The 56668-nt window shown below is 63.5% G+C and carries 55 protein-coding genes, 1 tRNA gene and 2 riboswitches (1 of these 58 cut by a window edge); of the genes, 27 read left to right on the forward strand and 29 right to left on the reverse strand.

Annotated elements, in window-relative coordinates; all coding sequences use genetic code 11:
• Positions 1-58: 58 nt before the first annotated feature.
• The 9 genes from RIF85_RS01500 to RIF85_RS01540 form a co-directional block, all read right to left on the reverse strand.
• Positions 59-658: a uracil-DNA glycosylase gene (locus RIF85_RS01500; RefSeq protein WP_309070137.1), complete on the reverse strand. Its 600-nt coding sequence runs from the start codon at positions 656-658 to the stop codon at positions 59-61.
• A 90-nt stretch (positions 659-748) separates the two neighbouring features.
• A complete protein-coding gene (locus tag RIF85_RS01505; RefSeq protein WP_309070138.1) occupies positions 749-1645 on the reverse strand; it encodes a DNA/RNA non-specific endonuclease in 897 nt (298 codons plus the stop codon).
• 57 nt (positions 1646-1702) lie between these two features.
• Positions 1703-2014, reverse strand: a complete 312-nt coding sequence (locus RIF85_RS01510) for a hypothetical protein (protein WP_309070139.1) — start codon at positions 2012-2014, stop codon at positions 1703-1705.
• Between the two features lie 63 nt (positions 2015-2077).
• Positions 2078-2677, reverse strand: coding sequence for a hypothetical protein (locus RIF85_RS01515; protein WP_309070140.1), 600 nt, complete (start codon positions 2675-2677; stop codon positions 2078-2080).
• Complete coding sequence (locus RIF85_RS01520; RefSeq protein ID WP_309070141.1) at positions 2674-3120, reverse strand: hypothetical protein; 447 nt, start codon at positions 3118-3120, stop codon at positions 2674-2676. Before RIF85_RS01520 ends, RIF85_RS01515 begins: the two co-directional genes overlap by 4 nt.
• Positions 3121-3196: 76 nt before the next feature.
• Positions 3197-3538, reverse strand: a complete 342-nt coding sequence (locus RIF85_RS01525) for a hypothetical protein (RefSeq protein ID WP_309070142.1) — start codon at positions 3536-3538, stop codon at positions 3197-3199.
• A gap of 34 nt (positions 3539-3572) precedes the next feature.
• Positions 3573-3995, reverse strand: a complete 423-nt coding sequence (locus RIF85_RS01530; RefSeq protein WP_309070143.1) for a hypothetical protein — start codon at positions 3993-3995, stop codon at positions 3573-3575.
• 129 nt (positions 3996-4124) lie between these two features.
• The gene (locus RIF85_RS01535; protein ID WP_309070144.1) at positions 4125-4976 is read right to left on the reverse strand and encodes an NAD(P)-dependent oxidoreductase; all 852 of its coding nucleotides are present in this window, start codon (positions 4974-4976) and stop codon (positions 4125-4127) included.
• Positions 4973-5977: an aldo/keto reductase family protein gene (locus tag RIF85_RS01540; RefSeq protein ID WP_309070145.1), complete on the reverse strand. Its 1005-nt coding sequence runs from the start codon at positions 5975-5977 to the stop codon at positions 4973-4975. Before RIF85_RS01540 ends, RIF85_RS01535 begins: the two co-directional genes overlap by 4 nt.
• A 120-nt stretch (positions 5978-6097) precedes the next feature.
• Here RIF85_RS01540 and RIF85_RS01545 point away from each other — a divergent pair, with 120 nt between their 5' ends.
• A complete protein-coding gene (locus RIF85_RS01545) occupies positions 6098-7171 on the forward strand; it encodes a peptidoglycan bridge formation glycyltransferase FemA/FemB family protein (protein ID WP_309070146.1) in 1074 nt (357 codons plus the stop codon).
• A 52-nt stretch (positions 7172-7223) separates the two neighbouring features.
• On the forward strand, positions 7224-8834 hold the full coding sequence (locus RIF85_RS01550) for a threonine/serine exporter ThrE family protein (protein ID WP_375164437.1): 1611 nt from the start codon (positions 7224-7226) through the stop codon (positions 8832-8834).
• Between the two features lie 6 nt (positions 8835-8840).
• On the opposite strand, the gene RIF85_RS01555 is transcribed toward RIF85_RS01550, so the two are convergent.
• Entirely contained in the window at positions 8841-9593 is a 753-nt protein-coding gene (locus RIF85_RS01555) for a uracil-DNA glycosylase (protein ID WP_309070147.1), read from the reverse strand.
• Positions 9594-9719: 126 nt separating this feature from the next.
• On the opposite strand from RIF85_RS01555, the gene RIF85_RS01560 reads away from it, so the two are divergent.
• From RIF85_RS01560 to groL, 4 genes are all read left to right on the forward strand, one after another.
• Complete coding sequence (locus RIF85_RS01560; RefSeq protein WP_375164438.1) at positions 9720-10025, forward strand: DUF3263 domain-containing protein; 306 nt, start codon at positions 9720-9722, stop codon at positions 10023-10025.
• Positions 10026-10062: 37 nt separating this feature from the next.
• Positions 10063-10728: a LytR C-terminal domain-containing protein gene (locus RIF85_RS01565; RefSeq protein WP_309070148.1), complete on the forward strand. Its 666-nt coding sequence runs from the start codon at positions 10063-10065 to the stop codon at positions 10726-10728.
• Positions 10729-10854: 126 nt separating this feature from the next.
• Positions 10855-11061 carry a cold-shock protein gene (locus RIF85_RS01570; protein ID WP_309070149.1) on the forward strand — a complete coding sequence of 69 codons (207 nt, stop codon included), beginning with the start codon at positions 10855-10857 and terminating at the stop codon, positions 11059-11061.
• 296 nt (positions 11062-11357) lie between these two features.
• Complete coding sequence (gene groL / locus RIF85_RS01575) at positions 11358-12992, forward strand: chaperonin GroEL (RefSeq protein ID WP_309070150.1); 1635 nt, start codon at positions 11358-11360, stop codon at positions 12990-12992.
• A gap of 131 nt (positions 12993-13123) precedes the next feature.
• Here the strand turns inward: groL and RIF85_RS01580 are convergent, their stop codons facing one another.
• From RIF85_RS01580 to RIF85_RS01605, 6 genes are all read right to left on the reverse strand, one after another.
• On the reverse strand, positions 13124-13414 hold the full coding sequence (locus RIF85_RS01580) for a WXG100 family type VII secretion target (RefSeq protein WP_309070151.1): 291 nt from the start codon (positions 13412-13414) through the stop codon (positions 13124-13126).
• Between the two features lie 157 nt (positions 13415-13571).
• On the reverse strand, positions 13572-15017 hold the full coding sequence (locus tag RIF85_RS01585; RefSeq protein WP_309070152.1) for an ATP-binding protein: 1446 nt from the start codon (positions 15015-15017) through the stop codon (positions 13572-13574).
• A gap of 21 nt (positions 15018-15038) precedes the next feature.
• Complete coding sequence (locus RIF85_RS01590; RefSeq protein WP_309070153.1) at positions 15039-15749, reverse strand: response regulator transcription factor; 711 nt, start codon at positions 15747-15749, stop codon at positions 15039-15041.
• 87 nt (positions 15750-15836) lie between these two features.
• Positions 15837-17480, reverse strand: a complete 1644-nt coding sequence (locus tag RIF85_RS01595) for a DNA repair helicase XPB (RefSeq protein WP_309070154.1) — start codon at positions 17478-17480, stop codon at positions 15837-15839.
• The gene (locus RIF85_RS01600; RefSeq protein WP_309070155.1) at positions 17473-19860 is read right to left on the reverse strand and encodes a helicase-associated domain-containing protein; all 2388 of its coding nucleotides are present in this window, start codon (positions 19858-19860) and stop codon (positions 17473-17475) included. Before RIF85_RS01600 ends, RIF85_RS01595 begins: the two co-directional genes overlap by 8 nt.
• 71 nt (positions 19861-19931) lie before the next feature.
• On the reverse strand, positions 19932-20210 hold the full coding sequence (locus RIF85_RS01605; protein ID WP_309070156.1) for a hypothetical protein: 279 nt from the start codon (positions 20208-20210) through the stop codon (positions 19932-19934).
• A 174-nt stretch (positions 20211-20384) separates the two neighbouring features.
• Between RIF85_RS01605 and RIF85_RS01610 the strand changes: the two genes are divergently transcribed.
• The 3 genes from RIF85_RS01610 to RIF85_RS01620 are packed head-to-tail and all read left to right on the forward strand — an operon-like array spanning position 20385 to position 22753.
• Positions 20385-20768 (forward strand): cold shock domain-containing protein, encoded by a 384-nt coding sequence (locus RIF85_RS01610; RefSeq protein WP_309070157.1) that lies wholly within the window; start codon positions 20385-20387, stop codon positions 20766-20768.
• A gap of 5 nt (positions 20769-20773) precedes the next feature.
• Complete coding sequence (locus RIF85_RS01615; RefSeq protein WP_309070158.1) at positions 20774-21433, forward strand: DUF3027 domain-containing protein; 660 nt, start codon at positions 20774-20776, stop codon at positions 21431-21433.
• A gap of 33 nt (positions 21434-21466) precedes the next feature.
• On the forward strand, positions 21467-22753 hold the full coding sequence (locus RIF85_RS01620) for an MFS transporter (protein ID WP_309070159.1): 1287 nt from the start codon (positions 21467-21469) through the stop codon (positions 22751-22753).
• On the opposite strand, the gene serC is transcribed toward RIF85_RS01620, so the two are convergent.
• Entirely contained in the window at positions 22750-23877 is a 1128-nt protein-coding gene (gene serC, locus RIF85_RS01625) for a phosphoserine transaminase (protein ID WP_309070160.1), read from the reverse strand. The genes RIF85_RS01620 and serC overlap by 4 nt on opposite strands.
• 245 nt (positions 23878-24122) lie before the next feature.
• Here serC and RIF85_RS01630 point away from each other — a divergent pair, with 245 nt between their 5' ends.
• The 8 genes from RIF85_RS01630 to RIF85_RS01665 all read left to right on the forward strand — a co-directional run bounded on the left by RIF85_RS01630 (position 24123) and on the right by RIF85_RS01665 (position 30975).
• Positions 24123-24815, forward strand: coding sequence for a metal-dependent transcriptional regulator (locus tag RIF85_RS01630; protein WP_309070161.1), 693 nt, complete (start codon positions 24123-24125; stop codon positions 24813-24815).
• A gap of 127 nt (positions 24816-24942) precedes the next feature.
• A riboswitch (cyclic di-AMP (ydaO/yuaA leader) is annotated at positions 24943-25134 on the forward strand.
• A gap of 250 nt (positions 25135-25384) precedes the next feature.
• On the forward strand, positions 25385-26149 hold the full coding sequence (locus tag RIF85_RS01635; protein WP_309070162.1) for a M23 family metallopeptidase: 765 nt from the start codon (positions 25385-25387) through the stop codon (positions 26147-26149).
• Positions 26150-26297: 148 nt separating this feature from the next.
• A riboswitch (cyclic di-AMP (ydaO/yuaA leader) is annotated at positions 26298-26457 on the forward strand.
• Positions 26458-26462: 5 nt separating this feature from the next.
• Positions 26463-27260: a hypothetical protein gene (locus tag RIF85_RS01640; protein ID WP_309070163.1), complete on the forward strand. Its 798-nt coding sequence runs from the start codon at positions 26463-26465 to the stop codon at positions 27258-27260.
• 25 nt (positions 27261-27285) lie between these two features.
• Positions 27286-28104 (forward strand): NlpC/P60 family protein, encoded by an 819-nt coding sequence (locus RIF85_RS01645; RefSeq protein WP_309070164.1) that lies wholly within the window; start codon positions 27286-27288, stop codon positions 28102-28104.
• 207 nt (positions 28105-28311) lie between these two features.
• Positions 28312-28812 carry an HNH endonuclease gene (locus tag RIF85_RS01650; protein ID WP_309070165.1) on the forward strand — a complete coding sequence of 167 codons (501 nt, stop codon included), beginning with the start codon at positions 28312-28314 and terminating at the stop codon, positions 28810-28812.
• A complete protein-coding gene (locus tag RIF85_RS01655; protein ID WP_309070166.1) occupies positions 28809-29426 on the forward strand; it encodes a molybdenum cofactor guanylyltransferase in 618 nt (205 codons plus the stop codon). The genes RIF85_RS01650 and RIF85_RS01655 overlap by 4 nt, the downstream gene beginning before the upstream one ends.
• 14 nt (positions 29427-29440) lie before the next feature.
• Complete coding sequence (locus RIF85_RS01660; RefSeq protein WP_309070167.1) at positions 29441-29725, forward strand: DUF6457 domain-containing protein; 285 nt, start codon at positions 29441-29443, stop codon at positions 29723-29725.
• The gene (locus RIF85_RS01665) at positions 29722-30975 is read left to right on the forward strand and encodes a molybdopterin molybdotransferase MoeA (RefSeq protein ID WP_309070168.1); all 1254 of its coding nucleotides are present in this window, start codon (positions 29722-29724) and stop codon (positions 30973-30975) included. The genes RIF85_RS01660 and RIF85_RS01665 overlap by 4 nt, the downstream gene beginning before the upstream one ends.
• A 54-nt stretch (positions 30976-31029) precedes the next feature.
• Here the strand turns inward: RIF85_RS01665 and RIF85_RS01670 are convergent, their stop codons facing one another.
• Positions 31030-33387: an FdhF/YdeP family oxidoreductase gene (locus RIF85_RS01670; protein WP_309070169.1), complete on the reverse strand. Its 2358-nt coding sequence runs from the start codon at positions 33385-33387 to the stop codon at positions 31030-31032.
• Positions 33388-33539: 152 nt separating this feature from the next.
• On the opposite strand from RIF85_RS01670, the gene fdhD reads away from it, so the two are divergent.
• Genes fdhD through RIF85_RS01685 form a run of 3 tightly spaced genes read left to right on the forward strand, consistent with a single transcriptional unit; the run spans position 33540 to position 37416 of the window.
• Complete coding sequence (gene fdhD / locus RIF85_RS01675; protein WP_309070203.1) at positions 33540-34370, forward strand: formate dehydrogenase accessory sulfurtransferase FdhD; 831 nt, start codon at positions 33540-33542, stop codon at positions 34368-34370.
• Between the two features lie 29 nt (positions 34371-34399).
• Positions 34400-35473, forward strand: coding sequence for an LLM class flavin-dependent oxidoreductase (locus RIF85_RS01680; protein WP_309070170.1), 1074 nt, complete (start codon positions 34400-34402; stop codon positions 35471-35473).
• Between the two features lie 29 nt (positions 35474-35502).
• Entirely contained in the window at positions 35503-37416 is a 1914-nt protein-coding gene (locus RIF85_RS01685) for an ABC transporter ATP-binding protein (RefSeq protein WP_309070171.1), read from the forward strand.
• A gap of 23 nt (positions 37417-37439) precedes the next feature.
• Here the strand turns inward: RIF85_RS01685 and RIF85_RS01690 are convergent, their stop codons facing one another.
• The 6 genes from RIF85_RS01690 to RIF85_RS01715 form a co-directional block, all read right to left on the reverse strand.
• Entirely contained in the window at positions 37440-38081 is a 642-nt protein-coding gene (locus tag RIF85_RS01690; protein ID WP_309070172.1) for a hypothetical protein, read from the reverse strand.
• 50 nt (positions 38082-38131) lie between these two features.
• Entirely contained in the window at positions 38132-38515 is a 384-nt protein-coding gene (locus RIF85_RS01695; protein ID WP_309070173.1) for a hypothetical protein, read from the reverse strand.
• Positions 38515-39990 carry a hypothetical protein gene (locus RIF85_RS01700; RefSeq protein WP_309070174.1) on the reverse strand — a complete coding sequence of 492 codons (1476 nt, stop codon included), beginning with the start codon at positions 39988-39990 and terminating at the stop codon, positions 38515-38517. The genes RIF85_RS01695 and RIF85_RS01700 overlap by 1 nt, the downstream gene beginning before the upstream one ends.
• Positions 39987-40793: a hypothetical protein gene (locus RIF85_RS01705; protein WP_309070175.1), complete on the reverse strand. Its 807-nt coding sequence runs from the start codon at positions 40791-40793 to the stop codon at positions 39987-39989. The genes RIF85_RS01700 and RIF85_RS01705 overlap by 4 nt, the downstream gene beginning before the upstream one ends.
• A 60-nt stretch (positions 40794-40853) precedes the next feature.
• Positions 40854-40927, reverse strand: a tRNA-Arg gene (locus RIF85_RS01710).
• A 53-nt stretch (positions 40928-40980) separates the two neighbouring features.
• Positions 40981-41580 (reverse strand): hypothetical protein, encoded by a 600-nt coding sequence (locus RIF85_RS01715; protein ID WP_309070176.1) that lies wholly within the window; start codon positions 41578-41580, stop codon positions 40981-40983.
• 160 nt (positions 41581-41740) lie between these two features.
• On the opposite strand from RIF85_RS01715, the gene RIF85_RS01720 reads away from it, so the two are divergent.
• The 5 genes from RIF85_RS01720 to sucD all read left to right on the forward strand — a co-directional run bounded on the left by RIF85_RS01720 (position 41741) and on the right by sucD (position 48837).
• Entirely contained in the window at positions 41741-43285 is a 1545-nt protein-coding gene (locus RIF85_RS01720) for an alanine/glycine:cation symporter family protein (protein WP_309070177.1), read from the forward strand.
• A 155-nt stretch (positions 43286-43440) separates the two neighbouring features.
• On the forward strand, positions 43441-45885 hold the full coding sequence (pcrA, locus tag RIF85_RS01725; protein ID WP_309070178.1) for a DNA helicase PcrA: 2445 nt from the start codon (positions 43441-43443) through the stop codon (positions 45883-45885).
• 6 nt (positions 45886-45891) lie between these two features.
• The gene (locus RIF85_RS01730; RefSeq protein WP_309070179.1) at positions 45892-46584 is read left to right on the forward strand and encodes a hypothetical protein; all 693 of its coding nucleotides are present in this window, start codon (positions 45892-45894) and stop codon (positions 46582-46584) included.
• Between the two features lie 149 nt (positions 46585-46733).
• A complete protein-coding gene (gene sucC / locus RIF85_RS01735; protein ID WP_309070180.1) occupies positions 46734-47903 on the forward strand; it encodes an ADP-forming succinate--CoA ligase subunit beta in 1170 nt (389 codons plus the stop codon).
• Positions 47904-47934: 31 nt separating this feature from the next.
• Positions 47935-48837 (forward strand): succinate--CoA ligase subunit alpha, encoded by a 903-nt coding sequence (gene sucD, locus RIF85_RS01740; RefSeq protein WP_309070181.1) that lies wholly within the window; start codon positions 47935-47937, stop codon positions 48835-48837.
• A gap of 94 nt (positions 48838-48931) precedes the next feature.
• Here the strand turns inward: sucD and RIF85_RS01745 are convergent, their stop codons facing one another.
• From RIF85_RS01745 to RIF85_RS01755, 3 genes are all read right to left on the reverse strand, one after another.
• Positions 48932-49120 carry a DUF1918 domain-containing protein gene (locus tag RIF85_RS01745; RefSeq protein WP_309070182.1) on the reverse strand — a complete coding sequence of 63 codons (189 nt, stop codon included), beginning with the start codon at positions 49118-49120 and terminating at the stop codon, positions 48932-48934.
• 173 nt (positions 49121-49293) lie between these two features.
• Entirely contained in the window at positions 49294-50709 is a 1416-nt protein-coding gene (locus tag RIF85_RS01750) for a ferredoxin reductase (protein ID WP_309070183.1), read from the reverse strand.
• Positions 50706-52010 carry an aromatic ring-hydroxylating dioxygenase subunit alpha gene (locus tag RIF85_RS01755; protein WP_309070184.1) on the reverse strand — a complete coding sequence of 435 codons (1305 nt, stop codon included), beginning with the start codon at positions 52008-52010 and terminating at the stop codon, positions 50706-50708. Before RIF85_RS01755 ends, RIF85_RS01750 begins: the two co-directional genes overlap by 4 nt.
• A 162-nt stretch (positions 52011-52172) precedes the next feature.
• Here RIF85_RS01755 and RIF85_RS01760 point away from each other — a divergent pair, with 162 nt between their 5' ends.
• Positions 52173-53105 carry a LysR family transcriptional regulator gene (locus RIF85_RS01760; protein ID WP_309070185.1) on the forward strand — a complete coding sequence of 311 codons (933 nt, stop codon included), beginning with the start codon at positions 52173-52175 and terminating at the stop codon, positions 53103-53105.
• A gap of 137 nt (positions 53106-53242) precedes the next feature.
• On the opposite strand, the gene RIF85_RS01765 is transcribed toward RIF85_RS01760, so the two are convergent.
• Complete coding sequence (locus RIF85_RS01765) at positions 53243-55276, reverse strand: BCCT family transporter (protein ID WP_309070186.1); 2034 nt, start codon at positions 55274-55276, stop codon at positions 53243-53245.
• 379 nt (positions 55277-55655) lie between these two features.
• Here RIF85_RS01765 and RIF85_RS01770 point away from each other — a divergent pair, with 379 nt between their 5' ends.
• Positions 55656-56351 carry a GntR family transcriptional regulator gene (locus RIF85_RS01770; RefSeq protein WP_309070187.1) on the forward strand — a complete coding sequence of 232 codons (696 nt, stop codon included), beginning with the start codon at positions 55656-55658 and terminating at the stop codon, positions 56349-56351.
• A gap of 26 nt (positions 56352-56377) precedes the next feature.
• Here RIF85_RS01770 and pabB read toward each other — a convergent pair whose 3' ends face one another.
• On the reverse strand, positions 56378-56668 hold the end of the coding sequence (gene pabB / locus RIF85_RS01775; protein WP_309070188.1) for an aminodeoxychorismate synthase component I. Its footprint extends 1536 nt past the window's final position; the window shows 291 of its 1827 coding nt (coding positions 1537-1827); its start codon lies off the right edge, out of view; it ends in the stop codon at positions 56378-56380.

The following is a 56668-nucleotide window of genomic DNA, read 5'->3' on the forward strand; positions in this document are numbered from 1 at the left end:
GACCGGGTATGTCCTGGCAGGAGGGGTTTTTTCGTGCGCGCCTGACGGCGCATCGAAGTCAGCCGACGAGGCGCTTGGCCCGCTCAACGGCCTTGCGAAGTTCGTCCTGTTTGGTCTTGCGCGAGAGCGACTGCGGCCCGACACCGGGCGCCTTGATAACGGTGACGCGGGGCACCCTGTCCTGTAGGTGCTTGTCCCAGGTCTGCTGCACGGCGTCGCTGCAGAGCAGCACCACCTCGAGACGCGGAAGAAGCCGCAGGACAGAGCCCAACGCCTTCGCTCCGGCTGTGCGGTTGTCCGCGTTGGGGTTGGGCGCGAGGAACGGGACCATGTTCCACATCAGGACGCCGTCATGCAAACCGGCGGAATCTCGTTCAATCCAGCAGCGCTCGGCCGAGCTGTCAGGGTTGTCGACTGACACGATGCCGGTGCCGCCTTCGGAGAACAGATCTTCCTGCGGGCGGTCGAGGACAAAGAGCACGCGTGCCTGGTCTCCGGCGTCTGCGGGGTCGAAGTGGGGGACGGGAGTCGACCGGGCGGCGGCATACGCGGCGCGCCACTGCTCCAGGCTTTGAACGTGCGGGGCGGTCGCCAGCATGGATCGGCGGTTCTCGAGGACCGCTTCGTCGGCCAGGGCTTGCGGATGGTCGAGGTACATACCTCCACTGTATCCGGGTGTGTTCACTTCGCCTGACGGAGGTGAGCTTCGCTACAGAGTCTGATCCACGTCAGGCGGGGTGGGAGTACTTCACTGCCGGAGGTCGAAATCCAAATCAAGGCATTCGGGATTGGACAGCTCCCGCCACGCCGAAGTGACCGCCGCCGTAGGTAGGGCGGCCGCAATGGGCATACGGTCAGCGTCGACAAGCTGAGCGAGGTCTAACCCGGTGAGAGCGGCGATGTCACGGATCGGGACCTGGAACGTGCGAAACGGACCAAGCGGGGGAGCGGCGTCCACCGCGCCGGGCCGTTCTATGTCGGGAAGCTCACGCAGCTGGGGCGTCTGATCCACCACGTAACCGGTGGCGGCAAGCCCGCCCTCATGAAGAAAAGCCGCCACCTTGAAGTACATGAGCGGGATGCCGGTTCCGCGGTACACCGGATCCCGATCGCTGAAAACCGGCCCCGTGAAGACAACCAGACGCCGGCCGTAGTCCGCAGCGTTATCCAGCAGGTAGGTTTCAAGCCCGAGCCACAGATCAAGGCTTTGATTGAATGCCGCGGCCTGTGGTGCTGCATTGGTGTAGAAAAAGGTGTCACTGTTGGCCTGCGCTGCTTCCGCTTGCGTCGCGCCCCACACAGCCGACGCCCGACGCACCAGATGCCCCCGGTCGATGTCATTGCGGGCGTAGAGCCCTGCGCCGGTCTGCATGCTCTCTCCCAATCTTGGATCGAGGCGCCAGTCGATGCCTGACCGGTCCATGTCCATCAGATGGGAACCATCGATGCCGAGCGCGGTGACCGCCGCGAGGCGTTTGTCACTGCGCATCAGTATGGAGAAGTGCGTGTAGGGCAACAGAGTGGTCTCGAGCATCGCCAGGGCGGGCACCGGCAGGCCGATGCCGAGAAACTCCTCGTCGAAGCCGGCTCGGTCGGAGAGATCGTCCGCGGTGAGGAACCGCGGCTCAGGCAAAGGTGCGTTCATTGGCGGAACCTATCACCGTCGAATGGACGCGAGATGAACGCCGGGCATCAACGCAGGTCAGGCTGCTCGTTCCCAGGTGACGCTGTGCCCCCAACCACCATGGTCGATGTCAATTGGCCGGCCGTCCTGGTCATGGCACGTGTCCACGGGCTCGCCGAACGCCTCACAGGTGGGGTCGGAACAGCGCTCCGACATGGTGCCCACGTATTCGTCCGCAAACTCGAGCTCCCACTGATCGACCTGGCATAGTGCCCAGGCGTCCCCCTGGTCTGCAAGGTCGCGAAGTTCTTCGATGCTGTACCGGCGCCCCCGCTCGGGGTGGCGGACAGGTGTGGTCGGAGTGGTGTGGGAAGTGGCTGAAATGTTCATGCGCCCAAGGTACTGCGCGCCTCCGACATTTTTGAGGGATGGGTCAGGCGAGTCCCGAACCCGTCAGCTTTTCACCGGCTGCAGAGACGACTGCACAGCAACGACGTCCGCCCCATAGCGGGCGTCGTACGCGCTTTGCAGAGCTCCGTCGTCGTAAGTCACCGTGACAAAGAGGTAGCCGTTTTCAATCCAGGTCATGAGCACGTCAGGATCGCTCGATATGGTGGATTGCAGGTCAGCCAGTTCGCTTTCGGTCCCTGCTCCGGGATTCGTGGGGTCCGTCCTGGGATCGATGTTGGCGGGAGGATCGTAGAGAGCCAGCGGCGTCGGCGGCCGGGTGACCGTGAAGGTGGTGCCATCCCACCTGCCCTGGACAGCATAGGTTCCCCAGGTGACACCGTTCGCGCTTTCTGAAGCGTCAGCCTTCGTCCAATCCCAACCGACGATCTCGGGGCCGGAACACTGCGGCGGATAGGACTCCATGACGGGTCCCAGGCAGAGCATCGCCGGCCCGTCACCGGTCGACAACACTGTTCCCTGGCCGATCAGCTCATCGGAAGCCGGTCGAGGTGAACCGCTGGCAGGACTTCCACCCGGTGAAGTCACGGCACCACAACCGGCCAGCAGCAGAGCGGTCAAGGTCAGCGGAAGCAGGATTTTCACCAGACGGACTCCAGATCAGCGTGTACGGCGGCCAGCAGCCGGTCCCTGTCGTGGATAACGTCAACCGGCCGCTCGCCGTGAAGTTCGCCGTTCGCGACAACGAACCATTGCAGGATGTGACGGTCTTTCCAGCCAGCAGCAAGAGCGATCTCCGCAACTTCGGCCATGACCGGCCGGACGATGCGAGCGGTCTTGTCGAACTGAAATCCCGGGTACAGAACGCGCCCTGCCTTGGTGGCAACACCGAGAATTCGGCGTTCCGCTGCCAGGCATCCGGCGGGGGGCCAATGGGGGCCGAGCAGGGCGTCGACATCGGATCCGCTCAGCAGCCCGAACTCCAGTTCGATCGCCACCCACCGCGCGCACGCGGCCCTGATGGAACGCGACACCGCGTCCTGATAAGCAGTCGCTTCACCAACGACTCGGGCTGAGCCGCTTCTCATAGGAACAAGGTACTGCTAGCGGCTGCTCAAAAGAACAGTTGATGGATATTTGACATCGAACCGCGACCTCCCGCGATTACGACGACGGGGAGCAAGCCTCATTGAGCGCCTCGACGGACTCGGCGGGCACCTGGTCTCCCGCCGCAGCGATGTCACGAAGAGGGCCGGTGATTTCCGAGGGAACGCCGGCGGTTTCAGCGGTTTCTACCAGCCCTCCCAGGATTTCCCGGTCCCGAGCGCTGACGTTGCCGTCGTTCACGAGGGAACATACCTGGGATCGGACTTCCTCCGCGGCGGCCCCGGCAACCTGCGACGCCGCATCGCTGGCTATCCCGCCGGCGGTCTCCTCTATCTGGCTGCAGCCTGCGAGCAGGGCAGCGACGGGCACGAGCAGGCAGAGTGCAGCAAGTTTCTTCACTTTCCCAGTCTAGGTGCGCAACCCAGGCACACCTCTAGCGTTCGAGGTCCTCAGGGTCGAACTGGCTGAGTGGCGAGCCCCCGAAGTTTGCAGAGTCATCACTTGCATCGGCTTCCTCCTCGCTCATGGGATCGCCGAAATCGACGTCGGCGGCTGCTTCGCCAATGGTCGGTTCCTCCGGCGGAACCTGCTCGTCACCGTCGCTGAATCGGACATCTTCGGTTTCGTCGCGGAGGCTCTGGTCGCTTGTTTCCAGTCCCGGACCGCCTACACCTGGCTCATCCTGCAGCAGCGGATCCTGTTCCCAGTTGTCCGGGTCTACCTCGGCAGCACTCGGGTAGTCGTCCGGCTGGCCGTCCTTCACCGGATCCAGCGCCTCCGGAGCGAGCGACTGGTTTGCTGCCTCCGGTTCCTCGCCGACCACGTTCAGTTCCTCATCGGGGAGATTCTCAGTCATGACCGATCCTTTCGACGATTCTGTAGGAGCATCGGCTCCCGGTTCAGTAAGCCTACTGATCATTTTGGGTCGAGGCTAGCCGAACCAGTGACAGGAGGCTGCCGCGAATGGAACGGCAGCCTCCCATACCTAGTCGCCTACGGCATCCCGCCAGCTGTGACGGGGGCTGAACCCCAGTACTTTCCGCGCCTTGTCGATTGACAGGAGCGTTTCATGTTCCCCAACGTCCTTCGTGACCTCAACACCGGGGAACACCTCGGCAGCGAGGGAAGCACTTGAGCGGTTCATCACCGTGTCGGCTGCGGCGATGATGTACCTGTCGAAGCCGTTCGGCGCGTTCTCAAGAGCCCGAAGCACGGCCTGTGCTCCGTCCCGGCCGTCGATATAGCCCCAAAGGTTCCACTTCCGCAGCAGGGGGTCGGCATCGAAGGACGGGAAATCCGCGTAGTCTTCCGGGTCCATAACGTTGGAGAATCGTAGTGCCGTGATGCTCAGGGCCGGATCCCAGCGGGTGAACTGGATAGCCATCTGCTCTTCAAGGTGTTTCACCAGCGAATAGGTACTTTCAGGACGCGCGTCATACTGCTCGTCGACTGGGATATACGGAGGATCCTGATCGAAGGGCAGCCCGAGAACAGTCTCACTGGAGGCGTACACAATGCGCCGGATGCCGGCCCGGCGGCACGCCTGGAATACGTTGTACGTCGCCAGCATGTTGTTGTGGAAGGTGGCAGCATCCGGGCGCAGACCCGGCGCCGGAACGGCGGCCAAATGCACGACGGCGTCGAACCCCGAGTGCCGATCGTCCACTCCCATGATCGCGTCTACGACGTCGCCATAATTGGTCAGATCGATGGACAGGAAACCCGGGCCGCGCTCGCCGTGCAGGTCGAAACCGTGCACTTCGTGTCCCGCTTCACGCAGCCCAGCGACGACGCTGCGCCCGAGCTTGCCGCTCGATCCGGTGACCGCGAGCCTCACGAGGGGCGCTTGTCGGGTGAGGTGGTCTTTGCAGGATCCGTTTCCGCCAGATGCCCCACAGCCTCATCGATTTTCTTGAGGAGAGCAGGCTCCAGCGTGACACCGGCGGCCGCGACGTTCGATTCAACCTGCTCGGGACGGGATGCACCGATAATCGCTGACGCGACGTTCGGGTTCTGGAGCACCCAGGCGATCGCGAGCTGCGCCATGCTCAGACCTGCTTCGTCCGCGAGCGGCTGCAGCTTCTGCACACCGGTGAGAACCTCATCGGACATCCAGCGCTTGATCATGTCAGCGCCGCCCTTCTCATCAGCCGCGCGCGACCCCTTCTCGGGATCCTGGCCGGGCTTGTACTTTCCGGTCAGCACACCCTGCGCCACGGGAGACCATACGATCTGTGAGATGCCGAGCTCCTCCGACGTCGGCACGACCTTCTCCTCAATCACCCGCCACAGCATCGAGTACTGCGGCTGGTTGGAGATGAGCTGGAAGCCCAGTTCCTTCGCCAGCGCATGACCGGAGCGCAGTTGGTCCGCCGTCCATTCGCTGACACCGATATAGAGCGCCTTGCCCTGCCGCACAACGTCGGCAAAGGCCTGCATGGTCTCTTCAAGAGGTGTCTCATGGTCATAGCGGTGGGCCTGGTACAGGTCCACGTAGTCAGTCTGCAGCCGGCTCAGCGAGCCGTCGATGGACTCCATGATGTGTTTGCGGGAGAGCCCCGAATCGTTGTGGCCCTTGGGGCCGGTGGCTCCCCAGACCTTCGTGAAGATTTCAAGAGACTGCCGGCGCTCGCCCTTGAGGGCTTCGCCGAGAACAGTTTCAGCGGCGGTGTTCGCGTAGACGTCGGCGGTGTCAAAGGTGCTGATTCCGGCGTCGAGAGCCGCGCGCACACACTGGGTGGCGACGTCGTTCTCCACCTGGGAACCATGCGTCAGCCAGTTTCCGTAGGTGATTTCCGAGATTTTGAGTCCACTGTTTCCGAGGTATCTGAATTCCATGATTTCGATGCTATCCACGTGCTTGCCCACCGGTATAGGGCAAGAGTCCGGTGACGTAAGCCTGGCACCGCCAACGGCTACACTGAATCGACGCCTGCCGACCAGTTGTGATTGAGGACCATGGGTACGTTTACCGCGCGATTTGCCACCGAGGAAGAACGCAAGAACTGGGATTCTCTGGTCACAGCCAACCCGAACGGCGGCAATCTCCTGCAGTCTGCGGCTTTCGCCGAGGTCAAGTCCCATCATGGTTGGAAGCCGCTCTTCCTGGCCTTTGAATCAGCGGAATACACCACCTATAACCTCGTCCTTGAAAAAAAGGTCCCCCTGCTCGGGAGCCTCTGGTACCTCATCAAGGGTCCCGACGTTGCCGCACCCGAGGATGTGCCCGCGGTCCTGGAGGCTTGCAGTGCTTTCATCCGCGAATCCGGGCTATCCGTATTCGCCGTGAAGGTGGAGCCGGATATCGTCGACAGCGAGGACGTGCGCACGCTCTTCCGGCGCGCAGGTCTGGTCAAGGCCTTCAACCTGCAGCCCAATGACCACACCGCAATTCTCGATACCACTCCCGAACCCAACCAGTTGCTGCGCAACCTTCACTCACGGGGGCGCAACGCTGTCCGGCGTGCGGAGCGTGAAGGCGTCACCGTTGAACGGATGGAGCCCACGGACGAGAACTTCCGCACGATGTACGGCCTCATGGCGCACATTGAGGACCGCTCGGCGGCGCGCCTGCGTTCATTCGAGTACTACCAGCGCTTTTGGTCGAACTTCGTTGCTGCAGGGCAGGGTCGGCTCTACTTCGTGTATGAGGACGGTGAACCTTCGGTAGGTGCGTTCGTCATCAATTACGGACGGAAGGGCACTTACAAGGACGGCGGCTCCAGGCCGGGGCGCTCCCAGTACGGTGATTCTCATCTCGTTCAGTGGCGGGCAATCAATGACCTCAAAAGCGAGCACAATATTGTTGAATACGATTTCTGTGGCACGCCGCCAAGTGACCAGCTGAAAGACAAGAACCACCAGCATCACGGTCTCGGTCTCTTCAAGACAAGTTTCACCAAAACGGTCACGGACTTCGTTGGCTGCTATGACCTGGTGCTCAGCCCGATGAAGTACCGTGCATGGCAGAAACTGGGCGAGCGGGTCATGCGGCAGGTGTATTGGCGCCGCACGCACCAACCGTTCTACTAAACCGCAACACCTCGGGAGTGGGGAACACGCCCGGGTCAGGAAGGGGCTAGAAGTGGCAGACAAGACCGGTGCCGACAAGCGCCGGAGCCCGGATACCAACCCCTCCCCGGTGGCCGAGCAGCTGCCCGTCGTGAGGCCGCCGGCCGTGCCGGGCAAGGCCAAGTCCAAAATAGCGAGGAAAGCCGGCCAGCCCCCGAAGGCCAACCCGACTGACGCCTTGCCGATCACCCCTCAGACGGCCCGTCCCGGCCGTCCGGACCGTTCACAGCTTGCCGCGCGCAAGATGCTGCGCCGCCTGGTCCAGGGTGAATCTCCTCCCACCCAGGCGATGAACCTTGTCGAGCGGCTCGCAGGCAGTCCCTACGCCAACCCCACGATCCAGGTGGGTGGGCCCGACGTCGGCGCCCGGCGCACGCTCGATTTCGCCCTCAGTCTGGCGGAGACCATGTTCCGCTACGGTGCGGGCGCGCTGGAGGTCGAGACGAGCATCATTGCCGTCACCGCCGCCTTCGGACTCGACAACATCGAAGTGGACATCACCAACCAGTCGGTGGTGCTCAACTACTCGGCGAAGGACCAGACACCAACCACGGTTCTGCGGGTTGTGCGCTCGTGGACCAACAATTATGCGGGCCTCACCCGTGTGCACCAGCTGGTAACGGACATCGTCGACGGCGGCGTCGACCGGGCTGAAGCCATCAGGCGGCTGGATGAGATTACGCACAGGCCCAAGCCGTTCCCACGGTGGATGGTGACCGCGGCCTTCGGCGTATTCGCCGCTGCAATCGTGGCCTTCATCGGCGGCGGACCGCTCGGTTCCCTCATCTCCTTCGCAAGCTGCATCGGTGTCGACCTGTTCTCGCGCCAGCTCGGACGCTGGAGAGTGCCGGAGTTTTTTGCCACCGCAACGTCGGCAGCCCTCGTGACCTTCATAGCAATGCTGATGTGGTGGCTTAACGTTCCGATCGCTCCCGCCCTTGTGGTGGTGGGCGGAATCCTGCTGCTCCTGCCTACCGGTCGGCTGGTGTCCGCTACCCAGGACGCGATCAACGGATTCCCCGTCACGGCAGCGGGACGATTCCTTTCCGCTTTCCTTGTCTTCGCGGGGCTGGTCTCCGGCATCGCCGTCGCGCTGGTGATGGGAACCTTCATCGGCATTCCGGAGCTGGACGTGACGACGTCGGAGGGATCGCAGTATCCGCTTCCCGTGGTTGCCCTACTTGTTTTCGTAGCCGTCGCGATGATCTGCATCGCCGAGCAGACGGACATGAGCCTCGTCGTCCCGACCTCGCTCATCGGAATGGCCGGATTCCTGCTCTACTCGCTGGTGGTGAGCCTTGGCGTTGGATACCGTCTCGCCCCCGCCATCGCTGCCGTGCTGATAGGCATGCTCGCGAGAATCGTGGCGCTGCGCATGGGAGCGCCTCAGCTCGTGGTGGCCGTGCCGGCGGTGATGTTCCTTTATCCCGGACTCACGATCTTCCGGTCCATGTATAACCTCACGACCGAGACCGGGGTTGCCGGGGCAGGTGCCATCGGGCTGTTCAACGCGCTGACCATCATCCTGGCGATCGCCGGGGGCGTGGTGCTGGGCGACAACCTGGCGCGGCCGTTCACCAAGAAGCTGAGCAGCAACGAACGGCGTCGTAACCGCCGCCGCTGATCCGCGCTAGCCCCGCAACCAGTGCACGGGTGCGGCGCCCTGTTCGGCCAGCAGGGCATTCGCTCTGCTGAAGGGACGCGAGCCGAAGAAGCCGCGGGACGCGGACAGTGGGCTGGGATGTGCGGACTCGATGAGCGGCGTCGATCCCAGCAGGGGCTTCAGCTGTGCGGCCTCCCGACCCCAGAGGATCGCCACCAACGGCTGGTCTCGGGCGACCAGTGCACGGATGGCAGCATCTGTGACGGCGTTCCAGCCGAGCTTGCGGTGGGACCCGGTTTCACCTGCCCGCACGGTGAGGACCCGGTTGAGCAGGAAGACTCCTTCATCCGCCCACCCGGAAAGATCGCCATGGGCAGGTGCAGGAGCGTCCAGGTCCGAAGCCAGTTCCTTATAGATGTTCACCAGGCTCCGGGGAAGTTTGGTCCGTCTGGTCACAGAAAAGGCCAGGCCCACTGAATGGCCGGGTGTGGGATAGGGATCCTGACCCACGATGATGACCTTGACGTGGCTGAGCGGATAGGTGAAGGCCCGAAGGATGAGGTCGGGGCCGGGCAAGAGCTGCGCGCCGCGCTGCTGCTCTTCGGCCAGGGCCCGGGCCAGTTCATGGACCTGCGGCTGAACCGGCCGCAGCGCCTCTGCCCAGTCCGGTGCCATGACGTCGTTCAGAGTGGCCGGAGCAGCGAACGGGAGCGCCGCGAACGGGAGTTCAGCGGCAGGCGATGCAGGGAAGGGCAGGGTGGGCGTGCCGTCGTCGTTCATAGTCTTATTCTGGCGCGGACGGGCGCTGCGGCTGCAGTTGTCGGTAAATGACAATGATGTGATTCGCCTTTACCATGGATCAGGAACCTCGAGCGGAAATAGTGGATGGGACGGTGTGTCGTGGGCATGCAGAACGCGGCAGCAGACATGAACCGTGAAGGGGTGGCGGGCAACCCGGAATCGGGATTGGGTGAGCGCGAGCAGCGGATTCTCGAACTTGAGCGTCAGTGGTGGAAGTACTCCGGCGCCAAGGAGCAGGCCATCCGGGAGATGTTTGATCTTTCCGCCACGCACTATTACCAGATCCTCAATGCACTCATCGATACCGAAGCAGCCCTCGCGCACGATCCCATGCTCGTGAAGAGATTGCGTAGACTACGTACGACCCGCCAACGCGCCCGTTCGGCGCGCCGTCTTGGCGTGGACGTTTAGCAACTACGCCCATCTCGAGCCAAGGATTTCCCGTCACATGACCCAGTACCCGCGCGACGAATTCGACCGTGTGCCCGAATCCGCCGCACGGCAGGGAGTTCATCGCGAGCGGCTGGTCCCTCCGCGATCGAGCGGACTGCCCCTGAAGATTGTTGCCGGCCTACTTGTCCTTGCCGTTGGGTTGGCGGCCTACTTCCTCTTCCCGCGCCTCGGCCTCGGACAGGCCAGCCAGGTGACCCCTCAAAGCAGCACCGCCGCGCCAATGCCGTCCATCACGGCCGATGAGGCGAGGAGCGGGACGCCGAGTGAAGAGCCCAGCAAATCCGCGGCACCTGTTGAGCCGGAAACGCCCAGCACTGAACCCACTCCCGAAGAGGATCCAACGTCCGAGCCGGAGCCCACTCCGGAGGCAACCGAGACGGCCGCGGCGGTCGACCGGGCGCAGCCAGTCGCCGTGCTGAATGCAACGACGGTCAGCGGGTTGGCCAGCACCGCCGCGGGCCGGTTGCAGGCTGACGGATGGAGCGTTACCCAAGTCGGTAACTGGTCCGGCGAGCAGCTGCAGGGATCCATCGTCCTCTACAACGGCGAGGAGCAGAGACCGACGGCTGAAGCACTCGCAGCGGTCCTCGGTATCGGGGCCGTCCAGGGCAATGCAGGGTTCGGCAACATCACTGTTGTGGTCGGTCCCGGTTTCCAGTGAGCAGTCGGGTTAAGGATCAATAACATTCACTGTGTTCTGCGTCACTGTCGCCGAGAAGTGGGATTAGATGTATTTCAGCCCCGCAATCAACAGCTACGCGGGGGATCTACATAGTGGGAGAACAGCATGGCGCAGGGAACCGTGAAATGGTTCAACGCTGAAAAGGGATATGGCTTCATCACCGTCGATGAGGGCGGGGCAGATGTGTTTGTACATTGGTCCGCAATCCAGATGGATGGCTACCGCGCTCTCGATGAGGGCCAGCGGGTGGAATTCGAGATCGGAGAAGGTCAGAAGGGGCCGCAGGCTGAGGCTGTGCGGCTCGCATCCTGAATAGACCCACTCAATACCGAACGACGACGGAGCGCTTTCCGGCGGGGAGCGTACCGTCGTCGTTGTTTTCCACGGGCGAACAGCTTGCACTCACGGTGCGAGAGTGCTAATTATTGAGTTAGCACTCAGAGGTGACGACTGCTAAGACGGCACCCGAGTGAGTGAACAAGGCAACCTCTGTGGTGAGGGCTGGTTCGGTAGGTACAGAGATCCTCCCGGGTCCGCCCGTCCGTCGCGGGCATCACAGGTCGGTAGCAGCTGATAAGCATGACCGTCCCGAAAGGACCTACGCCGTTATGGCCAAGATCATTTCTTTTGATGAAGAGGCACGCCGCGGCCTCGAGCGCGGGTTGAACACCCTCGCTGACGCAGTCAAGGTTACGCTGGGCCCCCGCGGTCGCAACGTTGTCCTTGAGAAGAAGTGGGGCGCTCCCACCATCACGAACGACGGCGTTTCCATCGCCAAGGAGATCGAACTTGACGATCCCTTCGAGAAGATCGGCGCTGAGCTCGTCAAGGAAGTTGCCAAGAAGACTGACGACGTTGCCGGTGACGGTACCACCACCGCTACCGTCCTCGCCCAGGCACTGGTCAAGGAAGGCCTGCGCAACGTGGCCGCCGGCGCTGACCCGCTGAGCCTCAAGCGCGGCATCGAGAAGGCTGTTGACGCTGTCACCGCCGAACTCCTCTCCTCCGCCAAGGAAATTGAGACCAAGGAAGAAATCGCGGCCACGGCTTCGATCTCCGCGGGCGACCAGCAGATCGGTGACCTCATCGCTGAAGCCCTCGACAAGGTGGGCAAGGAAGGCGTCATCACCGTCGAGGAGTCGAACACCTTCGGCCTGGAGCTTGAGCTCACTGAAGGTATGCGCTTCGACAAGGGCTACATTTCCGGTTACTTCGTCACCGACGCAGAGCGCCAGGAGACGGTCCTTGAAGACCCTTACATCCTGATCGTCAACTCGAAGATCTCCAACGTCAAGGACCTTGTTGCTGTCCTCGAGAAGGTCATGCAGTCCGGCAAGCCGCTGCTGATCATCGCCGAAGACATCGAGGGCGAAGCCCTGGCCACCCTCGTGGTCAACAAGATCCGCGGCACCTTCAAGTCCGTCGCCGTCAAGGCTCCGGGCTTCGGTGACCGTCGCAAGGCGCAGCTCGCTGACATCGCCATCCTTACCGGTGGCCAGGTCATCGCTGAAGAAGTTGGCCTCAAGCTGGAGAACGCCACCCTGGACCTCCTGGGCCAGGCACGCAAGGTTGTTGTCACCAAGGACGAGACCACCATCGTCGAGGGTGCAGGCAACGCCGAGGAGATCGCCGGCCGGGTTGCACAGATCCGCGCCGAGATCGAGAACTCCGACTCCGACTACGACCGTGAGAAGCTGCAGGAGCGCTTGGCCAAGCTGGCCGGCGGCGTTGCAGTCATCAAGGCCGGAGCAGCAACCGAGGTTGAGCTCAAGGAGCGCAAGCACCGCATCGAGGACGCCGTCCGCAACGCGAAGGCTGCAGTCGAGGAAGGCATCGTCGCCGGTGGCGGCGTGGCCCTGATCCAGGCCGGCGCCAAGGCGTTCGCCAACCTGACCCTTGAAGGTGACGAGGCAACCGGTGCGAACATCGTCCGCATCGCCATCGACGCTCCGCTCAAGCAGATTGCTTTCAACGCCGGCCTTGAGCCCGGCGTCGTGATCGAGAAGGTTCGCGGCCTGCCCGCTGGCCACGGTCTCAACGCTGCAACCGGTGACTACGAGGACCTCCTCGCTGCCGGTGTGAACGATCCCGTGAAGGTGACCCGCTCTGCACTGCAGAACGCTGCCTCCATCGCTGGTCTCTTCCTCACCACCGAAGCTGTTGTCGCGGACAAGCCTGAGAAGGCTGCTCCCGCCGGCGGCGGCGACGACATGGGCGGCATGGGCGGAATGGGCGGCTTCTAAGCCCCAGTTCCGCTGAGCAGGTTCGTCTGCGAAGGCACCGCCTGCAAAGACACGTCTGCGAAGACACAGAAGGCCGGTCACCCTAGAACGGGTGGCCGGCCTTCGGCGTTCGTGCTCCGCCCGCTCGCGGGTTAGTGCATAAACATCCGGGCGTTGCTGAGCTCCGCCTGGCTGTACTGTTCGGTGGCGACAGCGAGTGCCTGGTTGATGCTCGCCAAGGACTCCTCAACCTTAAACTGCGTTGCACGCCAGTCCGTGACCAGTTGCTGGAAGTTCTGGGACGCCTGTCCCTGCCACTCTGACTCAAGGGAGCGGAGCCCGGACTGCATGGCGTTCACTTCGGACTGGAGACGCGCGATGGTGTTCTGCACGTCAGCGCTCTTGGCGGCCAGCGAGTCCGTGTTGACGTTGAAGTAGGTCATGGGTTCCTCCTGAAATCCTTGTACTGCGGATGCTTGCCCTCATGACGCTAGGGTGCGGGGAATATCAGGGGGAGCCATGAATTCAGGATGTGTGTAAGCCGCTGGCATTCGGTGTTTTGGGGAGGAATGGTCGCGTTGGCTCCTGAATCGTGCACGGTCAAGCGTCTTCGGAAAGGCTGCTTTCCGGGTCATGCGGCAGCCGGATCGAAAGCGTGGCACCGCCACCGGGTGTCTCCTCCAACCTGACGCTTCCGTCGTGCTGCGCCACCAGTGCGGCGACGATGGCGAGACCGAGGCCGGTGCCGCCGGTCTCGCGGTAGCGGGACGAATCCGCCCGGTAGAACCGTTCGAAGACCCGGGAAGCGTCCTCCTCCGAGATGCCGGGACCATGATCCCGCACCTCGATAACGGCATCGCTCCTGCCGTGGATGACAGGCGCGACGCCGACCGCAACCTCGATCGGGGAGCCCTCCGGCGTGTATCTCAGGGCGTTGGTCATCAGGTTCGCGACAACCTGGCGGAGACGGGCTTCGTCGCCGACGGTCGGAGCGTGCCTCGCAGGTCCGCCGTCGAGTCCGATCACTCTGATTGTGCGGTCAGGAGCGATGGCACGGGCGTCCATGGCGGCATCGTTCCCCAATACCAGCAGATCAAGCGGCTGGGCTTCCAGCGGCCGCTGTTCGTCGATGCGGGCGAGCGTCAACAGGTCCTCGACCAGTTGACCCATGCGCTTTGCTTCGCTCTCGATCCGGCCCATGGCGGCCTTGACGTCCTCGTCATTCTGCAGGGCGCCGTGGCGGTACAGCTCGGAGAATCCACGGATGGTCACGAGGGGGGTACGCAGCTCGTGGGACGCGTCTGCGACGAAGCGGCGCATCTTCCGTTCCGACTCCATGCGCGCCGCGAATGCCGACTCGATATGCGAGAGCATCGCGTTCAGCGACCGGGAGAGCCTGCCCACCTCTGTTGCCGGGCGCTCAACCTCGACGCGGCGGGAAAGGTCCCCGCCCGCGATGGCCGCTGCGGTCCGCTCCACCCTGCTGAGCGGACGGAACTGCCGGGTGACCGCCAAGTACGCGACAATCGAGGCGGCAGCGATGGAGAACAGTCCGACGGTGAAGATGATGCGGCCGGCTTCGGAGACGGTGTCATGCACGGTGGACATGCGGGTCGCCACGGCAACCGAGCTGTCCTCCTCAATCAGCGGGAACACGATGACGCGCCATTCGCTCTCATTCCGGCTTCCCGGGACGGTGAAGGCATCCAGGTTCATCGCCTCGACTTCCTCCCTGCTAAGGCGCGGAATAACCGGCACCTCGAGGGCGTCGGGGGAGTGTGTCGAGCGGATCGACTCCCCGTTCTCGTCGAGCCACAGCCCGTAGAAGCGGAGCAGGTTCTGGTTCGTGTCGCTCCCAATAGCGCCGATGCTGTTGGTCACCGACTGGGCGTTCGCTTGTATGTCCTTGTCCATCTGGACCACCAGGCTGTTCCGGAGCAGCGAGATGGTTACGATGCCCGTGATGGCAACGGTGAACACCATGAGCAGGGTCATGATGGCAATCAGTTGCGTGCGGAGGGAAGCGGATTTCCAGGGGCGGATCACAGCGGCTATGGGAATAGCGGGTTACCGCTTGTCGGCGGTGCGCAGCAGGTAGCCGACGCCGCGCTTGGTCTGGATGAGTGCGGGGGCGTCGGGGTTCTTGTCGATTTTGCGGCGCAGGTAGGAGATGTAGGACTCCACAATGGAGGCATCCCCATTGAAGTCGTACTCCCACACGTGGTCAAGGATCTGGGCCTTGGACAGCACACGGTTGGGGTTCATCATCAGGTAGCGCAGCAGTTTGAACTCCGTGGGGGACAGGTCAATCACCTCACCCCCACGGCGGACCTCGTGAGCATCATCATCGAGTGAGAGGTCATCGACACGGATGACGGCGCCGTCGTCCTCAAGCGGGCGGGTCCGCCGAAGGACAGCCCGGATGCGGGCGACCACCTCGTCCAGGCTGAACGGCTTGGTGACGTAGTCATCGCCGCCCACCGTGAGCCCGGTGACCTTGTCATCGGTGTCATCGCGGGCCGTCAGGAATACGACGGGAAAGTGGCGCCCGGCAGCACGGAGCCGGCGCGTGACAGTGAAACCGTCCATGTCCGGCAGCATCACGTCCAACACGGCGAGGTCCGGATTGTGGGTTTCGGCGGCGGCGAGGGCGTCGCGTCCGTTGGCGGCGGCAACGACGTCGAATCCGGCGAAGCGCAGGGAGGTGGAGAGCAGTTCCCGGATGTTCGGCTCGTCGTCGACTACAAGCAGTTTTGCTTCAGGTCCTGATTTATTCACGACTCCCAGTCTGCTCCCAGATGCTGGGAGTTGTCTGGATGTTACCCGAATGCGCGGGAGCCGCGGGTCAGCCTGACGAGGCTGCTGTCACCCCTGCGGGATATCCGCCGCGTCCATGATGGTGTACGCGTATCCCTGCTCGGCGAGGAAGCGCTGCCGCTTGGCGGCGAAGTCCTGGTCGAGGGTGTCACGGGCGACGACGGTGTAGAACCGTGCTGCTCGTCCGTCGCCTTTGGGGCGAAGCAGGCGTCCCAGCCGCTGGGCTTCCTCCTGGCGCGATCCGAACGAGCCCGACACCTGGATGGCCACCGAGGCCTCGGGGAGGTCGATCGAGAAGTTGGCAACCTTGGAGACGACCAGGGTGTGCAGTTCTCCGGAGCGGAAAGCGTTGAACAGGCGCTGGCGTTCCTTGACGGATGTCTCACCCTTGATGATCGGCGCGTCGAGCCGTTCGCCAAGCTCGTCGAGCTGGTCAATATACTGACCGATGACCAGCAGCTGCTCACCCTTGTGCGAGGCGACCAGCTTCTCAACGACAGAGGTCTTCGTCTCGGAGGTGGCGCACAGGCGGTACTTGTCGCCGTCGTCGGCCATGGCGTAGGCCACCCGCTCATCGCGGGGGAGGTCAACCCGAACCTCCACGCAGTCTGCCGGCGCAATGTATCCCTGCGCCTCGATGTCCTTCCAGGGCGCGTCATAGCGCTTGGGACCGATCAAGGAGAACACCTCTCCCTCCCGGCCGTCCTCACGCACGAGGGTCGCCGTGAGACCGAGGCGCCGCCGCGCCTGAAGGTCAGCGGTCATCCGGAAGATCGGTGCAGGCAGCAGGTGGACCTCGTCGTACACGATAAGGCCCCAGTCATTGGCGTCAAGCAGCTCAAGGTGGGGGTACAGTCCGCCGCGGCGCAGGGTGAGCACCTGGTAGGTGGCGATGGTGACGGGCCGGACCTCCTTGACGGATCCGGAGTACTCGCCGATCTCGTCCTCAGTCAGCGACGTCCGCTTGAGCAGTTCGTCCTTCCACTGCCGCGCCGACACCGTGTTGGTCACGAGGATGAGCGTGGTGGTGGAGCTCGTCGCCATCGCTGCGGCGCCCACCAGTGTCTTTCCCGCGCCGCACGGAAGCACGACGACGCCGGAGCCGCCCGCCCAGAAGTTCTCCGTAGCCACCTTCTGGTACGGGCGCAGGGTCCAGCCGTCCTCGTTGAGCATGATGGGGTGCGGCGTGCCGTCGACGTAGCCGGCGAGATCCTCTGCCGGCCACCCGAGCTTCAGCAGGAGTTGCTTCAGCTGCCCGCGCTGGGAGGAGTGCACCACCACGGTTTCACCGTCGATCCGGGGACCAAGGAGGGGCTCGATCTTTTTGGCGTGGAGCACTTCCTCAAGCACGGGATAGTCGTTGGTGCGCAGGACGAGGCCGTGCTGGGCGTCCTTTTCCAGTCGCAGCCGCCCGTAGCGCGACATGGTTTCTTCAATGTCGACGAGGAGCGCGTGCGGCACCGGGAAGCGCGAGTATTTCAGCAGCGTGTCTAGAACCTGCTCGGCGTCGAGCCCGGCGGCGCGGGCATTCCACAGGCCAAGGGGCGTGAGCCGGTAGCTGTGCACATGCTCTGGAGCGCGCTCCAGCTCCGCGAACGCTGCGATGGCATGCCGCGCTTCGGTGGCCTGCTCGTGATCAACCTCCAGCAGGATGGTCTTGTCGCTCTGGACAATAAGCGGCCCGTTAGGCATCCGTTGAAGCCCCTTCCACAGTTTCCACATCCATAATCCGATGCACGGAAATCACGCGCTCGGTCTCGTTCTCCGGGTCGAAAACGCGCACCCGTCCCGCATGAACCGACAGTGGAACAAAGACCTGCCGGGTGGAATTCCCGGAGCTGTCCGCGAAGCCCATCCGGACCGCCCTCTTGGTCCGGATGGCTGTCCGGAGCGTCTCGAGGCCGATCATCGCCTCACTCTCGGCGCCCCCGCCCGGACCTGGCCTGGCGCTGCCCCGCAGCACCTTCATCTGCGCTTCGAGGTCTTCCTCGGTCAGCACCCACGGGTTGGTCCGCACCGCAGACGACGACGGCGTCGATCCGGCACTCCGAATCGGCTGCCTCACTTCAGCGCCCCCCTCCAACGCGGGGGAGTAGCCGAGCTCGCGCAGTGCTGAGGCAAGTTCGGCAGGCGTAGCCTGGGCCGTCACGACGGTTGGTGCAAGCCGGACAAGCCCGAGCGCCGCGGCTGCGGGATCCGCGAGGAGTGCCGTCAGAGCGGCGTCGTCATCGCTGCGAACGTAGCTGAAGGCGGGACCGACGCGCAGCGACCCGTAGCGGGCGGCGGTGTCTTCCACGAGGTAGCGCAGCGGTTGCGGAACGTTCGTGGCAGAGTGCTTCTCAAGGAAGGCCAGAATGGCTGCGGCGTCCTGACCAGTGTCGAGGGCACGCCGCACCGACTGGGCGGAAAACCGGTACACAGTTGCCGGGCCCTGTCCCTCCGCAGAGGCGAGCAGGGCAAGTTCACGGGCGACCTGGGGCTCAAGATAACCAGGCGCCACTGCGGTCAGGTCGGCCTGCAGCATGAAGTGGGTGAGCGGTTCAGGGAGGGCATCGCGAAGAGCCTCAACGGCGTCATCGAACCGGTCCTCCGCGACTGCTCCTCCGAGGTCAGTCAAGGCGCCGGAACCGAGCAGGCCGAGGTGCCCCATCTCCACCACCATCCCAGGGACCAGCCGGGAAAAGCGGCGGCGGAGGCGGGGTTGCTGCCAGGTGAGCCTCTCGATCAGGGAGGATGCGTCGAGAACGCACGCGCGGCCGTCGTCGTTTGCTGCTTCCGTTGAGATCGCCAGAGCCGCAGACAACGCACGACGGCGGACGGCCGGCGCGTCGGTCCGGCTCGCCTCCGATGACAGCGGATTGACGGTGCTGCCGCTGGGCAGCCGACCTCCCACGAGGGAAGGAGCACGTTCCGCATCAAGCCACGCGCGCACCAGTTGAAGCCACTGCTCGTGACGTTCCGAAAGGTGCCAGGACCCGCTCGCCGCGGCCGTCCAGCGCGAGCTGTCCGGGTCAAGTGCGATGAGCCGCGCGAGTGCGGCCAGCTCAAGCAGCCAGACCACCTGTTCGCGGTCCACACGAAGCGAGTCCGCGAGCCGACGGACTTCACGGACGCCCACTCCTCCCGTGCGCAGCGTCGCTATGGGTTCGGACTGCGCAGCGGCCAGGAGCTCCGTGACCAGCCGAAGTGTCTCGGCCACGGCCCCGAAGGCGGCGTTGTCCCGAAGGCTCACCCGTACCGAGTTCAGGCGCGGTTCAGGCGGCGTTACCGGCAGGGAAGGAATGATCAGGCCGCCACGCGCCGCGATTCCCACCTCGCGGGGTAGCTCCACGTGGTTCGCGTCGAGCCGGATGAGCAGTCCGTTCTCGAGGAGCCACTCAATTGGCGTTACCGTCCCCGATGCTGCGCCGGCTTTAGCTGATCCCACCGGCGAAGCTGCGAGCTTTCCCAGCAGGTCCGGTGCTTTCTCCGGAACCGCTGCAAGAACCGCGTCCCAGGATCCTTCAAGCACTCGAGCGAGCTCGGTCGCCGGACCGCTGCCGGCCGGTAAGCCCGTCGGTCGGGGTACCGCCGACGCATACAGGCGTTCGAGCCCGGTCCTGATGCGCTCGCCATACTCGGGGTACTGCTGCACCAGCATTGCGAGCGGACGCCCCAGCCCTGCCGGATAGGGGCCGAGCGCTTCGTGGAGCGTCTCCAGTGGTAAATAAGAGTGCCGGCTCCTCGACACAGGACCGGACCGCACAAGGGCCATGTCCCGGAGCTGCGCGAGGTAGGGCTCGAGAATCTTGGCGGTCGTCGAGCCGATCACTGTCTTGAGGGTTGCTGCCGTGCTGCCGACTCCGCCGTCAAGATTCGTTGTAAGGACTACGGCCTCCAACACCATCAATTGGGGGGCGCTCAGAGTTTCGAGCGCGCGCTGCACACTGACCCGCGTTGACGCCCGTGCCGCGAGGGCGGCAAAGTCGGGAACGGGCGGAAGCACCACGTCGGGGCGTGCGGCCATCAGCTGGCGGAGTTCGGAGTCGCTGCGGGACGCCAGATCTTCGGCTAGGGCACGGATGGCGGACACCACATTAACGTTACTCGCACCGGGGAACGGCGGGGCGACGGTGTGGCCGGACACCGACGGCTGCGCGTGAGTTAACTGCGGCCGCGGGAAATAACGCTGCTGACGACGCTGACGAGCATCAGCAGGAAGGCCAGAGGCAGGCAAAAATACGCGGCGGCCATGAATCCCGGCCACGACTGCATGCCCATCCACGCAGACACGAGGACGGCCACGAGCGAAATGAGGCCGACAGCTGCGAGCGTGACCGCGGCAATCAACAGGATGCGCCCGCTTCGAGGGGTGCCTTTTGCCTCCCTGAGGGGACCGGCGCCGTCGTTCGCGTCAGGAACGGAGGATGGGTTCTGCATCATGATGCTCCTAGCGTACAAGGGTGCTCATCGTCCATTCCCCTCACCGGTGCCGGTATCCTGTTAAGGCAGACTTTTTCGCTGCGTACGGCCAGTTCACCGACATCGCGTCGATTCCTATCGATTCGTCGGTAACTCACGGCCTGCGCACCAGCAGTACGAGAACGGGGTAATTACGTGCCTATCGGCAAGGTGAAGTGGTTCGACTCTGAAAAGGGTTTCGGCTTTCTGGCGACGGATGACGGCAAGGAAGTATTCCTGCATGCCTCCGCGCTCCCTGCCGGAGTAACAGAGGTGAAGGTGGGGGCCCGGCTCGAGTTCGGCGTCGCTGATGGACGCAAGGGCCTGCAGGCATTGTCGGCCCGCATCCTTGATGCCCAGCCGTCTGTAGCCAAGGCAACACGGAAGAAGGCGGAAGATATGGCCGTCATCACCGAGGACCTGATCCGCCTGCTCGACGACGTGTCCAACGGTCTGCGCCGCGGTCGGTACCCCGACAAGTCGCACTCCGCGAAGGTTGCTGCGGTGCTGCGCGCCGTCGCGGATGACCTGGACGTTTAGGTCCAATGACTGAATCTCCAGCATCGACGGAGTCCGGGGAGGCTCAACCAGCGGAAGCACCGGGAGCCGTGGCATCCGCGGTTCCCGCTGCCAAGCGCCGCCCCGCCCGGAAGCCGTCCAAGCCCGACGCCGTATTGGCTGCCGCTGTGGACGCCGCACGGAACGGTGTGCTGGAGATCGCCGACGGAACACCCGTGGGTGAGCACCTGGGAGTCGTCCCGGAGGCGGAGAGGCTCGTCACCCACCGTTTCGCGGCCAATGTTCCGGGTTACGTGGGCTGGCACTGGTTTGCGACGCTCGCCCGGGTTCCCCGTGGCAAGGACGTTACCGTCTGCGAGGTCGGGTTGTTGCCTTCTGCGGACGCCCTGCTGGCCCCCGACTGGGTCCCGTGGTCCGAACGCGTCCGCCCGGAAGACACCGCGGAGGAAACAGCGGAGGAAACAGCGGCCGGGGATTCAGCGGAGGCCGCCGAAGTGGACCCCGTCATGGAAGCAGACGTGGACCCTGAAGAAGACACTGCTGACAGCGCGCATGCTGAACCTGAACCTGCAGCTGACGAACCTGCTGACAGTGAGCCCGTCGAAAGGGGATCGGCGGGGACCGGCTCCCCGGACCCCGATGCCGATGATCCGAGCACTCCCGGGGGCGAATCCCCAGTTGCCTAGGGTGTGGAGGGCTGCAGGAAGGACGGTTGCCTGATGGGCATGTTCCGATCCCTGCACATCCACAATTACCGGCTCTGGTTCATCGGTGCACTGATCTCCAATATCGGCACCTGGATGCAGCGCACGGCCCAGGACTGGCTCGTCTACGACATCCTCACGGATCAGGACGCCGCGGCGATGGGTATCGTCATGGCCCTGCAGCTCGGTCCGCAGCTCTTCATTGCCCCGTGGGCGGGTCTGATAGCCGACACGGTCGATCGCCGGAAGCTGTTGATCGGAACGCAGGCCGCGATGGCCGCGCTCGGTGTCGGCCTTGGGCTTTTGGTCGTGTTTGGCCTGGCAGAACTCTGGCACGTCTATGCATTCGCTCTTGCGCTGGGAGTAGTAGCCGCAATTGACGCTCCGGCCCGTCAGGCCTTTGTCTCGGAAGTGGTACGCGACGAATACCTCCCCAACGCGGTGGCCCTCAACAGCGCCTCTTTCAACGGGGCCCGGATGTTCGGGCCCGCGGTTGCAGGCCTGCTCACCGTGGCCGTCGGCCCGGGGTGGGTCTTTCTCATCAATGCCGTGACATTCGGTGCAATGATCTTTGCCCTCGTGACAATCCGGCAAGGAGAATTGCGCGTTCTCAAGAGGTCAGCGCCTGGGCGTGGCAGGATCCGGGCAGGCTTCCGGTACGTGCGACTTCGGCCCGACCTGATGATGGTGATGTTTGCCATCTTCATTGTGGGGACGTTCGGGTTGAACTTCGCCGTCTACATTGCGGCGATGGCCCGGACCGAGTTCAACACGGACGCCGGCATCTTCGGCACCCTGTCGTCAATCATGGCCGTGGGCTCTGTGACCGGCGCCCTGCTCTCGGCCCGGCGGGAACGGCCACGTCTCAGGTTCATCTTCGGAGCTGCCGGCGCATTCGGCCTGGCCTGCCTGCTAGCTGCGCTTGCGCCTTCAGTGTGGCTCTTCGGCGTGACGCTGATTCCTGTGGGACTGTTTGCCCTGACCCTCATGACCAGCGCGAACGCGTACGTTCAAACCACTACGGCGCAGGAAATGCGCGGCCGCGTGATGGCACTGTACTTCGCCATCTTCCTCGGCGGAACACCGATCGGAGCGCCGATCGTGGGATGGGTGACCAATGCCTTCGGCCCTCGGTGGGGCCTGGTGGTGGCCGCCGCGTCGGGCTTCGTGGCTGCTGTAGCCGGGCTCGTGTGGGTTTGGCGGTCCCATCACGTAACAGTTCGCCTCGTGCGTTCGGAGCCGAGGCGGCTCAGGTTGACCCTGGCCGCCACGGCACGGGACACGCCGGAGCGTGACGGCTAGGAGCGCTCAACTACGTAATCGACGCACTCCAGCAGCGCCGACACGTCGGAGGGCTCAATCGCCACGAACGTTGCAATCCGCAGCTGGTTGCGGCCCAGCTTCCGGTACGGCTCGACGTCTACTATCCCGTTGGCGCGCAGGGTCTTGGCCACCGCCGACGCGTCGACGCTCTCATCGAAATCGATGGTGGCGATGACGTTGGAGCGGTGGTCCGGGTTCTGTACAAACGGGGTCGCTATGGACGAGGCTTCCGCCCAGCTGTAGATGCGTCCTGCGGAGTCGGCAGTGCGCTGCGCGGCGAAGTCGATGCCGCCGTTCCCGTTGAGCCATTCGATCTGCGCGTTCAGAGTCACCAGGGTCGAGAGAGCAGGCGTGTTGTACGTCTGGTTCAGGCGCGAGTTGTCGATGGCCGTCTGCAGGTCGAGGAAATCCGGAATCCAGCGGCCCGAGGACTTGATCGACGCAGCCCGCTCCAGCGCTGCAGGAGAAAACAGTCCAAGCCACAATCCGCCGTCGGACGCGAAGTTCTTCTGCGGTGCGAAGTAGTAAACGTCAGCCTGGGACACATCCACCGCAAGTCCGCCCGCAGCAGAGGTCGCATCGACCGCGATCAGCGCACCCTCGTCAGCTCCGGCCACACGCTCAACGGGGGCTGCAACCCCTGTCGAGGTTTCATTCTGGGGCCAGGCATAGAAGTCGACGCCGGACTCGGCCTGGGGGGCGGGTCGGGTCCCCGGCTCGGACTTGATGACAGTCGAGTCTCCAAGGAAGGGCGCCTTCGAGGTTGCTGCAGCGAACTTCGAACCGAACTCGCCGAACGAGAGGTGCTGGGCACGCGCTTTCACCAGCCCGAAGGCGGCAACATCCCAGAAAGCTGTGGACCCTCCGACGCCCAGAACAACTTCATACCCTTCGGGGGCACGGAAGAAGTCCATCAGCCCTGACCGCACAGAGCCGACCAGGTTCTTGACCGGAGCCTGGCGGTGGGACGTTCCGAGCAGGTCAGTCCCCGCACGGTTCAGGGCTTCCAGCTGCTCCGGACGGACCTTGGAGGGGCCTGCGCCGAACCGTCCATCCTTCGGCAGCAGCTCGGTTGGGATGCGGATGTCGGTGGAAGTGCTCATGATTACTCCAGGACGGTTGCTTGGTGTGGGGTCTCGCAGACCATTCTGCCCCAGCGGCCGCAGCGCCGGCGCATTGTGACCGGTGGGAGTGCACAACACCGTGCTGATGCGTCCCAGTCAAAGCGGCAAACCTACATGGGTTAACCTTGTGGGGCGTAGGGATGACGACGGTCGCCCGTTTTCGGGGCGCTGCTGCCGCCGCATCAACGCTCAAACCGCACCAGTGCCAAGGAGCTGAACCCCGCATGACGGACCTCATCGACACCACCGAGATGTACCTGCGGACCATCCTTGAGCTCGAGGAAGAGAACATTGTTGCTCTGCGCGCGCGGATTGCCGAGCGGCTTCGGCACTCCGGGCCAACGGTGTCGCAGACGGTCGGCCGCATGGAACGCGACGGACTGGTGATCGTGACCGGGGACCGTCACCTCGAGCTGACGGAGCTCGGACGCCGGCGGGCCACTGAGGTGATGCGCAAGCACCGGCTGGCGGAGCGGCTGCTTTCTGACGTCATCGGCCTCGACTGGGCGTACGTCCACGACGAGGCATGCCGTTGGGAACATGTGATGAGCGAGCGCGTTGAGCGGAGGCTGTATGAGCTGCTCGGTCAGCCGACGCAGTCGCCCTACGGCAACCCGATTCCCGGTCTCGAAGCAATCGGGGGTACTCCCTCCGAGCTCCAGACAATGGGTGTGTGCACTCTCACAGAGGCCATGGCAACATACGTCCCGGGATCGAGCGTGACCCTCGTACGTCTCGCTGAGCCGATCCAGGTTGATCCTGAGTTGCTGACCCAGCTGGACGAGGGCGGCCTCCGTCCCGGAGCCCGCATGACGCTGCAGGCTGTAGGCGAATACGTGTCCGTGCGGGTGCCCGATGTCGAAGGTGCATTGGAGCTTCCACCCGAAGTCGCGTCGCACGTTTTCGTCGCGGTTTAGTTTCCGCCCCGGCGGTCCGGACAGACCCGCTGGATTCCCGAAGGATATCCACAGCATGGTTACGGAATGATTACTTTTGGTCCGTCCGAGCTATAGTTAATCCCTGGCGCTGATACTTCAGCGTTACCTGGTTCGCATGCCTAACCCTGTCAGCGAACGCAGTGTTTCAAGATGGACAGGGGCGGAGGACCCACAACCGGTGATGGCTTGCCATGACCTTGGGGTGAAGTCCGGGTGCTGCCACTACGCGCGTATCCGGGCCGAGTTTTCTCATACTCGAATCCGACAGCTAACTTCGCAGGCGGAAATGAGAGAGGGTCTCCTTGTCGAACACTGCTTCGGGGCGCCGCCGTGCCAGCGCCCCGGTCGCTGAAGCGCGGCCACGCGACGCCCACAGGCGTGAGCGGGCCGAGCGAATCGCCAGTCAGGCAGCGGTGCACGCAGCCGCTTCGCCTGCCCCGGTGTCTTCACCTTCCCCGGCTTCGCCACGTCTGACGGTGCCAGAGGCGCCTCGCTGTGCAGCCGCTCCAATGTCACGGCGTGAAGCCCGCACTGGTTCCGTTGCGTCCGTGAGCAGCGGAGCGTTCGCGCAGCCAGCGGCGCTGCGCCCCCGCGATGGCCAGAGGATTGAACGACGACGACGCGCTGTCACCGCTCGCCGCGACGTCTCCTTCGCCGGGATCAGCCAGAAGGTCGCCATTGCAGCCGCCGCATCGGGCATGGTACTGACCGTCGCACTTCCCACCACCGCCGCAGTCGTGCCCGCAGAGGCTCAGGTAGCTGCCGCCGCTTCGGCCGAGCAGGCAGAGCCGCAACCCATCCAGGCGGCCGCGGGCGCCGAGGTTTCGTTTGACCGCGCTGCCCTTCACGGCAAGTTCGATCCGGACGCCAAGCTCGTGGAGATTGTTTCTGCATCAGGTGGAGACATCGTGGCGGATGAGTCGAAGGGATCGCTCTCCGCGCCGCTGGACCACGTGGTGATGAGTTCGCCCTTCGGGACCCGGGTGAGCCCGATCACCGGTGCCGGGGAGCTCCACACCGGGCAGGACATGAGCGAGGCCTGCGGCACTGCTGTCAGAGCAGCAGCGGCCGGCACCGTGACGTTCGCGGGCTGGCATGCCTACGGCGGCGGCAACCGTGTGGTGGTCAAGCACGCCAACGGGTTGGAGACCACCTACAACCATCTGTCGGCGATGGATGTCACTGTGGGCCAGGTTGTGGACCGCGGGGAAGCCATCGCCCGGGTGGGTTCGACGGGTGCCTCAACGGGCTGCCACCTGCACTTTGAGGTGCTTGTCGACGGCAAGAACGTCGACCCAATGGGCTGGCTCTGAGCCGTTGCTCAGGTCGTCGTAACCATGAACACACCGTTCCGTGACCTGAATGTGACATACCTGATTTTCTGATGTACCGTTTCACTCGTGCCAAATCGCAGGGGGTTTGGCACTCTCGCGCAGATCGCCTAGCTCTGCCACTGCACGAGATCCGTTCGCAACAATCGCATGGCAGGGGCGGGGGAACCAATTGCGGGCTTCTTCTTCAGAAGTCCTTGGGGTTAAGTCGCTGGATCTGAGACGATCCGCGGCCGGGTGACTCCCATCCGAATCCGACAGCTCACCTCGCAGGCGTAGGGAGAGGCAATTTAACGTGTCAAACAGCTCTGCGCTGGGCCGCCACCGTGCGGTGCCGGCTCATACAAACTCGCTCGCAGCCATTTCGAAGGCTGTTTCTTCTAACGCAGGTTCCGTAGGACGCCAGGCAGCAGTTATCGTCGCCGCTTCCGGCCTCGTACTCACCGCCGGTCTTCCCGCTCACGGCGCATCTGACGCCCAGCGTTCAGCCCAGGCCGTCGGAACCCTCAGCGCAGTCGCTCAGCCAACCGCCGTCAGCGCATCCGCGGATGCAGCAGTTTCATTCGAGCGCGCAGCCGTCGAAGCCGTCGCTGCTCCCGAGATCGAAGTTGCTCCCGTTGAGGCTGCTCCGGTCGAAGCTGCGCAGGCAGAGGTCGTCGAAGCAGCACCCGCTCCGGCCGCAGTGGAGGTTGAGACCGTAGAGGTTGCAGCCGTCGCCCAGCCCGAGGTCAAGGTCGAGGCCGCCGCAGTGAAGGCTCCAGTCCCTGTCGAAGCGCCTACATCCAGCGGGGTCGGTGCAGCACTCGTCGGATCCGCTTACTCCCAGATCGGCGTTGCGCAGGATTGCACCGCCATGGTTGAAAAGGCTCTTCGCTCCATCGGCAAGTCCGTCGGAGATATCGCACCGAGCGACTTCTTCGCTTTCGGCTCCGTAGTATCCACTCCCGCACCCGGTGACCTCGTGGTCTCGGGCGGTCACGTTGCCATCTACGTCGGCAACGGCCAGGTCATCAGCGGTGGCCTGAACGGTATGAACACCGGCCTTCACAGCCTTTCCGACCTCTCCGGCTACAGCTTCGTCCGCGTTAGCTAGAACCAGTTACCTGGAGCACACACACATGACCTCGAATACCCGTGCCATCGCGCGCCACCGCGCCGAAGTACAGCGTTCCGCCCACCTCTCATCCATCGCACGCGCCGTCAGCGACAACGCTGGGGGAGTGGGACGCCAGGCAGCCGTCATTGCGGCAGCTTCCGGTCTCGTTCTGACCAGCGGTGTCGCCGCAAACGCGGTCGAACTTCCGTCGGAACGCAACACCGTCACCACCGCGCTTGAGGTCGAGGCCGTCAAGGCTCCGGTCCAGGCGCCGGCTGACGCTGAGATCTCGTTCAACAAGACCGCCGTGAAGGCTGTGGCAGCTCCTACAGTGGCAGCGCCTGTTGTAGAGCCGCAGGCGGAGACCGTTGAAGCCGCTCCGGTTGAGGTTCCGGTTGTTGAGGCCGCAGTTCAAGCCGCGCCTGCAGTCGCAGTGGAAGCAACGGCCACTGTTGCTGCGCAGCCAGCTGTCGCCGAGAAGCCCGCCCCCGCAGCACCCGAGGTATCGTCCGGCGTGGCCGCCACCATCGCTGCTGCCGCCAAGGCTCAGCTCGGTGTGACCCAGGACTGCACACGCCTTGCCAGCAACGCTCTCGCTGCCGCTGGGATCAACTTCCACGGCTGGCCGGCCGGCTACCTCTCCCTTGGCCGCACGGTCAGCGCCGCTGAAGCGATCCCCGGCGATCTGATCTACTACGCAGACGGCGGCATGGGCGCAGCTCACATTGCCGTTTACATCGGTGGAGGCCAGGCAGTTCACGGTGGCTTCAACGGAAACCAGACGGTCATCGCCCCGGCCGAGCTCGGATCGGGTGGAGTTTACATCCGCGTCGGCGGCTGATTGCTGGTCAGCAAACGTTTATAGGGTCTCTTGCCGCACGGCAGGGGGCCCTATCGTTTTCCTCCGCCGGCACAGAGTGGCGATTGACGAATCCTTGTAGCAACGGCTTACTCTTGCACTGTTAATCCGAAGTACCTTCGCTGTAGCCTCGCAGGGCGCCAGGAGTTCCTCTGATCCTGCAGCTATGGACGGCAAAGAGGAATGTGCATGCGCACTCTCGTTCTGAATGCTGGATACGAACCACTGGCGGTGGTGACCTTCCGCCGGGCACTCGTCCTTGTCCTCACCGGTAAAGCGAGCGTCGTGGCAGAAGGTGAAGACCCGGTTGTCGGCCCCAACGAAGTCTTGTCGCGACCGTCAGTCATTCTGCTCAACCGGTACGTGAAAATCCCATACCGCAGCAGTTCCGTCGCGACGCGTCGCGGAGTGCTGCGCCGTGACAATCACCTGTGCGCATACTGTGGCAAGGCCGCCTCAACCATAGATCACGTGGTGCCGCGTTCCCGCGGTGGAGAGGACAGTTGGGAGAATCTTGTGGCCTGCTGCCTTCGCTGTAACAACGCAAAGGGCGACAAGACGCTTTCCACGCTCGGCTGGTCCCTTCGCATAGTTCCCAGGCCGCCCCGCGGCACGTCGTGGCAGATCCGGGAGCTGGAGAAGCCCTCGCCGCAGTGGAGCGAATTCTTGCCGGCAGACAACGCCGCGTGAACGGGCCCGCTACCGAGGGTCCGGCTACCGAAGAGCTGTCGTTCGACGCCGTGGTGCTGGCCGGGGGCAGGTCTTCCCGTCTAGGCGGGGTACCGAAGGCGTCCTTGAGAATCAGCGGCTCGACGCTGCTTGCCCACACCTGCGAAGCAGCCCGTGCGGCGAGGCGGCTTGTCGTCGTCGGTGATCGGGCACCCGAGATGCCGGCGCGGGTGGAGCTGATCCGTGAGGAACCGCCGTTTGGCGGGCCGGCCGCGGCCGTGAGCGCCGCCGTCGTACATTTGAGCCACGATCCGGCGCCCTGGATGCTTGTGCTCGCCTGCGACATGCCCCGGATCAACGAGGCGCTGCCAGCGCTCATCGCGGGCGCGCTCGCTACAAATGCGTCCGTACTGGCGCACGACGGCGGGAGGGACCAACCGCTTGCCGCACTGTATCGGTGGGTGGACCTTGCGACGGCGGTTGATCAGGAGGAAGTAAGAAACCTGTCCATGCGTGCCCTCCTTGCTAGGGTGACATGGAGTCCAGTTGACGTTCCCGCGGGCTCAACCATTGATATCGATACGTGGTCCGATGCCCGAAACTTCAGGGCGGAGGCGCCGGATGCGGGTAAATAGCGAGAGGGTTCACCATGGAGGATCGGGATCGCCTGCTCAGGCAGTGGAGCGAGACGTTGCTGGAGATGTTCGAACTTGAGGACATTGAGGTAGATGTCGACGCAGTCCTCGCCCTGGCAGGGAAGGCGGCGCACTCCGTGGTTCGCCCCGCTGCACCGCTGACCACGTTCATCGCCGGATATGCCGCAGGGATGGCAGTTGGGATCGGCCAGGCGGACAGCGTAACGGCCATGCGGTCCGCTCTGCAGGCAGCCGCATCTGCCTGCCCGCCGGTAACTGCGGCGGAGGACCGCCGATGAGCGGTTCGGGACACGAGGTCACGTGGGAGGACGCCCGAAGGCTGGCATATGAGTCAGCTACACCCAAACCCGTGCAGACCGTCAAACTGGCGGATGCGCTAGGCCAGACGCTGGCGGAGCCCGCCGTGGCACTGCAGCCCATACCGCACTATGCGTCGTCCGCCATGGACGGTTGGGCGCTCTCAGGGGAGCCGCCCTGGACGCTCGTGACGCCCGTCCCGGTGGATGAGAGCCCGTGGCACCGGGCGCACGAACACAAGAAATCGGGATACGCCACCCTGGAGCCGGGTCAGGCAACCTTCATCCTCACCGGCGGTGTTGTCCCGCCCGGGGCTACGGGTATCCTCCGCACCGAGCACGGGGCCATCCGCGACGGCGTGTTGAACCGCAACGAGCGGGCGCGCCCGGACGAGCCACGCGAGAACGAACACATCCGACCCGCCGGCGAGGAAGCGGCGCAAGGAACAGAGACTATCGCCGCGGGATCGGTCCTGAATCCGGCGCAGATCGCGCTCGCCGCGGTATGCGGTTATGACACCCTGCCCGTTCTGCGCGCACCGCGCGTCTCATTGCTGCTGACCGGCGACGAGGTTATCGAAGCAGGCCTGCCGGAACCCGGACAGGTGCGGGACACCTTCGGCCCCCAGCTACCCGGTCTTATCACTATGCTGGGCGGCCACGTGGACACCGTGGGCCGGGCACGGGATGATCTCGACGACGTCGTGGCGGCCATCAGCGCCGAAGCCATGGACGAGGTGTCGCTGGCGCGATCGTCCGGGGACGTATTGATCAGCACCGGCGGCACCGGCGCATCCGACGCCGACCACATCCGCCGAGCGCTGACCGTGCTTGAAGCGGAACTCATCATCGATGGCATCGCTATGCGGCCGGGGCACCCTACTCTTTTGGCACGCCTGCCTGACGGGCGGTTCTTCGTCGGCCTGCCCGGTAATCCGTTGGCTGCAATGATGGCGCTGTTCACGGTCGGGGCGCCGTTGCTGGCAGGCCTGCGTGGAGCAGACTTTCCGGAATCGCGCTCGGTTCTGGTCGGAGAGTCCTTCGACGCGCTGCCCGGACGGACGCGCCTGGTGCCCTATCGCTATCAGACTGGACGGGCCATGCCCACCGTTCATCACCGATCAGGCATGCTGCGCGGACTCGCCGACGCCGACGGCGTCCTGGTGGTGCCTGAGCAGGGGTGCGAGCCGGACGAGAAGGTCGTGGCGCTGCAGCTGCCCTGGTTCAGCTGATACCGCTCACCTGGTCCCACGCCTGTTCGCCCGTTTCGGAGCGTCTTCTCCCGTTCAGACGGTTGCCGGCATGTCCTGCTGCTTGTTCTCCTCGCCCGTACCTCCCGCAGGGCCGTCTGCTGCCGGTTCCAACCGGACGATGACGCCTTTGGAGACAGGGGTGTTGCTGCCCTTGACCGTGTCGTCGAGCGGCACCAGGACGTTCCCCTCCGGGTAGTACGCGGCAGCGCACCCGCGGGCGGTGGGGTAGGACACGGCGCGGAACTTCCGCAGGACGCGATCCTTGCCGTCCGCATACTCGCCATGAACGTCGACCAGGTCACCGTCCTTGAAGCCCAGGTCAGCAAGGTCCTCCGGGTTGACGAAGACCACGTGCCGGCCCTTTTTGATGCCGCGGTACCGGTCGTTGTAACCGTAGATCGTGGTGTTGAACTGGTCGTGCGAACGCATGGTCTGCAGAATGAGCCGGCCGGGCGGGCATTGCATGGGGTCCAGTTCATTGACTGTGAGCAACGCCTTGCCGCTGGGGGTGCTGAACTTCCGGGCATCGCGCGGACCGTTCGCCAGCAGGAAGCCGTCCTTCTCACGGATACGGCGGTTGTAGTTTTCACAGCCGGGCACGACGTGGGCGATATGGTCGCGAATGCGGTCGTAATCATCCTCGAATCCCTGCCAGTCGGCCGCAATGCGGTCACCAAGGGTGGCGCGCGCCAACCTGCTGACAATTGCGATCTCGGACAGCAGTCCCGGCGCCACCGGTTCAACCCTGCCCTCGGAGGAGTGAACCGCGCTCACGGTGTCCTCAACGGAGACGAACTGGGGCCCGGTTGCCTGGCGGTCAATCTCGGTACGGCCAAGCGTCGGAAGAATCAATGCTTCCTGCCCGACGACGGTGTGCGACCGGTTCAGTTTCGTCGAGACCTGCACATTCATCTCGAGATTCTGCATTGCTGCTTCTGTGGCAGCGGTGTCGGACATGGCGGCGACGAAGTTCCCGCCGAGTGCGAGGAAGAACTTGATTTCGCCGTCGCGCATTCCCCTCACTGCGGCCACCGCGTCCACTCCGTGCTCGCGCGGAGGTTCGAAGGAGAACTCCTTGCCCAGCGCGTCGAGGAACGACGGCGGCATCTGTTCCCAGATTCCCATCGTACGGTCACCCTGGACGTTCGAGTGCCCACGGATCGGTGACGCACCCGCACCAGGCCGCCCGATGTTGCCGCGGAGAAGGAGCAGGTTGATCATCTCCTTGATCGTGCCGACGCCGTTCTTCTGCTGGGTCACGCCCATCGCCCAGGTGATGATGGTCTTCTCTGACCTGATGTAGCGCTCCGCGAGTTCGTCGATCTCCTCCGAGCGCAGGCCTGTGGCCTCCAGCACCGTCTGCTCATCCAGATGGGCCAGGTGCGCGCGCAGTTCGTCCAGACCTTCGCAGTACTCCGCAAGGAACTCGTGATCCAGCACAGTTCCGGGATTCCGGTCTTCGGCATCGAGCACGCGCTTCGAGAGCGCCTGGAGGAGAGCCATGTCCCCGCCCGCGCGGATCTGCAGGAACTGGTCGGCCAGATCGGTTCCGCGGCCTACAACACCTTTGGGCTTCTGCGGGTTCTTGAAGCGTCGCAGTCCGGCCTCGGGCAGGGGATTGACAGCGACAATGCTCCCGCCGTTCTCTTTCTGCTTCTCCATGGCGCTGAGCATGCGCGGGTGGTTGGTCCCGGGGTTCTGGCCGATCACGATCATCAGGTCAGAGTTGAGATAGTCGTTGTAGGCCACCGTCGCTTTGCCGATACCGATCGTTTGTCCCATAGCGACGCCGGAAGATTCGTGACACATATTGGAGCAGTCAGGCAGGTTGTTGGTGCCTAGCCCGCGGATGAAGAGCTGGTAGATGAACGCGGCCTCGTTCGAGGCGCGGCCGCTCGTATAGAAAGCTGCCTCGTCGGGTGAATCGAGGCTCTTCAGTTTGTCCGCGACGATGCTGATGGCCCTGTCCCAGGTGATGGGCCGGTAGTGATCGTCACCGGCGGCTTTGTACACGGGTTCGGTGAGCCGCCCCTGCATGCCAAGCCAGTATTCGGAACGTCCGCGCAGCTCAGTCACTGAATGCTCCGCCCAGAACTCCGACGACACGGTCACCGGTGTGGCTTCCCAGGTCACCGCCTTGGCGCCGTTCTCGCAGTACTCGAAGGTGCTGCGGTGGTCCGACGGGTCCGGCCAGGCGCAGCTCATACAGTCGAAACCCTGCTTCTGGTTCATCCTGAGCAGGGTACGTGCGCTGCGTTCAATCCCCATGTGCTTGAGCGCGGGCTGCATCGAGTGATAGACCCCGGGCAAACCGGCTGCCCAGTCCTTGGGCTTGTCCACCTCAAGGTTGTTCTCGTCAGCTTCCTCGACGGGAGGGTTGGATCGTGTCATCGGGGGCATCCTTCCTGGTGGCTTCTCAGCACTGAGTGTTCCTACCTGCCCCTATTGTCCACTGCAGAGGTCCCCAAAGACACCCGAACGGCCGGTACCCGACCGCCGCAGTGTCAACTAGGCTCAATCCAGGCTCAGGCGGGAGATAAATGATGACGAGAGTATTGAACCGGCGCCGCATCACGCGTTACAGGCTGGACGGCCCGGCGACCCAGAGGGAAGACCGGCTTGCAGGGGAGGAGCCGCTCGAGATTCGGCTCGGCGGAAGTGCCTTCAGCGTCACCATGCGCACCCCCGGTGATGACTTCGACCTCGTGGCAGGGTTCCTGGTTTCAGAAGGTGTGGTTGCCGAACCCGGGGAGATCCTCGCGCTCCGCTATTGTGCCGGCGTTGACGAAGATGGTCGGCAGACCTTCAATGTCGTCGAGGCGCAGCTCCGGCCGGATGTCGCCCTACCGGATACCGGCATGGAGCGGCATGTCTACACGTCCAGTTCGTGCGGAATCTGTGGGACCGCCTCGATCGATGCGGTGCGGAAATCTGCCCGCTTCGACGTGCACGATGACGACGGCGCGGTTGACCTCGCGGTTCTCGCCTCCCTGCCGGACCTGCTTCGGAACGAGCAGAAGCTCTTCGACCGTACGGGGGGCGTACACGCAGCCGGTTTATTTTCCCGCGACGGAGAACTGCTCTGCCTTCGGGAGGACGTAGGACGCCACAACGCTGTGGACAAGGTTGTCGGTTGGGCGCTGAGGGAAGGAAAGCTGCCCCTCCGCGGAACAATCCTGCAGGTCTCTGGGCGTGCTTCGTTCGAACTGGTGCAGAAAGCCCACCTCGCTGGAATACCGATGCTCGCAGCGGTGAGTGCGCCCTCGTCGTTGGCTGCCGACCTTGCGGAAGAATCAGGCATCACCCTCGTCGGTTTCAGCCGCGGGCAAACGTTGAACTGCTACACGCATCCGCGGCGCATCAGCGCGGAATAGCGGTACCCCGGGCGGAGTTGCACACCAGTATGGAACTCGGCATCTTCAGCTTCGGCGACATTCACCCCAACCCCGTGACAGGCGAACGGGTTTCGCCGGAACAGCGGATGGCCGACTTGCTGGAGCGGGCGCGACTTGCGGACGAGGTTGGCCTCTCCTACTTCGGTATCGGCGAGCACCACCGACCGGATTATGCCGTGTCGTCGGTGGTGCCTGTGCTGGCCGCCGCTGCGGCCCAGACGCGGAACATTCATGTGGGCTCGGCCGTGACAGTGCTCAGCACCGAGGACCCGGTGCGCGTGTTCCAGCAGTTCGCAACCCTGGATCTGCTGTCAGGCGGACGTGCAGAGCTCACAGCGGGGAGGGGATCCTTCATCGAGTCCTACCCCCTGTTCGGGGCAGCGCTGGAGGATTACGACGCTCTCTACGAGGAGAAGATCGATCTTCTCCTGCGCATCGATGCCGCAGATCGGATTACCTGGTCCGGGCAGTTCCGGCCTCCGCTGCAGGACGCCCTGATCCTGCCCCGGCCAAGCCGCGAACATCTGGACATCTGGATCGCTACCGGCGGTACGCCGTCGTCGTCGGTCCGGGCCGCACGGCTGGGGAAGCCGGTGATCTACGCCCTCTTGGGCGGTGCAGTGAACAACTTCGCGCAGCACGCTGCGCTCTACCGCGAAGAGTTCGACGGCGCGTCCGGCGGGATTCCACGGGTGGGCGTGAGCGGCGTCGGGCTGGTCCTCCGGAACGGGGCGAAGGAGACCTTCAAGCCTTACTGGCTCGACAGCATGACGCGCATTTCCGCCGAGCGCGGCTTCCCGAAGCCCAGCGGAGTCACCTACAACATGCAGGCAGCCCGCACCGGTGCGCTCTATGTCGGCACACCCGAGGAAGTGGCGGAGAAGATCGTCCTGACACATGCAGCAATGGGACATGACCGGCATATCCTCCAGCTCGACTTCTCATCGGTTCCGCAGGAACAGGTTCTGGAGTCAATCGAACTCCTGGGTACCGAGGTCCTTCCTCTGGTCAGGGAAGCTCTCGGCGGGCAGCACCAGCACGATGGGGCTCCGCGGACCGAAACTGTCCGCAGCGGGACCTAAGCTTGAAGTCCACTACCGGGAGACGAACCATGAGCATGGAAGGCGCGGCCTGGAGTTCCCTTTACCGGATCTCCTCCGCCAAGAACGGCAGCAACAAATTCTCGAAGGAGACGCTCAAGCGGATCCTGTCCTTCGCCGTGCCGTATCGGTTCAAGCTGGTGCTCTTCATCGCGCTATCCGTGGTGTCGGCGTTTCTGGCGGTGGCCACGCCTGTCCTGGCTGGGCAGGTAGTGAACGCCATCATCGCCGAGGCCGCCGTCAGCACCATCGTGTGGCTCGCTATCGTCATTGCGATCGTCGCTGTCGCCGACACCGGCGTCGGACTACTGACCCGCTGGTATTCCGCCCGGATCGGTGAGGGAGTCATTCTCGATCTGCGCACTGCGGTTTTTGATCACGTCCAGAAGATGCCGATTGCATTCTTCACCCGAACCCGCACGGGGGCCCTGGTCAGCCGGCTCAACAATGACGTGATCGGCGCCCAACAGGCCTTCAGCGGCACGCTGTCCGGCGTCGTCAGCAACCTGGTCGCGTTGATTCTTACCCTGATCGTCATGTTGAGCACCTCGGTGCTGGTGACCGTACTGGCGATCATCATGCTGCCCATCTTCCTGTTGCCCGCGCGCAGGATGGGCAGCAGGCTGGCGGCTCTCCGCCGGGAGGCCGCCGACTACAACTCCACCATGAGCACACAGATGACGGAGCGGTTCTCGGCTCCCGGGGCCACGCTGGTGAAGCTGTTCGGGCGGCCGGACGAGGAGTCAGAGGAGTTCCGCGTCAGGGCGGCAAGAGTGCGGGACATCGGCGTGCGGACCGCGATGCTGCAGTTCGTGTTCTTCTCCGCCCTGATGCTCGTTTCCGCCCTTGCCCTGGCCCTGGTGTATGGGCTCGGTGGTTCCCTGGCCCTCGGCGGCGTGCTGGACACCGGCGAGGTGGTCACGCTGGCGCTGCTGCTCACCCGCCTGTACGCGCCGTTGACCTCCCTGGCCAACGCCCGCGTGGAAATCATGAGCGCGCTGGTGAGTTTCGAGCGGGTCTTCGAGGTCCTGGACCTTGATCCCCTCATAAAGGAGAAGCCCGACGCCGGAACTATCCCGGACGGACCGGTTGCGGTTGAGTTCGACAGGGTTCGCTTCGGTTATCCGTCGGCAGAGCGCGTCTCGCTGGCCTCCCTCGAGGAGGTTGCGGTGCTGGATACCCGTGGCGGTGAGGAAGTGCTCCACGGCATCAGCTTCCGGATAGAGCCCGGGCAGACCGTAGCACTGGTGGGTACTTCGGGTGCGGGCAAATCCACCATCGCGCAACTCCTGGCCAGGCTTTACGACGTTGACGAGGGCGCGGTGCGGATCGGCGGAAAGGACGTCCGTGACGTTACCTTCGAGTCGCTGCGCCACACGCTTGGAATGGTGACTCAGGACGGACACCTCTTCCACGAGACGATCGCTTCCAACCTTCGTCTGGCGCGCCCCGACGCCACGGACGAGGAGCTCTGGCACGCAGTCCGCCGCGCGCGCCTGGAACCATTGATCCGGTCTCTACCGGATCAACTGGACACGATGGTCGGCGAGCGCGGGTACCGGTTGTCCGGCGGGGAGCGGCAGCGCATGACCATCGCGAGGCTCCTCCTGGCCCAGCCGCGCGTCGTGATTCTGGATGAAGCCACCGCGGCATTGGATTCGACGTCGGAAGCGGCCGTGCAGGCAGCACTTACCGAGGCACTCGAAGGACGCACCGCTCTGGTCATCGCCCACCGGCTGTCGACCATTCGAAGCGCGGATCAGATCCTGGTCATCGAGGACGGACGCATCGCGGAGCAGGGCACTCACGATGAGCTGCTTGAAAAGTCAGGCCGCTACGCCGAGTTGCATCGCACGCAGTTCGCCGTGCAGAAGAGTGTTGCGCCGGATGAGCCTGCTGAAGCACTCACTGCTCCTAGCGCCTGACCAGCCCTTGTGGGGAACGGCGGTCAGCCTGCCGTGCAGGTCGTCGGAGCGTCTCCTTCGAGCCGTACGTCCCTCGGCTTCTCGGGAACGCGCAGGAGGGGCAGGGTCACGTTAACCATAGGACCGATGAGCAGCGCAAAAGCCACTGTGCCGACTCCAACGGTTCCGCCAAGGATCCAGCCGGTCACCAGCACCGTCACCTCGATGGAGGTACGAACAGCCCAGATGGGCCAGCCCCACTTCTGGTGGATCCCGGTCATCAGTCCGTCACGCGGACCGGGCCCCATGCGTGCGCCGATGTACAGGCCCGTCGCTACCGCAAGCAGCACCAAACCGCCGGAGAAGAGCAGGATCTGCAGCCACAGGACGGTCTGCTCCGGTATGAAGGCAAGGCCGATCTCAGCGCTGGCACCCACAAACACGGCGTTGATGACCGTTCCCACGCCCGGCTTCTGACGGATCGGTATCCAGAGCAGCAGTACAGCGAGCCCGATGAGAGCCGTCGTGATGCCGAACGGGATGCCGCTCTGTACCGAAACTCCCTGCCCCAGTACGTCCCAGGGAGAGACACCAATGCCGGCGCGAACCATCATCGCAATAGAGATGCCGTAGAAGAAGACACCCACAATCAGTTGCGCGATGCGGCGCACGAAGAGAAGGGACATGCAACAAGTGAACGGCCCGAGGGCGCGCTGAAGCAAACGGCTGCGCGGAGCTACTCCAGGCCGTAGTGCTCGCGGATCTCGTCCAGGCCTCGCATGTTGGCGCCCAGATCGTCGGGCGTGAGAGTGACGGACTGGTCCTGGGAAAGAACCTGATAGCTCAAAGTGGTGTACTCCCCGGGCTCTGTACTGTCAGCGAAGGCACGCAAGCTCTCGTCAAGTATCCGGTCGAGCTCGGCCTGATCATTGCTGTCGGCCGAGATCGTAATACGGGTACTGCTGCCCGTACCGTTCTCGTTCCAATCCACGACGACATCCTGCACGCCGTCGACCGTCGCGATGGCCTCCCGGTACTTCTCTTCGGGATTGGACGGGCCGCATCCGGACAGCATCAGACACAGCAGCACCGCCGCACCACTGCGGGTGAATCTCTTCACTAGCGCCTCTCGATCGGGATCACGAAGGACTCTACGCGCGTGGGATCGTTCGTCAGAAACCGTTCGGTAGACCGGTCCCGAGCGTACTGCGCTGCCGCACTCCCGGGATCGTTTTCAGCGTCCGATATGGAAGCTTCGTAGGCGTTGAAGTCGTGTCGGCCCGCGACGTCCCACCATCCGGTGTTCGGGGGATTTGGGAGTGTTATCTGGACACTGGATGATTGGCCCGCGGTAGTACCATCGATGCGTGCCCCACCCAGATCCAGCATCGGGACAACATCATCTTCGTGGTGAAAAGCAATGACACGGATTTCCGCGGGTATGGCCGTGCCGTCTATGGGAGAGCCATAGGCCATAACATTCGTGACGTTGAACTGTGCACTGAAAGCAGGGTCAGCGGCCAGGGCGGCTGCCGTCATCCCGCCCTGGGAGTGACCCGCCAACATGACCGGCGCACCGGGTTCTATGCCTGCCCGCTCCATGGCCAGGGCGACTGCGTCTGACGCCGTCGACATCTGTCCGGAAGCTGTGACCAGGTTGCCTGTCAGATCTGCCGCGGTGCCGGAAGTCGCCGGACTCCACTCCTGGGTGCCCGGTATGTTCACGATGTAGGACGGGCCGGACGGTCCGTCGATGCGCGTGATCCTGACCGATCCGTCGACGCTCGATTCCACCTGGCGATCCGAGTACGCCTGCCCGGTATTCATCGCTATCGCTCGCAGGTCGGAGGGCAGCACCCCTTCAGCATGCCCGGAAGCGGACAGGCCTGTGCCGCTCGTTGACACACCTACGGGGATCGCTTCCCCAGCCCACGCGCTGCCATCGTCGAGAAGGGGCAGGTCCCACTGGCCCAGCGTCAGGACGGTCAGTTTCGCTTCCGTCCATTCCCCGCGGATCAGCATGCCGGTGGCAGCGAGTTCCATCAGCGTCGGTGGGCTACCACCCACCCATTGATCGAGCAAAGACACCAGGTGCGCCGATTGCTCGCCGTAATCCATGAAGGACCGCTGGATGTTCCCGAAGCCCAACTCCGCGCGGTCCTGGAACCAGTCCACGGTATCGTCAGACGTCTCAGCAACCCAACCGGCTCCATCGGTAACCCAGTCCCAGCCGTCGGCCAGCCAGCCGCCGGCGGTATTCTCGGGTCGGGTATCAGCGCTGCCGGGCGCCGAGCCCTCCGCAGCCGCGGCCACGGAGCCGGCTGACGCCGCGTCACTGGTCTGATCCTGGGCATCGGCATTTTCAGCTGCAACAAGAGCGGCCTGGCGCAGTGAGTCCGCAATCCGGGTCAGCGTCGGACGATGCCGGGCCGACCAGCCGGAGCGGAACGAGTCAGCATCCGAACCTTGCCATGGGATCGACGAGATTCTCCCGGATACCTGCACTCCAAGGAGTTCAAGATCTCCCGCAGCATTCTCCAGGAAGCGAGCCAGCTGCCGGACCTGGGACGGATCCATGCCGATCGTCTGGCTCATGCGCTCGCCGACACTCCAGCGGCGAACTCGTAAGCGCCGGCCAGGGCGTACGTGATCTCGCGAGCCACGTGACCGGGATGCTGCGGGGTGAGTATGACGGCGCCATGGGGCGTCCGCGTGGAGTAGAGCGTACCCTCGCTGACCGACCACCGGGCCGCCCACACCTGCCGTCTGCTCCCCGCGCGCGTAGTCATGGCCGCGCTGAGAATAGCTTCTTCCGGGATGTTGGCGGCTTCGGCCGGGCTCAGTGGTATCCGGGGGGCGTCATCTGAGGTGCCTCGGACCTGAACCGCGTCCGCCCGCAACTCGGCAAGAGGCGGGAGAACCGGCGCAATCGCTCCCCAGATCTGGGCAACGTCGAAGAGCGCAACCTCAAGTGCGGGCTCGTGCGCGAGTGCGCGAAGGCCGCCGTCGTTGCCTGGACCGATGGTGCTCCTACGCAGCACCGCCACACCCTGGGCGCCCGAGATGGAGAAATCGCTGTTGCAGGCGATGCCCAGATAGGCGGCGGACAACCGCAGAAGCGTGACCGGCCGAAGCACCGCTTGCAGTGCGTCGGCCCACACCCTGGAGAGGACCTTGCCTTCCGCTACGCCCAGGCCCTGCAGCTCTTTCCAGGCATCTTCGCGTGTTTCTGCGTCGAGGTTCTTGATCGACTTTTTCGCCTGTGAACCAGCCGACTGGTGGGTGGACCCATGAGCGGTAACCTGTACCGGATCGACGGCGTCGAGGGCGAGCGCCCAGGCGGTCGGTGAGACTCTGATTGCGCGCGAGGGCGCAGGTACTGCCGAGATTTTCCCCATGCTGACAAGCTAATGCAGTGCGAGGGACGGTGCCATGGGGAGGTGTACCCATGTGGATTGTGCCCCTGGCCGGAATCGAACCGACGGCCTTCCCTTTAGGAGAGGGACGCTCTATCCTACTGAGCTACAGAGGCGGGTACTGCACAGTGCCGAACGGTGCTGTGAGCGGTACCAGCTTACAGTCTTCTCAGGTGCGTGAACGCACCCGGTGGGGGAGCAGCACAGCGAGCAGGCCGGCTGCGCAGCTTGCTGCAAAAAGCACCCACCGAGTGACTGTCAGTGTGGACGCGAGGGCGACCGAACCGGCGTCGGGCGCAGCCAGGGCCGAATCGATTGCGACGTTCTCCCACAGATCAACCACGACAAAGAGGAGAACCGGGCTCCACAGTACCCAGCGGAGCCATCGCCGTGAAACGTTGAGCTGAACCAGCAGAAGCCAGGCCAATCCGAAGAGTAGCGGGAAGAGCGTGCCGGCGGTTTTGTGAACGTAGCTCAACTGGCCCAGCGCTGCGGTGTCCATGGCGGACCTGAGCTGCTCGATGTACTGCACGTCGTAACCGCCGAGGAGCATGTCCGGCATACTGAGGCCGCCTGACAGCTGGGTCATCTGGGACAACGTGAGCAAGTGGAAGTACCAGAACAGGAACAGTGCCGCCGCCACCGCAGGGATGAGGATGAGATTGCCGTTATGGCGGGGAGGGGCGGGACGGTCAGCGATGGGGGAGCCCGGTAGCCCGGCGGCTGCCCGGCCGTGCTTGCGAGCGATCTGTGCCTTGGTTTTGCCCATGGCTCCATGCTAGACGGTTACCTTGCAGCAACAGCTCCGGAAAATCTAGTGCGTTTTTGGTCTCGTTTTGATTACGATGACCGCGAGCCCCGGCCTGTGATTGCAATCACAACCCAAAGCGGTGTTTGTTTAACGGATGGTCATAAACCAAACACTCCCCATGTCTTCCGTCGCAGATCAGGTGGGATGGCTTGCAGCCATCGAGGACGCCATTGACGCCGTTTTCGAACCTGTCGCTACGTGGTTCTCCGCAGTCGTGTTCTTCCCGATCACCATTGGAGAAGTCAGTTTCCCCGTCGTGGTCGCGTGGCTCATCGCTGCGGCCGTCATCTTTACCATCTACTTCGGTTTCATCCAGTTTCGGGGATTGAAGGTCTCCTACGAGGTGATTCGTGGGCGCTACTCCGCCAAGGACGATCCCGGGGAAGTCCCCCACTTCCAGGCTCTCACTTCGGCCTTGTCGGGCACAGTCGGGCTTGGAAACATCGCCGGTGTCGGCGCAGCAATGGCGCTGGGCGGGCCCGGTGCAACCTTCTGGATGATCCTGGCGGGTCTCTTGGGTATGTGCACCAAGTTCGCAGAGTGCACCCTGGGTGTGAAGTACCGGGAGGTGCACGAGGACGGCACCGTCTCCGGCGGCCCCTTCAAATACCTTCCGGTGGCGTTCGCGAAATTCGGCAAGTGGCCGGCGAAAATCCTCACCGGAATCTTCGCGGTTGCCATCCTTATCTTCGGCATTGCGGGCGGCAACATGTTCCAGGCGAACCAGACGTTCGCCCAGGTGCAGGAAGTCACCGGCGGTACGGACGGATTCCTCGGAAGCCCGGGCGCCGCATTGATCTTCGGCATCATCCTGGCCGCACTGGTTGGCGCCGTCATCCTCGGTGGAATCAAGTCCATCGGTGCCACCACCAGCAAGCTGGTGCCGGCCATGGGCATCATCTACGTCACTGCATGCCTGTTTGTCATCATTGTGAATCTCGACCAGGTTCCAACTGCGTTCGGTCAAATCATCGAAGGCGCCTTCGCGCCGGCAGGAATGGCGGGCGGCGTTGTAGGTGTCATGATCGTTGGCTTCCAACGCGCAGCTTTCTCGAACGAAGCGGGCCTCGGTTCGGCGCCGATCGCGCATTCCGCGGTGAAGACCCGTCGGCCCGTCAGCGAGGGCTTCGTGGCGATGTTCGAGCCCCTGGTCGATACGGTGATCATCTGCACCATGACCGCCCTGACGATCGTCATTGCCGGCGCGCCAAGTCTGCAGGCAGGCATCGATCAGGTCCAGGCAGGCGAAGGAGCCCCCGACGGCGTCATCCTGACCTCGGATGCCTTCGCTACCGTGATCGACTGGTTCCCCATCGTCCTCGCCGTTGCTGTGGCGCTGTTCGCCTTCTCTACGCTGATCACCTGGTCCTACTACGGGCTCAAGGCCTGGGAGTACCTGTTCGGACGCGGCAAGATGTCGGAGGTCCTCTACAAGGTGATCTTCCTGTTCTTCACGGTGACAGGAACGGTCCTCACCTTCGGGCAGGTCCTGACGTTCGCGGACTCCGCACTCTTCATCTGCGCGTTCGTGAACCTGCTCGGTGTCTACATGCTCCTGCCGGTGATCAAGCGGGAAATGAAGGCTTACCTCGCCGACCGCAAAAGCGGCAAGCTCCTCGAACTGGGGACGGAGCCGGAGGATCGGGAAACCGCCAGAAAGTAGTTCCGACCCGTTCGCACACTGCCCGCCGGATCCTTCGATCCGGCGGGCAGTGCCGTGTCCGGGCCCCTTATCCGCTCCTGCCCGCTGCAGGCATAACCCCGCACGACGACGGCGGACCGGTTCTGTCCGTGCCAGCGCCTAGACTTAAAGGCACCATGGACTTGCTTTTCGATCCGCACCTCAGTACACCCTCCGCAGCCCGACGCGGCTCTGCGCCCTCGTCCTCATCGGATGTGGCCGAGCACCCCCGTCGTGGCGGCTTCGTCGATGAAGTGCGCGCACAGGAACTCCTTGCCGGGTTGAACCCGCAGCAGGAGGAAGCAGTCAGGCACAGCGGCTCTCCGCTGCTGATCGTGGCCGGAGCGGGCTCTGGCAAAACCCGCGTGCTCAGCCATCGCATCGCCTACCTCATGGCTACCGGCCGGTCGCACGCCGGCCAGATCCTGGCCATCACGTTCACCAACAAGGCTGCTGCAGAGATGCGGGAGCGCATTGAGGGGTTGGTGGGTGATGTCGCAAAGCGCATGTGGATCTCCACGTTTCACTCCTCCTGCGTGCGTATCCTTCGCCGTGAGGCAACGTCCATCGGCCTGAACTCCAACTTCTCGATCTACGACTCAGCGGACACCCTCCGCCTGATCACGCTCGTGGCCAAGGGCCTCGACCTCGATCCGAAGCGGTTTGCGCCCAAGGCTATCCAGCACAAGATCTCCGCGCTGAAGAATGAGCTCATCGACGAGGAAGAGTACGCCTCGACCGCCAACTTCTCCGACCCCTTTGAGCAGGCGGTCGCGGAAGTCTACAAGGGGTATGCGCAACGGCTCCGTCAGGCCAACGCAATGGACTTCGATGACCTGATCGCACAGACCGTCTTCATGTTCCGCGCCTTCCCCGGTGTCGCGGACTACTACCGGCGCCGGTTCCGCCACGTCCTCGTGGATGAGTACCAGGACACCAACCATGCGCAGTACGCCCTGGTGCGGGAGATCGTAGGTGTCGCAGGTGAGAACGTGGAGGAACCCGCCGAGCTGACCGTCGTGGGTGACTCCGACCAGTCCATCTACGCGTTCCGCGGCGCCGACGTGCGGAACATCGTGGAATTCGAGGAGGACTACCCGAACGCGCACACCATTCTGCTGGAGCAGAACTACCGCTCCACCCAGAACATCCTCAACGCTGCCAACGCCGTGATTTCGCGCAACCCGAACCGGCCCGAGAAACGGCTGTGGACTGCCGAGGGCAACGGCGAGAAAATCATCGGCTACGTCGGCGAAAACGAGCACGAGGAAGCGCGCTTCATCGCTGACGAGATCGACCGCCTGCAGGATGAGGAAAACCTGCGGCCCGGGGACGTCGCAGTGTTCTACCGGACCAATGCCCAGTCCCGCTCGATCGAGGAAATCCTGATGCGGGTCGGGCTGCCGTACAAGGTGGTCGGCGGAACCCGCTTCTACGAGCGCAAGGAGATCAAGGACGCGCTCGCCTACCTGCGCGTCCTGGTCAACCAGGACGACGTCGTCAACCTCCGCCGTATCCTCAACGAACCCAAGCGCGGAATCGGTGACAGGGCGGAGTACGCTATCGCGGCGCTCGCCGAACGTGACCGCGTCAGCTTCATGGACGCGCTCCGGCGGGCCGATGAGGCGCCCGGTATGGCCACCCGGTCGGTGAACGCAGTGGCGTCGTTCGTAAAGCTCATTGACGACCTGGCAGAGGTCGCGGCCGGTTCAGGTGCTTCCGCTGCCCTGGAAGCTGTCCTTGAGCAGACGGGTTACCTCGCACAGTTGCGCACCAGTAGTGATCCGCAGGACGAGTCCCGGGTGGAAAACCTCGCGGAGCTCGTCGCGGTGGTGCGCGAGTATGAGATCGACAACCCGGAGGGAACTCTGGGGGACTTCCTCGAACAGGTCTCACTCGTCGCTGACGCTGACCAGATCCCGGACGCGCCCGCCGGTGCCGGCGAGGACGTGGAAAAGGCCGTCGAGGAAGCACGCAGGCAGGGCGTCGTCACCCTGATGACGCTGCACACAGCCAAGGGCCTCGAGTTTCCGGTGGTCTTTTTGACCGGCATGGAACAGGGCATCTTCCCGCATCAGCGGTCCGCCACCGACCCGAAGGAGCTCGCGGAAGAACGGCGTTTGGCCTACGTCGGTCTCACTCGAGCACGCAAGCGGCTGTACATCACGCGTTCGGAGGTGCGGAGCCTGTGGGGGCAGAGCCAGTACAACCCGGCGAGCCAGTTCGTGGGAGAAGTTCCTGAAGAGCTCATCCACTGGAAGCGCGAGGGCGCCGCGAAACCGGCATGGACCAGTGGACAGAGCATCAGTGGTCCGCGGTTCAGCGGCTCCTACTGGGGTGCGGGAGCAGCGGGCGGCAACGAGTCCGGGCGTGGACTTCCAGGCAAGGCGGCCGGCAGGGTGCAGCCCCAGAAAGAGGTGGTTGCTGTTTCGGCGGGAGACAAGGTCAACCACTCCACCTTCGGCAACGGCACTGTCCTGGCTGTCGAGGGCGGCGGCGACAAAATGGTGGCAAAGGTCCGCTTCGACGTTGGAGAGAAGCGGCTCCTGCTCCGTTACGCTCCATTGACCAAGGTCGGGTAACGGGGAATGCAGCCAGCCACTGGGGGAGTGCTGAAGCGCGCGCGGATGCGGGCCGTCGTCGTCGGTTGTGCGCTGTTCATCATGGCGGCGCTGGCCGGCTGTGTAGAAGTGCCGGTAGCCAGCCCGGCGCCAACCCCGGAATCGGAACTCGCACCGCGGGAGGAACTGGCGGCCATGCCGGAACTGCCCGTGTCTGAGCTGCAGAACTTCGGCGAGGACGTCGTCGCATTCCTGACCGAAGACCGCACCACCTACTGCGCGATCACCACCGAGCAGGGCGGTATCATCAACTCCCCGGTGGACCCGCGGCTGTCAGGCGGAGAGCGTGATGACACGGTGCTAGAAGTGCCGGCCGTGTACTGCGAACTCACGCGTTATCCCGAACCCGCAAAAGTCACGGACAACTGTCACGGCACCAACCTGGGGTTCAAGGGCGGCACGATCCTGCTTACAGCTGAGCGGGTCTCCTACGGCGGCTGCCGGGTGGGAATGACCCTGATGGAAGCTGAACTCGGTCCCGGCGCGGACGGCGGGGACAGCCAGCTTTCGCGGCTGCCGCTCCTTGAGGACGGTACAGCCGTCGAATTGAATGGCTTCCGGTGTGGAGGCACTGACCGCGGCCTCGTATGCGCCGAATCGGAGACCGGACTGGGCTTCGTGGCCTCGGTCGATGCGTTCGAAGCGCTCCCTGCACAGTAGGCCGTGACGGTAACCGACGAGGTTACTTTTCTACAACTCATAGAACTGTGTGCTTACTCACGAAACCGGTAGTCTGGGAAAGGCGTTCCGAGCCAAGGGGCTAGAGTTCCCTGTGTAAACCTACTTCGACGTAGAAGGACACTAGATAAGTGGACCTGTTTGAATATCAGGCGCGCGATCTATTCGAGGCTCACGGCGTCCCCGTGCTTGCCGGCATCGTGGCGCACACCCCGGAAGAAGCAAAAGCAGCAGCCGAGAAGATTGGCGGCGTTGTCGTCGTCAAGGCGCAGGTCAAGGTTGGCGGCCGCGGTAAGGCCGGCGGCGTCAAAGTAGCCAAGACGCCGGACGAAGCTTTCGAGCACGCGTCCGCAATCCTCGGCATGGATATCAAGGGCCACACAGTCCACAAGGTGATGATCGCCCAGGGCGCAGACATCGCTGAGGAGTACTACTTCTCCGTGCTGCTGGACCGGGCGAACCGCAACTACCTGGCCATGTGCTCCGTAGAGGGCGGCATGGAAATCGAGCAGCTCGCAGTTGAGCGTCCCGAAGCGCTGGCACGTATCGCCGTCGATCCCGCCGTCGGTATCGATCGCGCGAAGGCCGACGAGATCATCGAAGCCGCCGGATTCGCGCCGGAGCTCCGTGAGGGCGTAGCCAACACCATCCTGAAGCTGTGGGACGTCTTCACCAAGGAAGACGCCACCCTGGTCGAGGTGAACCCGCTGGTGAAGACCGGTGCCGGTGAAATCCTCGCGCTGGACGGCAAGGTCACCCTCGATGAGAACGCTGACTTCCGCCAGAAGGGCCACGCCGAGCTCGAGGACAAGGACTCCACGGATCCACTGGAGGCCAAGGCCAAGGAAAACGACCTCAACTACGTCAAGCTTGACGGTCAGGTCGGCATCATCGGCAACGGCGCTGGGCTCGTCATGTCCACGCTCGACGTCGTTGCCTACGCAGGCGAGAAGCACGGCAACGTGAAGCCCGCGAACTTCCTCGACATCGGTGGTGGAGCCTCTGCCGAGGTCATGGCCGCAGGCCTGGACGTCATCCTCAACGACGAGCAGGTCAAGAGCGTCTTCGTGAACGTCTTCGGTGGCATCACCGCCTGTGACGCGGTGGCCAACGGCATCGTGAAGGCGCTGGAGATCCTTGGCGACAAGGAAAACAAGCCCCTCGTGGTGCGCCTGGACGGCAACAACGTCGAAGAGGGTCGCCGCATCCTCGCCGAGGCCAACCACCCGATGGTCACCCTCGCCGACACCATGGACGAAGGCGCCGACAAGGCTGCCGAGCTGGCTTACGCCGCTCGCTGACCGGTCGCGACTCCAGGACTAAGGAACACATATGTCTATCTTTTTGAACAAAGACTCCAAGGTGATCGTCCAGGGCATCACCGGCGGCGAGGGAACCAAGCACACTGCGTTGATGCTCAAGGCCGGAACCCAGGTCGTCGGCGGCGTGAACGCACGCAAGGCCGGTACCACTGTCACCCACGGTGACGTGACCCTGCCTGTTTTCGGCACGGTGAAGGAAGCCATCGCCGAAACCGGTGCTGACGTTTCCATCGTTTTCGTCCCGCCGGCGTTCACCAAAGACGCCGTCGTTGAAGCCATCGACGCCGGAATCGGCCTCGTCGTCATCATCACCGAGGGCGTGCCCGTGCAGGACTCCGCAGAGTTCTGGGCGCTGGCGAAGTCCCGCGTGGATGAGAACGGCAAGCAGATCACCCGCCTCATCGGGCCGAACTGCCCCGGCATCATCACCCCCGAGGAATCGTTGGTCGGCATCACCCCGGCCAACATCACGGGCAAGGGAGGTGTAGGCCTCGTCTCGAAGTCCGGCACGCTGACCTACCAGATGATGTACGAGCTGCGGGATCTCGGCTTCTCCACCGCCATCGGCATCGGCGGCGACCCGGTCATCGGCACCACCCACATCGACGCGCTCGAGGCGTTTGAAGCCGACCCCGAGACCAAGGCGATCGTCATGATCGGCGAGATCGGCGGCGACGCTGAGGAGCGCGCGGCCGAGTTCATCAAGGCCAACGTGACCAAGCCGGTTGTCGGCTACGTTGCAGGCTTCACCGCGCCCGAGGGCAAGACCATGGGCCACGCAGGCGCCATCGTGTCCGGTTCCGCCGGCACCGCACAGGCGAAGAAGGAGGCCCTCGAGGCCGCCGGCGTCAAGGTGGGGAAGACCCCGTCCGAGACAGCCCGCCTGCTGCGTGAAGTTTACGCAGCGCTCTAGGGTTCACCCCTGGCAAACCAGTACGACGGCGGCCGTTACCTTTCCAGCGAAAGGTCACGGCCGCCGTCGTTGTTGGGTTTGTTGCCGCTGCCGGTCATGCGCCGGTGGTGCGGATTTCCGCTCCGGGACCGGGAAACACCAGACCCTCCGAGCCGTTGGACCAGCGGACCAGGTACGGCGGTGCGCCGCCCTCGCCGCGGGTCTCCAGCACTTCACCCTCGCGTTCCGCGTCGTCCACGTGAGCTCCGTGAACAAGGATGCGATCGCCGACTGATGCTTTCATACGCCACCCTCCTCCAAGCGTGCCGACACCCTTAGTATCCGCCTCACCCGGTGGTGCTGTCTGCCCCTGGTACAAGGGAGTCCGGCCCCAGGAGCAGGGGAGATTCTTCCAAGAGTGGGATGACTGGCGCGGATGGTTTTCAACGATTTTCGCAACCGGAGCGGTGGAAACCGCTATGCATCGATCACCATATCGGTCCGCGCGGTGGAGCAACAGGGCAGGAACTTGCCTGCATCGATTTCCCGCGCCCGGATCCCGCCCTGGTGGTTCATCTCTATCTCTCCGGAGAGCTTGACGACCTTGCAGGAGCCGCACATGCCTTCCTTGCAGTTCGCACCGATCCTTACCCCCGCCCGCTGGGCCACCTCAAGGATGTGTTGGTCGGGGTCAACGCGTACATTGACGCCGGTGCGAATGAAGGACAGAGTGAGGCTTCCCGCTCCGACCGTGTCGAAGCTCGAGGTGTCGGGGGACCCGGGTTCCGGCGCCACGTCGGAAGCGCCGGTTGTGGCTTCCGGGCCGGCTGCATCCGGGTCAATGGTTTCCAGCGGCAGCCCCGTGGCCTCCAGGGGTCCATCAGCGTCATAGCCGGGCTCGTAGAGTCCGAAGGCGGCGGGCTGGCTCTCATAGTAGTCCTCGGCGGAATCGGCGATCTCCTCGGCGATTTCCTCCGCAATGTCGACTGCGAACGCGAGCTCCGCCTGGTACTCAAGAATCGTCTGGCGGTCCCCGGAGAAGAATTCCATGTGGATGGAGGTGTCATCCACGCCCACCTTCTTGAGGAGTTCGGTGGCGGTGTTCAGGTAACCTTCGGGGCCGCAGGCATAAACCTGGCGACCGTTGGCGTCGGGGGCAACCTCCTCAAGCATGGCCGCCGTCAGCCTTCCGGTGAGCCCTTCCCACCCCTCGGGCATGCTGCGGTCGCCCAGGGAGTAGAAAACCTTGATCCGCGAGTCGACGGAGGCGATGTAGGCCAACTCCAGGTGGAAGGCAAAGCCTCCGGCCGCGGCTCCGTGGTAGAGCACCACAACATCGGCCTGCCCGGGCAGCGAGTGAATGGTCCGCACCATCGACATGATGGGGGTGATGCCTGCACCGGCGGCCAGCAGGAGAAACCGTGCCCGGCGGTCGGCGTCGGGCAGGTGGAATGCCCCGACCGGTCCGAGCATCTCAAGGACCATGCCGGGCTTGACGTTCTCGTGCACCCACGGTGAGACCTGTCCAGCGGGATCACGTTTGACCGTGATGTCGAACGTCCACGGCCGCGTGGGCGAGCTGGACAGGGAGTAGCTGCGGTCCACCGGATCCTGGTCCTCGCCGTTCACGGGAAAGGCAACGTTCACGTACTGTCCCGCACGGAACGCCAGCGGCGCACCATCGCAGCGGCGGAACACGAAGGTCCTCATGCCACCCACCTCGGGAACGATCTCGACACACTCCGCCATGAACTCCTGCGGATGCCAGGGGCCCAACGCGTGGGCGGCACGGGCAGGTCCCTCGGTGCTGCCCAGCACCCTGTTCCACGGCATCTCAAGACCGCGAATGCGCTGTGGCTCCTGGATTGCCGCCTGCGTGAGGATTTCAATCATGCCAAGTGCTCCTGCACCCGCTGCACGTACCAGTTGATGAACGCCTCCACCTGGTATTCGCTCTTCATGTACGGGCCGGGCTCATAGGCGGGGCTGCCGGCGCCCCTCTGGCACAGCTCCACGAACGCCTTGTCCTGGAGGTTCGTCTGCTTCCAGGTGTATGTGAGTTTCTCGAGATCGTAGTCGACGCCTTCCTCGGCGTCGTCGGCCACCAGCCAGGTGGTGCGCACCAGTGTCTGGTGTTCGTTGACGGGGAAGACGCCGAACGTAATGACGTGGTCGCCCTGGAAATGGAACCAGCTGTTGGGCTGCAGGTGCATCGAGCACCGGCCAAGGCGGAAGTCCCGCAAGTCACCGAGCAACTTTTTGGAGAGCCTGCGCCCATCAGGGGAGAACGATTCGCCTTCACCGTCGAGCGATTCCCGTGAGATGCGGATTCCCGCTACGCGCGTGTCAAGTTCCTCGACGACCTCGTAGGGGAGGCCATAGCGGCGGCAACGCTCTTCGAGCGAGGACTGCGCTTCCTTGTTGCGGTCCCACACTTCCTCGAGATGGGCCGGGATGAGGCCTTCTGTCAGGCCCCAGGTGGGGAAGAGGGAGCAGGCTAGCTCCGGGTGGCCGTCGCAGTGGTAGCACTCACGGTTGTTCTCCATGACGAGCTTCCAGTTGCCCTCTTCGATGATGTTCTGCTGATAGGCGATTTTCGTCTTCGACAGATCGTGGGGCGCGAGGTAAGGCTCGAAGATCTTGGACGTCTCGTCAAAATCTGCCGGCGGTTCGTCCGCAATGCAGACAAAGATCAATCCGGCTACCATGCGGCTGTGGGCACGCTTGAGACCGAAACAGCCCTTGTCGAACTTCGTTTCCCCGGGTGCCGAGGCGTGAATCAGATTGCCGTCGGGCGAGTAGGTCCAGGAATGGTAGCCGCACACCAGGTTGCCTGTGGTCCCCGCGGGCTCGGTCAGGACGCGGGCGCCGCGGTGGCGGCACACGTTGTGCAGGACGTTCACCCCGCCGTCGTCATTGTGCAGAACGATCAGGGAATACGGGCCGTAGTCGACGGTGACGTAGTCGCCCGGTTCCGGCAGTTCAGCGATGCTGGCGGCAAAAATCCAGTGCTGGCCAAAGATGGCCTGCATGTCGATGCTGAAAATAGTGGGATCGGTGTAGAAGGGGGCATCGAGTGAGTACCCCTGGCGCCTGAAGGCGAACAACTCGGAGATTTCCGCCAACTGCTCGGCAGGCAGTGATGAGGCAAGTTTTCCGCGTGAATTCAGGGGCACGTTCACTGGAGCAGACATGTATTTCCTCCCGGGAGGGGCGGGCAAGTGGGGGATTCGTGGAAACCATGGGCCGTTTAGCACAACCGGGGCGTTTGCAGAATCGTTATAGGTATGAGATTAGACACGATCCCCCTGCGATAAAAGCGCAGACTTTGGCAGGTAACGGTGCACAATTAGTGCATGATCGATTCGCGACTCATCACCCTTCGGGTGTTCGCCCGGTGCGGCACCGTTGGCGCGACCGCAGAGCTCACTGGTTACTCTCCCTCCGCCGTCTCCGCCCAATTGAGAGAGCTCCAGCGCGCTCTTGGAATGCAGCTACTGACGAAGGACGGACGGGGTGTGCGGCTGACCGCCACTGGCCGTCATCTCGTGGCCGGCTCCGACAGTCTCGTTGCGGCATGGGAGAGCCTGCGCGCCGCGGCCCTGGAAGCCGGTGACCAGGTCCAATCCCACCTGGGTCTCGGCGGATTCTCCACGGCGGCCGCGCGGTTACTCGCACCGCTGGCCGCTACGCTGCGCTCAACACGCCCCTTATTGGAGGTGCAGGTGCTTGAGGCCAATCCGTCCCGCTGCTTCGACCTGTTGGTTGCGGAGCGAATCGACCTCGCGGTTATCGTCGCAATGCAGTCCGACACCCATGTGGAGGACGATCCGCGCTTCGAGCAGACCGCACTGCTTGACGATCCCCTGGATGTGATCGTGCCCTCTGACCATCGGTTAGCGTCGCGGGAAACGGTGACGCTCGAAGAGCTGGCGTCGGAACCCTGGATCACGGAGGCTGCCGGTTCCACCTACCATTCCCTCTTCACCGCGGCGTTCACGGCAGTTGGTGTGACGCCGCGCATCGCCCACGAGGCGGTTGAATGGGAAACGCAGATTGCCTTCGTTGGTGCCGGGCTCGGCGTGGGGCTCCTGCCGCGGCTGGCACCCCTGCACAGTGCCGAAAACGTCGTTCGATTGCGTATTACCGGAAAGGGCAGCCCCGCCCGCCGCATTGTCGCTGCAGTGCGCAAGGGCAGCATCACCTCGCCCCTGATTCAGGAGTCGCTCGGCATCCTCCAGGTCAACGCCAATCGGATCGTCACCGCCCGGCCCGAGGACGATCTCTGAGGCTTGATGCACACAAGCCCGCGTGGCTAGGACAAGCGCAGCATTCTTCTTCGTAGGTGTTTTTTCCGTACAGACATGCCTCGGCGGCACGGGCCGGAGAGCCGCGTGCCGCCGAAGTGAGCTGCTACCACGGGTCGCTATTCGCGGTCATTAACCGCCTGGCTACGGATGCGGGGCTCGACTGTCGGAATGCTCCCTGTCGGACTCGCTCCCAGGCAGTCTGGATCCGGGCACTTCTCGGCGCAGTCGTGCTTTGTCACGAGGTCGAACTGCACGCCACCGTGTTGTTCCACGCCGGTACGTATGGCCCGCTCTACTACGGATGTGGCCAGACGACGCCGCAAGGACAGGGGATCGCGACGCAGGTCCTTGGTGAGGGCGAAGCAGAGCAACATCATGACAATGACGAACGGTAGGGCTGCCACGATGGTGATTCGTTGCAGGCCACTCAAGGCTTCCGAAGGTTCATCGCCGCCGGCCAGCAACATGACCGCCGCCACTGCGCCGGTGAGGCAGCCCCAGAAGATGACCACTCCGCGGCGGGGTTGCTCGGCGCCGTTGGAGCTGAGCGATCCCATCACGATTGAGGCAGCGTCGGCGCCCGTGATGAAGAAGATAGCGACCAGGACCATGGCCAGCACAATAACGGCAGTGGTAGCCCAGTCAGGCATGCTCAGGTTCTTGACCAGGTCGAAGAGTGCTCCGTCGAAATTGACGGTCGGTGCCCCGTCGACCATGGTGACTAGGCCGGGGGCATTCGCCTCGTCGGCTTCCTGCTGGACGTGGAAGGCGGCGCCGCCGAAGGTGGCAAACCAGATGACGCTGACGACGCTGGGAACCAAGAGCACACCGGTAACAAATTGGCGAATGGTGCGGCCGCGGCTGATGCGGGCGATGAAAAGTCCTACGAACGGCGTCCAGGAGATCCACCAGGCCCAGTAAAAGATTGTCCAGCTGGTCATCCAGGTACGCAGGGACTCGTCACCGACCGCTTCAGTCCGGGAAGACATCTCGGCCAGGTCGCGGGCGTAGTCGCCGACCGCTGATGGGATGAGGTTGAGGATGAAAAGGGTCGGTCCGGCGATGAAGACGATCAGTGCGAGGACGACGGCGAGGACCATATTGATGTTCGAAAGCCACTGGATGCCGCGACTGATGCCAGAGACGGCCGAAGCCACGAAGCACAAGGTAAGGATGGTGACAATCACCACGAGCACGGGGGTGCCAATCTCGCCCAGCCAACCGTTGGATGTCATGCCGCTGCCAATCTGCAGAGCGCCCAGACCCAACGATGCAGCGGTGCCGAACAAGGTGGCGAAAATAGCCAGGATGTTGATGAATTTCCCGATTGGACCTTCGACCGTCCTGATGCCGAAGATCGACGTGAAGGCGACGGAGATGAGTTGCCTGCGACCCAAGCGGTACGTGCCGTAGGCCATAGCGATGCCGACAACTGCATACATGGCCCAGGGGTGGAGCGTCCAGTGGAAGATCGAGGTGGCCATAGCGGTCTGGACGGCCTCGGGGGTCCGTCCGTCCACGGTGCCGGGCGGCGGAGAGATGTAATGGTAAAGCGGTTCGGCTACTCCGTAAAACATCAGCCCGATGCCCATGCCGGCGGCAAACATCATCGCGACCCATGAGACCGTACGGAATTCGGGTTTTTCACCATCTTTGCCGAGCGGGATATTGCCGAACTTGCCCAGGGCCAACCACAGGACGAAGATTACGAAGAGCGATGCCAGGAGCATGAACAGCCATCCTGTGTACTCCATGACCCAGTTGAGGGCCCCTGTGGATGTATCGGCCAGACTGTCGCGTCCCGCAAAGCCCCAGATAACGAAGGCAATGGCAATGACGCCTGTGATCCCGAACGTGATCTTGTCGAGAATGAGCTTATGGTTCCGACGATCCGCAACGGCTCGCTCGGTCTTGGCGTGACGTAGCTCTTCGAGAATTTCCTGGTACTCGTCGTCCGTCGAAGGCGCAGTGCCTCCTTCCTCCGGGCCAAGGGCGACGGGATTACTGTCTGCTTCGTCGGAGACAGTTATGACTGTTTTGTTCGCCTCCCCACTGTCAGGTCCTTCGTTGCGCGGAGGCCCTGCTGCTACCCCGTTGTTAGCAGGCAAGTCCTCGGGCGTATGGGGTTTCAGGTCACTATCAAAAGCCATGAGCGGGTCCTTTGCTCGGTGAGGCATGGGCCTGCGGTGAAAGCAGACCCTCGGGAGACGGACCGGGCGGTAGGTTGGTGGCCTCGTCCGATTCTGTGATCATCGTGCTGCCGTCGACGTCTCGTGCCGGAACACGAAACGGTTTGATATCTTATAGATATATCAGCAAATGATATGGCAGGACCGGGGCCATGTCCAGACTTTTCCTTAATGGCAGCCATGTGTCCAAGCGTTTCGTCCGGCCGCGGACAGCGGATTCCCCGCAGCGGCGCCTGAAGGGATCGCCACGGCGCCGTCCAGATATATCAGTCATGGGCATACCATGTACGCAAAGGGCCTTGCGTCAAGGTTCACCGTAGTGCGGGAGGAGACTTCGAGGATGGCAAACGTTGGCGAATTAGCAGTGGGGGGAGAAGATTCGTACGTGCAGACGAGGCATGACAATGAATCGTTCGCCGACTACGCCTACCGGATTCTCTGCGACGAATTGATCGTGCTCGACATCAAACCGGGAGAACCTCTCAACGATGAGGTCATCTCAAGGCGCCTGGGTGTAGGGCGGACGCCGATCCGCGAGGCGATGAAACGGCTTGAGAGCGACCACCTGGTGGTCGCTTATCCGCGCCGGGGCACATTTGCAGCGGGCGTGGATATCACTGATCTCGCCGAGATATCCGAAATCCGCCAGCTGCTGGAGCCTGCAGCAGCATCGCGGGCGGCGCGCATGGCGTCGCCGCAGCTCAGGCAGGAATTGAAGGAATTCGCGCAGGAGGTGGCGCGCCGTCTGCCGGAAATGCAGTCCCAGAAGGAGTTGATGCGGCTGGATATGCGGGTGCACCGGATGATCTACAGGGCCACGGGAAGCCGCCACCTCGAGGACGTCCTCATCCGGTACGACAACCTTGCGACGAGAATCTGGAGCCTGGTGTTGGAGAAGCTTCCGCCGGTGTCCGAGCATATCGCTCAGCACATCAAACTGCTCGAATGTATCGCCGAAGGGGATTCCGAATCCGCAGTCCGACTGACAACCCAGCACGTCAGCGATTTCGAGGAGCTGATCAGGGCTGTCCTGTAACGCCCGAGGAAGGAAACAGCGTCAGCTCAGCTGGGGAAGCCGGTCCTGAGAACGCCGAGGATGGCCCTGGCTTTCGTATGGATTTCTGCAAGTTCCTCCTCGGGATGGGAGTCGGCTGTGATCGCTCCACCGATTCCCACAGAAAGCCGCTGAACGCCGGCGGCGGACTTATGAAACACGGCACTGCGGATCGTGACGGATAAATCTGCTGCGCCGTTGGGTGAGAAATAGCCGACCACACCTGAATATGGGCCGCGCGGTTCGGATTCAAGTCTGTCGAGAATATCCATGCTGCTGATCTTGGGAGCACCTGTCAT

It is taken from the genome of Arthrobacter sp. (genome assembly GCF_031179385.1).
Classification (GTDB): Bacteria; Actinomycetota; Actinomycetes; order Actinomycetales; family Micrococcaceae; genus Arthrobacter_D.

Bases quoted from the DNA above. Each gene is read 5' to 3' on its own strand.
- RIF85_RS01500 (WP_309070137.1), bottom strand. From the start codon at position 658: ATGTACCTCGACCATCCGCAAGCCCTGGCCGACGAAGCGGTCCTCGAG.
- RIF85_RS01505 (WP_309070138.1), bottom strand. From the start codon at position 1,645: ATGAACGCACCTTTGCCTGAGCCGCGGTTCCTCACCGCGGACGATCTC.
- RIF85_RS01510 (WP_309070139.1), bottom strand. From the start codon at position 2,014: ATGAACATTTCAGCCACTTCCCACACCACTCCGACCACACCTGTCCGC.
- RIF85_RS01520 (WP_309070141.1), bottom strand. From the start codon at position 3,120: ATGAGAAGCGGCTCAGCCCGAGTCGTTGGTGAAGCGACTGCTTATCAG.
- RIF85_RS01530 (WP_309070143.1), bottom strand. From the start codon at position 3,995: ATGACTGAGAATCTCCCCGATGAGGAACTGAACGTGGTCGGCGAGGAA.
- RIF85_RS01540 (WP_309070145.1), bottom strand. From the start codon at position 5,977: ATGGAATTCAGATACCTCGGAAACAGTGGACTCAAAATCTCGGAAATC.
- RIF85_RS01545 (WP_309070146.1), top strand. From the start codon at position 6,098: ATGGGTACGTTTACCGCGCGATTTGCCACCGAGGAAGAACGCAAGAAC.
- RIF85_RS01555 (WP_309070147.1), bottom strand. From the start codon at position 9,593: ATGAACGACGACGGCACGCCCACCCTGCCCTTCCCTGCATCGCCTGCC.
- RIF85_RS01560 (WP_375164438.1), top strand. From the start codon at position 9,720: ATGCAGAACGCGGCAGCAGACATGAACCGTGAAGGGGTGGCGGGCAAC.
- RIF85_RS01565 (WP_309070148.1), top strand. From the start codon at position 10,063: ATGACCCAGTACCCGCGCGACGAATTCGACCGTGTGCCCGAATCCGCC.
- RIF85_RS01570 (WP_309070149.1), top strand. From the start codon at position 10,855: ATGGCGCAGGGAACCGTGAAATGGTTCAACGCTGAAAAGGGATATGGC.
- groL (WP_309070150.1), top strand. From the start codon at position 11,358: ATGGCCAAGATCATTTCTTTTGATGAAGAGGCACGCCGCGGCCTCGAG.
- RIF85_RS01580 (WP_309070151.1), bottom strand. From the start codon at position 13,414: ATGACCTACTTCAACGTCAACACGGACTCGCTGGCCGCCAAGAGCGCT.
- RIF85_RS01595 (WP_309070154.1), bottom strand. From the start codon at position 17,480: ATGCCTAACGGGCCGCTTATTGTCCAGAGCGACAAGACCATCCTGCTG.
- RIF85_RS01605 (WP_309070156.1), bottom strand. From the start codon at position 20,210: ATGATGCAGAACCCATCCTCCGTTCCTGACGCGAACGACGGCGCCGGT.
- RIF85_RS01615 (WP_309070158.1), top strand. From the start codon at position 20,774: ATGACTGAATCTCCAGCATCGACGGAGTCCGGGGAGGCTCAACCAGCG.
- RIF85_RS01620 (WP_309070159.1), top strand. From the start codon at position 21,467: ATGGGCATGTTCCGATCCCTGCACATCCACAATTACCGGCTCTGGTTC.
- serC (WP_309070160.1), bottom strand. From the start codon at position 23,877: ATGAGCACTTCCACCGACATCCGCATCCCAACCGAGCTGCTGCCGAAG.
- RIF85_RS01630 (WP_309070161.1), top strand. From the start codon at position 24,123: ATGACGGACCTCATCGACACCACCGAGATGTACCTGCGGACCATCCTT.
- RIF85_RS01645 (WP_309070164.1), top strand. From the start codon at position 27,286: ATGACCTCGAATACCCGTGCCATCGCGCGCCACCGCGCCGAAGTACAG.
- RIF85_RS01650 (WP_309070165.1), top strand. From the start codon at position 28,312: ATGCGCACTCTCGTTCTGAATGCTGGATACGAACCACTGGCGGTGGTG.
- RIF85_RS01660 (WP_309070167.1), top strand. From the start codon at position 29,441: ATGGAGGATCGGGATCGCCTGCTCAGGCAGTGGAGCGAGACGTTGCTG.
- RIF85_RS01665 (WP_309070168.1), top strand. From the start codon at position 29,722: ATGAGCGGTTCGGGACACGAGGTCACGTGGGAGGACGCCCGAAGGCTG.
- RIF85_RS01670 (WP_309070169.1), bottom strand. From the start codon at position 33,387: ATGACACGATCCAACCCTCCCGTCGAGGAAGCTGACGAGAACAACCTT.
- fdhD (WP_309070203.1), top strand. From the start codon at position 33,540: ATGACGAGAGTATTGAACCGGCGCCGCATCACGCGTTACAGGCTGGAC.
- RIF85_RS01680 (WP_309070170.1), top strand. From the start codon at position 34,400: ATGGAACTCGGCATCTTCAGCTTCGGCGACATTCACCCCAACCCCGTG.
- RIF85_RS01685 (WP_309070171.1), top strand. From the start codon at position 35,503: ATGAGCATGGAAGGCGCGGCCTGGAGTTCCCTTTACCGGATCTCCTCC.
- RIF85_RS01690 (WP_309070172.1), bottom strand. From the start codon at position 38,081: ATGTCCCTTCTCTTCGTGCGCCGCATCGCGCAACTGATTGTGGGTGTC.
- RIF85_RS01700 (WP_309070174.1), bottom strand. From the start codon at position 39,990: ATGAGCCAGACGATCGGCATGGATCCGTCCCAGGTCCGGCAGCTGGCT.
- RIF85_RS01705 (WP_309070175.1), bottom strand. From the start codon at position 40,793: ATGGGGAAAATCTCGGCAGTACCTGCGCCCTCGCGCGCAATCAGAGTC.
- RIF85_RS01715 (WP_309070176.1), bottom strand. From the start codon at position 41,580: ATGGGCAAAACCAAGGCACAGATCGCTCGCAAGCACGGCCGGGCAGCC.
- RIF85_RS01720 (WP_309070177.1), top strand. From the start codon at position 41,741: ATGTCTTCCGTCGCAGATCAGGTGGGATGGCTTGCAGCCATCGAGGAC.
- pcrA (WP_309070178.1), top strand. From the start codon at position 43,441: ATGGACTTGCTTTTCGATCCGCACCTCAGTACACCCTCCGCAGCCCGA.
- RIF85_RS01730 (WP_309070179.1), top strand. From the start codon at position 45,892: ATGCAGCCAGCCACTGGGGGAGTGCTGAAGCGCGCGCGGATGCGGGCC.
- sucD (WP_309070181.1), top strand. From the start codon at position 47,935: ATGTCTATCTTTTTGAACAAAGACTCCAAGGTGATCGTCCAGGGCATC.
- RIF85_RS01745 (WP_309070182.1), bottom strand. From the start codon at position 49,120: ATGAAAGCATCAGTCGGCGATCGCATCCTTGTTCACGGAGCTCACGTG.
- RIF85_RS01750 (WP_309070183.1), bottom strand. From the start codon at position 50,709: ATGATTGAAATCCTCACGCAGGCGGCAATCCAGGAGCCACAGCGCATT.
- RIF85_RS01755 (WP_309070184.1), bottom strand. From the start codon at position 52,010: ATGTCTGCTCCAGTGAACGTGCCCCTGAATTCACGCGGAAAACTTGCC.
- RIF85_RS01760 (WP_309070185.1), top strand. From the start codon at position 52,173: ATGATCGATTCGCGACTCATCACCCTTCGGGTGTTCGCCCGGTGCGGC.
- RIF85_RS01765 (WP_309070186.1), bottom strand. From the start codon at position 55,276: ATGGCTTTTGATAGTGACCTGAAACCCCATACGCCCGAGGACTTGCCT.
- RIF85_RS01770 (WP_309070187.1), top strand. From the start codon at position 55,656: ATGGCAAACGTTGGCGAATTAGCAGTGGGGGGAGAAGATTCGTACGTG.